Below are 57671 nucleotides of genomic sequence, written 5' to 3'. Positions count from 1 at the left end.
TGGAAGTGTAATTCTTCTTATGAAAATGTGGAGGATCGTAAAAAGAATCAAGAAGTAAAGAAACCACAGGTGGGATGGGCGAATATTTCCATTTAAGAATATTCTAAAATAAAAATCAACGTAAGAATGATTCTCTCCCGCTTGTAAAAGGGAGACGAAAGATTGCATCGGGGCAAAAAGCAGGATTCCGATCAGAGTCGGAATAAAAATCCGAAAGATCCTCATCTTTGAAAATTCTTTGAGAGTTTTGGATCGGAAGATGACCTCGGTAAAATATCCCGATAAAAAGAAAAACAAAGGCATTCTAAAAATGTGAACCCATTCTCCGAATACGTCGAAAATTTCGGATCGTTCTTCGTTTCGGAGCGGATATTTAATTTCGGCCGCGTAGACGATCGCTACATGAAACACAAGTCCGAGCAAAAGGGCAAAGGATCGAAGATTGTCTAAGTAAAAGAGTCGTTTTCTTTTGGTTTCTTTCACAACTGAGGATTGATTTCGGTTCAAGCATCCACCGTATATTTAAAAAGGGCTTCGCGGATAATCAAAGTAGAAGGATCTTCTTTTCGTTGTTCCACCATCTTGTCTTTTACCAATAGACTGATGGAATGTACCAAGTCTTGGTGCTCGAGGCCTACTCTTAATATAGCCCATTTCATAAAGTGATTGAGATGAATTCGATACGAAGCTCCGTCCTGTTCTCCGTGTGTCTGAGAAAAATTGATAAGCGCAGAGGTTACTAAATTCTTCTTATCGGCCTTTAATAAGGACGCTATGGTTTTGTTGGTTTCTCTCAATCGCGAAGAAAGAATTTTCACGATCTTCATGGAAAAACCTGGATTGGTTTGTATTAGATTAAAAAAGGCTCCTTCGTTGATCGCGATAAGAGAAACGTCAGTTCTTGCGACCGCTCTCGCGCTCCGAGGGGTTTTGTCGATCAGTGCCATTTCGCCGAACATATCCCCCTCTTTTAATTCTACGAGGAGTTTATAAGCTTCCTTTACTTTTTTGTGAATGCCTACTTTTCCTTTCACGATCAGATACATCACTTCCGCTTCCTGGTTCTCTTCGAAGATAATGTCGGATTCTTTGTATTCAACGCCCAGTTTATGGACCATCGATTCGGATATTTTCATAGTTCTTGGGTGACCTTATTTATAATTTAAGATAAATTCCAATCTGCGTACGATTTGAAATTTTTTCGAGAGGCCTACACCAGCTTCATCCGTGATTGAACCAGAATCAATCAAAATCTATGGCTATATTTGTACTTCGGAAACGTCGGGTTCTTATTTTTAATTCTCCAAAATTTTGAAGCAAATCATAAGATGAGATGAAAATTATAATAGTAGAAATTCATCTTGACCTTTCGTGGATCTCGATTATTTCTTTAGGGCTACCCACGGAGGAAGCATGAACCGGATTCGGATTCTCGCCTTTTTTTCAATTCTCATTTTGTTCGGAATCGGATTTTATACTCTCAAACCTTCTCCGATCGATCCGGTCTCCTACGTCCCACCTGCTCCTCCTGCGATGGAAGGTGTTTTTGCCCCCAATTCATTGTTAGCTGATTCCGAACTGATCGCCTCGGGAAAATTGCAAGGCCCTGAAGATATGGAAGTGGACGATCTAGGAAATGTTTACGCCTCTTGCGAATTCGGAAAGATCATACACATTTCTCCCGATGGGGTTGTGAAAGCACACGCGGCAACCGGTGGGCGACCCTTGGGTAGTAAACTCCTTTCGGACGGCCGTTTGATTGTTGCGGATGCAGACAAGGGTCTTTTGGAGATCGGAGTTAAGGGTGAAGTTCGAGTTCTCAGTACGGGAGCAGAAGGAATTCCGTTTCGGTTTACGGACGATCTCGACGTCGCTAAGGACGGAACCGTTTATTTTTCGGACGCTTCAGATAAATACGGAAGTCAGGAATATCTCTACGACTTGATGGAAGCCAGGCCGAACGGCAGACTTTTGAGATACGATCCAGTCACTGGGAAGACCGACGTTTTGTTAAAAGAATTATACTTTGCTAATGGGATTGCGCTCTCTCAAAACGAGGATTTTGTTTTGATCAATGAAACTTATCGTTATAGAATTTTGCGTTATTGGCTCAAGGGGCCCAAAGCGGGTAAGAGCGATATTTTTATCGAGAATCTCCCCGGATTTCCGGACAATATCTCCGCGGACGGAAATGGAACTTTCTATCTCGCACTCTTTACGGTTCGGAATTTTTTATTGGATTCGATTCTTCATCCGCGTCCCTGGCTCAAATCCTTTATAGCAAAACTTCCAAAGTTTCTCTGGCCTAAGGCGCAACCGTACGGATTCGTTCTTCTTTTGGATGAAAATGGAACTCCCCTGCGGAGTTTTCAGGAACCGTCCGGAAAACATCTAAAGGCGATTACTTCCGCAAAATATAAAAATGGTTTTCTCTATTTAGGCAGTCTTCATAATGATCGAATCGGAAAATACAAATTGAATCCGTAGTAGAACGCTATACGGAACAGATTTTTATTAAGAAGTGAGAATGAAGAAAAAAAAGAAATTTCCTTTTGAGACCGAGGCGACGTTGCAGTTAATGTCCGCGATATCGGATCCGGTAAAACTAAAGATCGCCAAAATTCTTTCTTGTCATAGGGAAGTGAAAGCAGGCGATATCGCGAAGGAATTCGATATTTCAAGAACCACGATTTCTCATCATCTGAACAAGATGAAACTTTTGAATCTTGTTTCCTCTAGAAAAGAAGGAAAGGAAATCTATTACTCTGTTGATAAAACCTTGATCGTAGACACTCTAAAAGAAGTTGTAAAATTTTTGGAATCCTAAAAGGATTGCGATATGTTGATGAGTGTGAACATATAAATATGTAGGTCGCCGATTTCTAAGGGAGGAAGAATGGATTTTACAATACCGACGGAAGTGGAAGAGGTCAAAAAGAGAATTCGCGATTTCGTAGAAAACTACGCGATTCCCGCAGAGGATCATTACGATTACGATCATGGAAGAATGCCCGAAAAAGTCACGGAAGAGTTGCGAAAAAAAGTAAAAGAACTCGGACTCTGGACCCCACACCTTCCTAAATCCGAAGGTGGTCTTGGTTTGGACATGGTGGGAACCGCTATCATATTCTCCGAACTTGGACGATCTCCGATCGCACCTTATCTTTGCAACTGCGACGCTCCCGACGAAGGGAACATGCATCTTCTGCATATAGCCGCCAATAAAGAACAAAAAGAAAAATACTATTATCCGTTAACACAAGGAAAGATTCGTTCCGCATTCGCGATGACCGAACCCCCTCCGGGCGCGGGAGCCGATCCTCAAACTCTTTTTACAAACGCGGTCAAAGACGGAAACGAATACGTCATCAACGGGCACAAGTGGTATTGCACGGGCGCGAACGGGGCCGCGTTCCTGATCGTGATGTCCAAGGTGGCGGATTCTTTTAGAAGGACCACAATGTTTCTCGTTCCGACGGATGCTCCCGGTTATACGATGGTAAGAGAAATCGGAGTGATGGGTTCTCACGGTCCGGGCGGTCACTGCGAATTAAAATTTGAAAACGTCCGAGTTCCCGAATCTTCAATTCTCGGAAGAGTGGGAGAAGGATTTAAATGGTCTCAAGAACGTCTGGGGCCCGCTCGTCTAACGCACTGTATGCGATGGATCGGGCTTGCAAGACGATCGATGGAGATCGCGAGAGAATACGCGCTCAAAAGACAGGTTTTCGGACAAAGAATCGCGGATCATCAGGGAATTCAATGGATGTTCGCGGAATCCGCGCTCGAAATAGAATCGGGATATATGCTCACTCTCAAGGCGGCTCATACTCTCCGAGCCGGAGAAGACGCGAGACAAATTATTTCTATGGCAAAGTGGAGTGTTTCCGAAACTCTCTGCAAGGTGATCGATCGTGCGATTCAAATCTGCGGATCCCACGGTTACGGAAGAGATATGAAATTGGAATTGTTTTACAGAGACGCAAGAGCGGCGAGGATCGCGGACGGACCGAGCGAGGTTCACAAGATGGTGATCGGAAGAAATTTGGTGAGCGGGAAACACGATTTTTAGAATATTAGAATCTACTAAACTATGAACGATACAGAATTAAAGAATGTTTTGGAAGGATATCTTTCCGGACGACTCAAGGGGAAAACGGAAATTCACGCGATGATTTCTCTGAGCGGAGGCGCCTGCCAGGAAAACTTTTTGGCGGAACTCAAGGTTTTGGACGGCCCGGAAAAGGGAGACTACGAAACCGTATTCAGGACCGACAAAGGCGCCGCCTTACTGGCTTCTTTGAGCCGAGAAGACGAATTCGGAGTCTGCGATCTCGCCTACAAGGCGGGAGTAAAAACTCCCCGTCCGTTCTGGTTAGAAACGGATCGTTCCGTTACAGGAAGCCCTTTTTATTTTATGCAAAAAATTTCCGGAAAAGCCACCGGAAGATATATCGTAAAAGACGCTTCGCTTAACAAAATTCGAAAACAACTCGCTGTCGATCTGGCCGAGAATCTAGCAAAAATTCATTCCATAAAACCTGAAAACTGCAAGGATGAGAATTTGAAAAAGACTCTTTGGATGGGACAGGATCCAAAGGATAAGGTCGTCGCGACCGGATCGATTCATTCTCTTCGATTGGAATTGGAGAGAATGAAGGAAAGTTATCCCGCGATGGAAATGATTCTCAACTGGTTGGAGAAAAAAGCAAAACCTTCGGACGACGTAGTTTTGATTCACGGAGATTTTAGAACCGGAAACTTTATGGTCACTCCGGAGGGACTGCAAGGAATCGTGGATTGGGAGTTCGCTCACTGGGGCGACCGTCACGAAGACCTGACTTGGCTTTGTATGAGAGATTGGAGATTCGGAAAGTTGAATCAGGAAGCCGGCGGATTTGCGGATCGTTCTTCGTTCTACGAAGCCTATGAGAAAGCCTCGGGTGTGACTTTGGATCCTGCGATGATTACCTATTGGGAAGTGATGGGAAATCTTCGTTGGGCGATCGGTTGTATCGGCCAAGCCGAAAGACATCTTTCCGGTAAGGACAAAGGGATAGAACTCGCGGCGATCGGAAGAAGAGCCTGCGAGATGGAATATGAAGCGATGAGGATCATAGAAAATGCAAGATAAACCAAGTTCAACGGATCTTTTGGAAGCAATTCAAGATTTTCTAATGAAGGAGGTTCTTCCTCAGTTCAAAGACAAGGATCTTTTATCGTATAAAACATTAGTAAGTTGGAATATGCTGGGAGTGATTTCCCGCGAGATCCGTTCCGGAGAAGAATTGCTCGACAAGGAGCTTGATAGACTTTCCAAACTTCTAAAACAGAACCCTTCAATCCCCAAAACTCTCGACGAAAAGAAAAATCTCGCAAACACCTGGAATTTGGAGCTTCGCGATAAAATCCGCAAGGAGAAATTATCCATTGAAAATGCGGAATATTGGAGTCACGTCAAGGAAACGGTGAGAGAAAAGGTGGAAGTCACCAATCCTAGATTTAATACGGAAAGTTGAGTAAGAATTCATGTCCGTCGTTTATCTAGTCCGCCACGGTCAGGCAAATTCCCAAGGATCGGATTACGATCTTCTCACTCCCCGCGGTAAAAAACAAGCCTTCGAACTCGGAAAATACATGGCGACTAACGGAGAAATTCCGGATCGGATCATAACCGGGACGATGCGTAGACATTTGGAAACGGGGGATTTTTTTTTAGAAGGTGTTCGGTCCGTAGTCGGAGAACAGAAAGAATTCTCAGTGGATTCCTTTATCCAAAGAGACGCGGGTTGGAACGAATTCGCCCCGGAACTCTGGGGTTCTTATTCTAAGTTGATCGCGTCGAAAAAACCTGAATTCGAAAAAACTCTCGTACAATTCGCCAAAGTCAGGCAGAAGGGCGGGATTCGATCCGCGGCTTTGTTTTTCAAATTAACTGAAGAAATTCTCAGAGTTTGGAGAGATGGAAAAGAAACTCCGGATGGAATCGAAACATATAAACGTTTTGAGGAAAGAGTATTCAAATCTTCTAATGTTTGGTTTTCTCCCTCAGATAAGGAAAGAAATTTCATTTTCACGTCGGGAACTCCTATTTCTTTAGTTTTAAATCGGCTTCTTCGTCAGGATGAGGATGGTTTTGCCTGGATGCCTTGGATCTGGAACACTTCAGTAAGCACATTCCGCTGGGTGAGAGGCAAATATCTGCCCGTTTCCGTAAACGGCGTCCCGCATCTGTTCGAAAAAAACAAACGAACTCTGTTTTAATCCAATTTTAGGAATTATTTTTTTAGAATTCGGTTTTGAGAGTCCTCTCTATGAGAAAAGGGATCGACGGAAAGAACGATTAACGTCTATAATGTTTGTCGTTTGTTTGTGAGCCATTGATGACAATTCAACAAAGTCATTCTCGACCCTCGATACCCAAGGCCGGAATTTGGATATTTTGGATCAGTAACATCTTGGTATTCGTTTCTTTTTTGGGAAACTATTACTACGAAGAGCGAAACACGGATAGGCTCATCGACAATGTTCATTGGACGATTTCTTATCTTTGTGCGGCGGCGCTTGCTTGGATCGGTTATCTCTCGGCAGAAGGCGGGATTCACCGTTTTCGGTTTTGGTTTGCACTCGGACTTACCGCAAACGCTCTCGGTCAACTTTCCTGGGCGATTCAAGTTTATTTGAATTACTATGTTACTCCTACTCCGAGCGATTATCTTTTTCCGTTGGTCGCTCCTTGTTTTGTAGCTGGTTACTATATTATAGTTATCGAATGTGATAAGAGGCGTGCCCGCGCGGTGATTCTTGACGCACTCGGTTTGACGACGGCGATTCTTACACTTTCGCTTGCTTTGTATCTTCCGCAGAGAGAAGGGGTCGGCGTTTCACAACTTCTTCCTCTAATCAATCATCCGGTTTCCTTTTTAACGGCGGCCGCGCTCGGGATTCTTTTGATTCCACTTCTTCGTCTTCAGCCGGATCGATACTGGTTTTTGTTTTTATTAGGGATGTGGGGAACCGGTTTTAGTTGGTTGGTTTGGAACGCGCTTTTTATATCCGATATTCCGCCGGATGGAACTTTGCTCAACGCCGGTTTTTCAGTTTCTGCTCTTGTAATGGGTTACGGTTCATTGACTTGGTTTCCCAGGTTCAATGAAAGTCCGGTTTGGGAAAGAAGATACGAAGCCGCTCTTCGTCTATTACCGTTGTTTGAAGTAGTTGCGAGTTCGATTACCATCGTGTTAGCGGGAACACTTCCCGGTCTTCCGGAAGGTGTGAGAATCGTGGCATGGACGGGGACTACGATCGTCGTCGTGATTGCGAGTGTTAGACAAAGTCTACTCGTGAGCGAGATGACGGAAACCGGTCAACGAATTCGTTCGATCAACGAAGACCTGGAACAAATCGTCGCAAAACGTACGGAAGAATTAAGAACCGTGAATCGGTACCTTACTTCGAAGAATGAACAAGTCGTCAATGCTATGGAAGAACTTAGGAACGCCCAAAAACAACTCATTCGTTCCGAAAAGATGGCGGTCCTCGGACAACTTGTCGCCGGGATTGCACACGAGTTGAACACTCCTCTCGGCGCGATAGTTTCCTCCAATGAAGGAATCCGCTCAGTGTTATACGATTCTTGGGAAGGTTTATTGAGGGACTATTCCGGTTTTACGGAATCTCAAAAATCGATCTGGGAAACGTTATTCGCCAAGGGGATTTCACCTAGAGAATTTTATGATACGAAAGAGGAGAGAAATAAAAGGAAAAAAATCTCCGTTTTGTTAAGCGAACAAGGATTTACGGAAGGAATGCGTATCGCGGATATTCTTACCGACTTGGGTCTTTCTCCAGAAGACGTCGTAAAAATTTCCGAAGGATTAAACAAGGTGGAGAATCTTCTTTTGATCGCGCAAAACGCACTTTCGCTTTCGAGTCTGGCAAGAGCGAGTTTTACGATCGAAAAGGCCGCCGAAAAAGCTTCTCTCGTGATTCAAGCGCTGAAAGAATACGCATACAGGGATCGTTCCGGAACCGCGATGAGTCCGGTGGACATTCGTAAACAACTAGAGACGGTTCTTACACTTTACTATTCCAAATATAAAACCGAAGTGGAAATCGTGCGAGACATGCCCGAAACTTCGATCGTGTGGGGAAATGCGGAGGCTCTTACTCAAGTATGGACGAACATCATCGGTAACGCGCTTTATGCGATGAATTATGCAGGAAGGATAAAAATTAGCTGCAAAGAAACGCCATCGAGCTGGATCGTATCGATCTCGGATAGCGGAGGTGGAATTGAAGATTCGATTCGTGATCGTATCTTCGAGCCCTTTTTCACGACAAAACCTTCCGGAGCCGGCACGGGACTGGGGCTTGATATTTGCAGGAGAATCATAGAAGATCATAACGGAAAGATCTCATTTGAAACTTCGGAGAACGGAACTACCTTTTTTGTCTCTTTGCCGATCGCGAATCGCGGTCCGGAAGAAAACTGAAATTTGTAACAATATTATAAAAATCTACTTTACTAATATAGATTGACCTTTCTTTTTGATTTTCTCTTCGTCCGTTTTATATTCTACTTTATTGGGAATATCCTTCCCTTTTATAAAAGCGGGTCGTTTCGCCAATTCTTCTTCCCAACGTTTTAGATTCGGAAATCCGTCTAAAGAGATTTCAACCCATTCGTGGACGTTGATCCAGGGCCAGGTCGCGATATCGGCGATGGAGAATCCGTTTCCGCCGATATACTTTGTTTCTCCCAGTCTGCGGTTTAGAACCGAATAGATACGTTTGGTTTCATTTTGATATCTGGAAATCGCGAAAGGGATTTTTTCGGGAGCGTATTTTAAAAAGACCCCCGCTTGACCTTGCATCGGGCCGAGTCCGCTCATCTGAAACATCAACCATTGTATGACGACACTTTTTTCTTTTAGATCCTTTGGTAAGAGTTTACCGGTTTTTTCGGCGAGATACAGAAGGATGGCACCGGATTCAAATACTGTGAAATCGCCGTTGTCCTTATCTATGATGGCCGGGATTCTTCCGTTCGGGTTGATTTTTAAATACCATTCTTCCTTTTGTTCCAGTTTTCCGAAATCGACGGGATAAACCGTATAAGGAATTCCTAATTCTTCTAATAGGATGGAAACCTTTCTTCCGTTTGGCGTCGAGGCCGTGAATAATTCTATCAATGACATTCTCCTTTGCTTTTTTATCCGAGTGTGATCGTATTAATTAGACATGTTTAAATTTAAATGTATCTAAAAATGTTACATATAAGAATTATTTCCATCGTCCGAATTCGTGCCTATTCGGACGTTGGCTTGTAATCCTTGTTTCCCTTTAAAAAGTGGAATTATGGCATGGATTTATCTGATCGTCGCTTCCGCGTTTGAAATCGGCTTTACTACTTGTTTGAAACTTTCCGAAAACTTTTCTAAACCTGTTTGGACTGTCGGTTTTGGGCTCTCCGCGATTTTGAGCTTGGTATTTTTAAATAAGTCGATTCAGACGATTCCTCTGGGAACGGGATACGCGGTTTGGACGGGTTTAGGCGCCGTGGGAACCGTCCTCGTCGGGATTTTTCTTCATGGAGAGCCGATCGATTTTTGGAGAGGATTTTTTCTTTCCACGTTGATTCTTTCCGTTCTGGGTTTGAAATTTCTCGTGGCCGATTGAATTCGAAATTCAGGATTAGTTTATAAAAATAGAATATTCTATAAGATGAATATCATTGTAAACGTTCGTTTTTTATTTGTGGGGATGGAGGGAGGATTGATCTTTAAATCCGTCCTATCCCCGGATTCCATTTCGGAATCGCCATGCCCTTCGAGACTTTGAATTTAATTCATTTTAGAGCAAAGTATGTAAAGAATAAGCCACATTGTGAAATTCTTTCCTAGATTCGAAGAGCGAATGGAAACTGAAACGTTTCTGAAAAACACCTCGGTCCATTCTCTCTAAACTCAATTCCCTTTATTTAGAATGAATCAGCGTTTCGATTCTGCTTCTTTCGTCTTATAGATTGACTCGTTTTGGTGGATCCTGGATTTTTCAATCGGGTGTAGGAGCTATGGTATAAGAATGTTGGAAAAAACTGCAATTTCATCCGAGGATACCGATCCATCTCAAAGAGAATATCTTTACAGACAAGTTGCAAAACAATTTCCGAACGGAGGAGTCGCCGTATTTGATCGAGACTTCCGCTTTATCATTTTTGAAGGAAGCGGAGTTTACGGAGTCAATCTCACACCTGAATTTGCGCAGGGCAAAACACTTCGGCAAATTTTTTCGAAAGAGATCGCCGATGTAAGCGAACCTCTTTACGCCGCAGCCTTGGAAGGCAGATCTACAACCGTTGAAATTCCTTATTTGGAAAGAATTTTTAGGATCGAACACGCGCCGATCGAAGACACCGACGGTAACATCGAATACGGGATGGTGATGGCTCAAGACATCACCGAACAAAAGACCGCCGAACAAGCGTTAAGAGACTCGGAGTTGGAACTTCGCGCTCTGTTTTCGGCGATGACCGATATCATTATGGTTCTGGATAAGGATGGACGTTATCTGAAAATCGCCCCTACAAAAGCGAAATTTATTACGGCTTCTCCTCAGGATTTAATCGGAAATCGGGTTCGAGATTTCTTTAACGCAGATAAGGCGGATCTTGCGGAGCTTACGATTCGCAGAACGCTTGAAACCGGCGAAACTCAAAAGATAGAATACGACATTCAGATCGAAGACGACTTGATTTGGTTCGAAGCAATGGTTTCACCACGCACCGAAAATTCCGTTTTTTGGGTGGCAAGAGATATCACCCAATTCAAACAAATCGAAAGCGCTCAAAAGAAAAGCCAGAAACATCTGCGGAATATCATCGACGGTCTGGTTCCGGATATGTTTATCGGATTGATCCAGCCTGACGGAATATTAATCGAAGTGAACAAAGCTCCGCTTTCCGTTGCGGGAATCAAATTCGAAGAGGTTTTAGGAAAACCTTTCGATCAGACTTACTGGTGGTCCTTCTCCGAGAACAGCCGTAAACAACTGAGAGATTCGATCGCTCGTGCGGCGTTAGGCGAGTCCCTTCGATACGACGTCGAAATTCGGGTGGGAGATGAAGAATTCATACAAATCGATTTTGTGATTCAACCCCTAAGAGACGAGTTCGGCAATATTCAATACTTAATCGCCTCCGGAACCGTGATTACTGAAAGGAAAAAAGCTGAAGAAGCGCTTCAAGAATCCCAGCAGAAATACAAAGAATTAGTAGAAAATATAAACGACGTAATCTTTTCAACGAACGTTTTATGTCAGGTCACTTATATCAGTCCGATCATACAATCTCTAACCGGATATTCTTCAGCAAGTATTCAAGGAGTTGTCCTTAAAGAAATGATCGTGGAGGAAGACCGGGAATATTTTAAGAAACTCATGGCTTCCGCATTGATCGGAAATAAGGACGTCTGTGAATGCAGGATGAAACTCAAAAAAGGGTCCTTCGTTTGGGTTCAGATTTCTACGAGACCAATATTAAGAGACGGTAATGTGGTTGGAACTGCGGGTGTGATAGCGGACATCACCAAAAGAAGACAGTTGGAACAGCAGCTTTTTCAAACCCAAAATCTCGAAAGTCTTGGAACCTTAGCCGGAGGAATTGCGCACGATTTCAACAATCTACTCGGAATCATGGCTTGTAATCTTTCCATTTTAGAAGATGATTTTGCGGATCCGAAAAAAAAGTTCAAAAGTGCGGACGCAATTTCGAAAACGATCCGAAGGGGCGCCAATCTTGTGGAACAGCTTTTGACGATCGCCCGCAAAGGTGATATGACTCTTAAATTGGTTCAGATGAACTCGATCGTTTACGAAATGGTCAATCTAATGGAGGAGACTTTTTCTAAATTGATTGAAATCGACTTGTCCGTAGGAAACGAACTCCCTTCGATTTTGGCGGATCAAAGTCAAATTCATCAAGTACTTCTGAATCTTTGTGTGAACGCGCGAGACGCGTTGGAGCCGAACGGAGGAAAGATCAGTTTGGGAACAAAGGCCGTTTTCGGAGAAGAGTTGAAAACCCGTTTTGAAAACGCGGAGGCCGAGGTTTATATCGAACTTACGGTTTCCGATACGGGAGCGGGAATGGATCCGCTTACGAAGTCCAGGATTTTTGAGCCGTTCTTTACTACAAAGGAACCAGGTAAAGGAACAGGACTCGGACTCGCTACCACTTACGGAATTTTAGAAAGACATCGCGGTTTTATAGAAGTTGAAAGCGCAATCGGAAGCGGAACCACCTTTCGAGTTTATCTTCCTGCGCAGTCTCAAGAAATAGAAAACGAGCTTCCGGAAAAGAAGATCGAAGAGATAGAAAAAAGAGCCAGCGGGACGATTTTTTTTGTAGAAGACGAAGAGATGTTGAAGGAAGTTTTTACTTGCATCTTAGAAAAGGAAGGATACAGGGTTTTGAACGCGGATAACGGATGGGAAGCTGTAAAGTTATATCGACAAAAGTTTCAAGAGATCGATCTTGTTCTTTCGGACGTGGGGCTTCCCGGCTTAGAGGGCGATCAAATGTTTTATGAAATGAAAAAGATCAACCCTTCGATCCGGGCGATTCTTTCGAGCGGATTTATAGAACCGAACAACAAAACCGCGCTTTTGAAGTCCGGCGTCATAGACGTATTGCAAAAACCTTATGTAACAACCGATATACTCAAGAGGATCAAAAACGCGATTCAATCCGAGAATTGAGAAGAATTCAAAAAACCGAAAAATCAATTTTTCTAGGATTGTTTTAGTTCCGCGCTTGCCTTCAGAAGTTTGAGACGTTTTCGGATTTCCTTTCCGCGTTTTTGGTTTACTTCCAAGACTTGAAGAAGGGTTTCGATCGGGAAGACGGTTCCTTGAAACATTCTTTTCATAGTCCTTTCGGACATGTCATACCAACGGGCTTTGGAGGAAACCAGGAGTTCCCCCGTTTTCGCGAGATGAATCGTCGCTTTTGTATAAAGCCTTCTTCTTCTCACCATAGTAACCCAACAACGTACTTCTACTTCTTCTTGAAGAGGAACCGCTTTGTGATAACGCATATACAATTGATCGGTCATAACGAAGTGGCCAAGATGAAAACAAAGAACTCCTTGCGCTTCGTCGAGAAGAGTCGCAAGAACTCCTCCGTGTGCGTAACCGGGAGCGCCTTCGAATGACTTTTCAATTTTGAAAGGAAAACGAACTTCGCCGCTTTCTTCGTGAAACGGGAAACTCGCGTGGATTCCTTTCGGGTTGTCGGGGCCGCAACCGAAACAGTTTTTATGATGCCAGTCTTGTCCGTTCTGACTCGCTCTGATCTCCCGGTAGATTGTCTCAGGTTCCATTATTTTCCTCCGGAAGGAATTTGGATTCTTATCCCGTGTCGCTTTAACAAAGGAAACGATTCTTCTTCCATGAAAAAATCGGAGGATATGGATTCAAGTGAGAAAAGGATGAAAATTTCTAAGAAGAGGGATTGTTTTTTCCTTCTATCGAAAGAAGTTCGTATCAGAATTCGGATTCTTTTTCAATTCACCTTGACTGTGAGCTTTAAGATCTTATTCTACGTTGCGTTTCATCAGAGGAGAATTTTATATGAAAGCCGCAATCTTAGAATCCGGAAAAAGAAGTTTAGAGATCCGAGACGTAGCCGTTCCAAACGTTGGTCCTGGTCAGGTAAAAATTAAAATCAAGGCTTGCGGAATCTGCGGATCGGACGTTCACCTTGTAGTTCATGGAACGCTCAAGTGTAAACACTTTCCGAGAGTGCCCGGTCACGAATCTTCGGGGGTGGTCGAAGATGTAGGTGAGAATGTAACTCGTTTTAAAAAAGGAGATCGTGTCGTGATCGCCGCCGGAACTTCCTGCGGAGTCTGTGCTTATTGTAAAGCGGGTCATGAGAATCTTTGTAAAGAATTGGGAGTTTTCGGATTTGATCGTGATGGGAGTTTCGCGGAATACAACGTTGTCGAAGAACGCTATCTCTATTCGTTGCCGGACGCGATTCCTTTCGATCAAGGTGCAATCCTTGCGGATGCGGTTTCCACTCCATATCACGCAATTCGATATCGAGGAAACATCGTGGATGGGGATACGGTCGCGATCTTCGGATGCGGCGGTTTGGGAATCCACGCGGTAGCAGTAGCGAGAGCGCTTACGAGCGGAAAAGTCATCGCCTTAGACGTTGATAACGGACCTCTCGAGAACGCGGTAAAATACGGAGCCGACGAAGTCATCAATCTAAAGCAAGTGAGAAATCCGGGAAAGGCTTTGAAAGAAGTGAGTAAAGGAGTGGATCTACTCGCGGACTTTTCGGGTTATATGTCCAATGTCGAAGAATCCTTGAGGGCGATGAATCCGGGAGGAAAGATCGTTCTTGTAGGAATCGGAAGACAGCCTTTGAAATTTCAGATTCCTTTTATACTCATCGAAAAGATGATTTCGGTTTCCGGATCTTACGGCTCCGACAGAAGAGCGATTCCTGAATTGATCGATCTTTATCTAAAGGGTAAAATCAATCTCACACATTCCATCACTTCCCATCATCCATTAGAAGAATTGAATGAATGTTTGGAAGCGTTGGACGAAAGAAAAGGAAACCCGATCCGATTTATCATTCAACCCGGTTGAAAAATTTGAATCAGGGTCTCGAATTCGTATTCTAATAAAAACGAAGAAAGCTCCGGTTCGACCCATTCTCGAAATGAAAGAAAAAAATTTCAAGAGCGGGTCGAATTTCGCATGAACCGTGTTATGCGGCCGCCTTTCCGATTTCGATCGCTTGCTGAACCGAATCAACTTACCGATTTTGACATCGTAAACATAACCGTAAATCGGTATATTCCGCGGGACCGAAAAGGATGATTGCGGATTCGTTTTACGTCGTCGATCACGCTTGAGAATTCATTCGGAAACGTAAGGGCAATCCACCATTCGGTCTCTTTGGAGGAGGCGCCTTTTTCAACTTCTTTCCAGCCTGCGTCTGTCAGTGAAGCCGTCTCCAGACTTTCGGAAAGAAGATTGCGAATGATCGCCTCAGTGAAAAGCGCCATTCCGCAGTTCGTATGATGGATCACGAACTATTCTTTAATTCCAAACTACTTGCAGGAAATCACAAGGGAACGGATTGCGTCGTCGGAAGCCCTTCCCCCGCGTTTCGAATTACGTGAGCATCTTCCTTACGAGAGGCCCGCATACTTGGCAGGAATCCAAACGGGCATCCAGACAAGTGAATATTGCCAACCTTTTCGCGGGTCATAACCTTACCCACAAGTTAAGAGTAGATACAACAAGAATCGTCCCGAGACAAGGGGTTTGCAGGAGTTCCTACATGAGAATTTTTTCTTGCGAAATTATGTTTTTGTGATACAGGAAAGTCCATCGGAGTTTTTCCCACCACCTCTCCCCACCACCCGAAATTTGGGCGGGGCACGCGAGTTTCACGGAAGAGTTGTCGTAGTTCCTACAAATTGTCTGAAGATCCAGACATGGGCTGTGTCCTTCAAATTTATGACTTCAGCATAGCAGATAATAAATATAGTATAACAAATAGTAGTCCATAAAAAAGGAGGATAAGGACGGCTTCGTTGATTTCTGTTTCGGAAAAAGAACTGGGGATTTTTCTGAACTCGCTGTTTTTTTAAGAAAGTAGGAACTCCCCCTTTTTCTATTTCGAGAGCCAGGCTTTGATTGTAGCGACCGCTATAAAACTCTTGCATTTTAAAAATCAGGATCTACTTTTGGAGGAATTCTTCCGCAATATATATCGTTTGTTATTTAAAGGTGACACTGTGAAAATCCAGATTCGAAAACTCATTCTTTCCGGTTTTGCATTTTTTTCAATTCTTCTCGTATTGCCCGTTTTAGGAGCTTTTTCGTTGAAGGACATTCCCCGTTCGATCGGACCCGACGGAAGGGAACTTTCCAAACAGTTTCTCGAGTTTTTGCGAGGGGTTGCAAAAAAGGTTCAATACGACGAAAGAGCATTAGAATTTCATAATTATATAGAAGCTTCCCTGGAAAAATTCGAATTGAAGAAACTCTACAACTCCGAGTTTCTTCGGAAGGAAGAGGATGGAACTCATTGGGTGAGTTATAAGGGAAAGTTTTCACCGGAAGGTTATAAGATCAATCTCGAAGACAAAAGGATAAAAGCGATTCCGGTTTCTTCTTTTGGGGACTTTCGCGCCGAATTCGATCTGAGACACAATCCGAAACCGCTCTACAGAGGAACCTCTTATTCCGGAAATTTGGATATTTTGACTCATCTTGGACCTTTTACCCACAGACACGGCTTGACGGCGATGGAATCTTCTCTCAAATTTTTGGATCCCCGGAACTTAAAACAGATCGAAGCTCCCACGACTTTTATATTCAAAAAAGTGAATGATCCTGATGCTCGAAAGGTGTTAAACGATCTTTCAAAGTCTTTTCCGGATCTCGGTAAATTTCTAAACTTCTATTTTGGTCTGGAATCTCTTTTGGTTTTGAACGAGGCGGGTTCCTCCGATTCGGACGGCTCGATTACGAAGTTTAACTTCAAAGGTTCTATCTCGAGAAACCTCTCGGACGACTATGAAGAGTTAGGCGATTATTTGGATTCCATTCGATATCTCGGATGGATCAACATTAAGTTGGAGAATTCGAAAGGGAAAACCCTCGCCGAAATCCGCCTCAATTCAAAAACGCCGGATATCTCAGTAAGGTTTATTACAAAACACGGAAAAATTCTTCCTTACGATTCCAAAGGAAATCAATTTCCCGAGGATTCCTTTTCTTTCGTTTCCCTCAGCAATTTCCCCTTTCAGGTTCGGGTTTCTCTAGAAGCCAATCTCTACGGTCTTTTGCTGGAGAATCCGGAAATTCTTCTTTCTGGTCTTTTTCTAAATCATCCGGAAAACGCCTCCCTTTCGTTTAAGATTACAAAAATCGAAAAGTTCGAAGTTTCCGGAGGTTTTTCCTACGTGATTCCTGCTTGGGCGATCGACTTGGTCATTCCCGGGAATTTGGAATCGATCATTCACGAATTTACGGAAACCCTCGTCCATGCAAACGGAGAAAAGGGAACCAAGGTCGCTCTTTCTTGGAATCGAGAATCCGGGAAAACGATGATGAAAACCCACGTAGAATCAGAGTTCCTGGATAATTTTTTCATCCGTTTTGGACTCAAAATCTGGAATCACAAGGTTCTTCCTTCCGAAGAAGCCCGCGACGACATCCGTAAGGTTTTTATTCGCATCCTGGATTTAATCATAAAAGATATCTGATGTTTTCGTAAACGATCGATCGTTTACGACGCGGCAGGGATCGATGCGTAGTCAAGTTATTGGAAGTCTTTGAATCGCGTCGTACTTTAGGAATACCCAATAACTTGACTCGAGCGGAGAGCCCGTCCGCCGCCCAAAAGTGTATTCGAAATATTTAAAGTCGCATTAAAATTATTTTTTTAAAATTCCTATTTTTTTTTCAAAGTTTTGTCCGTTTCGCAAGGGACGAGGGCTATCATCGTTAACAACCTTTTGAGGAACAATAGAATGAAGGAATTAAATAAAGTATCACGCTCAAATTCATCCGGTGAAAAGTCCTTTTCCCCGTTTGGAATTCTAAAATATTCGAAAACTATAATGTTGAGTCTTTTGATTTTGGCGATCGCGGTTTCTTGTAAACCGAAACAGACCGAAGAGGAAAAATCCGACGAACTTTTTTTGAACTTAATTATGGCGAGCGTTCTTCTGAATCCTTGTAATAGCGGCGTTCGTTTTAGCTCTAACTCGACCGCGATAACCGTTCCCGCCGGTCAGAGTCTTACGATTTGCGGAGATCAAAACGCTACCCCCACTCTCACTTTTACACAGGCCGGTTCTTACAAACTGACTGCGACCAGCGGAACTCAGACTCATAGTTCGAGCAAGTGTAACTCGATCTATTCCGATTTCGAAATTACTGTAAAGGATCCTTCCAATACTTTGATTTTGACGAGCGCTAAGACGGCGGCTACTTTGGATATCACTGCGGCAGCTAACAGCGTTTATACGCTCACGGTAAACGGAGTTTCCAGTTCTTCTCCTTATACTTGTCAAGGTTTGAGAGCTTCCGTTTCCACCAGCCCGGCTCTTCTGACGATCACACGTCTTTGATTTTTTGAATTTTAAGTCGAAATCGATTTGAGAAATCCGCGCTTTTCTTTATTTGAATCGCGCGGATTTTTTATTTTAGAGTCCCGTGATGGTCCCGCAAGTTGTGAGAAGATCTCTCGCGTTCCCAAAGGACTGATCTGAAGTGGCGACTCCAAGAGTCACATTGATCTTGTTCTTGGTTAGATTTGAATTCACACAATTCCCTCCGTTACCGGAACATTTTGTATTTCCCGGCTTGGTACCGGAAGCGAGGGTCGTAAGCCAGGTCACAAAATTCGTTCCACCCGCATTTACTCCGTACATATCTTCCGAAGTAGTGATCGTATGAACGTCGCCCGGCGCGATGTAATAGGAATAGTTGGCGGCTCCTCCTGAAATTCCGTTCATCGATGTGACCATTTGTTGCGCCCATCCGCAAGACGCTCCGTCCGTTGAAGCTGGAGTTCCGTCCGGCACGGTACTTCCGTCGCTATCTCCGAATAACGCGGAATAACTTCTGGAAGAATCATTCGGGTCCGTCGTTTTCGAATCCGAATAGGTCGGGGCCGCGTTGATGATGTTCATTACCTTGTAGAAGAACCTTTGATTTCCATCGAAAAGTGCCGTATATTGTCCCGTCATATCAGCCGGATAGAACGTGGATACCTTTGTGAAAAAATCCTGAATAGAAGGAGCTCCTACGGTTAAGTAATTGGCTGCGATTCCAGTTACCCAGGTTGGAAGATTGGCGTCCGCTCCCCACTGAGTGCTTAGATTTGCAAAGAATCCTGCGGGAACGATTCCATTGGAGGCGTCGGAAAGCATATTCACTTTTACGGATGTATTCAGTCCTCGAACCGTTTCTCTCACGATCGGATAGTTCAAAAGGGCTCCATATCCGCCGGCGCTCTGACCGGTTACGAATACGTTTTCTACACCCGGATATTCGGTCTGAATGTATTTTAGAGTCGCTAATACGTTATCGTATCCTCTATGTTTGATGACGCTTGCGGCGCCCGTATTCGGATTTGTATATGTCATATCCTTGGAACCGATATGCAAATCTCCCGTACAATAAGGAATGAAGATCACGTCGTAGTCTTTGAAGGGATTGGATGGATTTCCTGCGTTCATCACTCCTTGAAACGCGATCTTCACAAATTGATCTGGCACCACGTTCAGGGCGTTAAAATACGTCGTTGTGTTGTTTCCGAAACAATTGTATCCGCTCCAGCAGGCGCCTCCTCCCATAAAGTTGATCAGAAGTTTTTTATTAGAAGTTGCGACTTTCTTTCTATATAAGGAGAACGTTGTGTTTCCTTCGATTCCCGTGCAAGAAGGACTGAAGGCACGATTGGTATATGCGGCGCCGGCAACCGTGATCGTTCCTGCAACCGGGGTGATCTTCTCGTAAGGTGTGTATAAAAAATTCGCAATGACAAGCCCTAATATTTTTATATCCTCATCGTCATCGCTTTTCTTGCAGGCACTGGATGCAAAAACAAGACAAAATGCCATAACCCATAGAATCTTTCTATTCATCTCTTAAACTCCTCATCTTTCATTCGGGATTGTCTTTTTTGAACTCGCCAATTATAAAGTGAGGTGGAATGAAAGTCAACCGATACCGCAAGATCCAAGGGAAAGAAAACCGACGTTCCAAGATTTCTTTTTTTGAGGAAAAGGTTCTATTTTGAATTCAAAATCTTTCAGGAGAATCTCTTTCGATTTTAGAATCTGGTGTGAGAGTTCCCACTTTTGTTTGAATCGAAAATCTTTCCGAAGGATCGTGAAATTTGCAACCGGATTCTATCCTTTCGGTTTTTTCGTAGCCGTGTTCCTCAAGAAAATCCGAATGTATCTTTTTTGGATTTTAATTTTTTGTTTTTCTTGAAGGCCGCTTTTGTGCGAGATTCTTTTTGGTCGGAACTCCAGCTCACAACAGATTGAAAGTCTGAGATCTGACCTCCGGAAGAATTGAGGACTTCGAGTTTTGATTTTACCGTGGAACAAAAGTAGGAACTCCCAAAAATTCAGATTCTCCTTCTCAAAATAAGAAGGAATCTTTACCCACAAGTATTTGGAATCTCAAGAGGAACCCTGTCGGAACTCCGACGCCCTCCGTGAAAGCGGCGCGCCCCGCCCAAATTTTGGGTGGAGGGGTGGGGGGCGGAAAAAACTGAGGACTTTTCTATATCACAGAATTCTAATTTTGCAAGAAAAAACTTGCATGTAGGAACTCCAAAAAACTCCTCTTTTTGGAGTCCGGATTCTTATCACATTTTCTATCCACTTTTGGGCGCGGTTCTGCAAAAAAGAGACGGCCAGTCTCTTCTTTTCGAGTCGATTTTAGAAGGAAAATGAATCGGATTTTATTTGAGAATCCTTTCCTCTGTAGGAACCTGGACAAATCCGGCCCTTGTCGGAACTTTTTAGGGAATAGGAGACATTTTGGAACCATTAGAGGATTTATCTGGAATCGATGAGAACCTGATCGTCCCGTTGGATTCGATCTTACCGCCGGAACTGTTTTTAATTCCCATCAAGTCGCGCCCGGTCTTTCCCGGAATCATCACACCTCTGATCGTTCCCAGCGGAAAATTTGCAAAGGCGGTGGAAGAATCTCTCAAAGGCAATTCTTTCCTCGGACTCGTTCTTCTCAAAGACGAAGAAAACGAAAAAGAAACTTCCGAAAATATCTATCAGTTCGGAGTTGTCGCAAAGATATTAAAAAAAGTGCATCTTCCCGACGGCGCGGTAAACATTCTTATCAACACCGTACGTCGTTTTAAAATCAATTCTTATACGAGCAACGAACCGCTCCTCGCCAAAGTGACGTATCCCGAAGAGGAACCGGGCGCCCCGAAAAACACGATCAAGGCTATGATGAGAACCTTGCTCGTTATGACCCGGGAGCTCGCGCAGAACAATCCTCTTTTTACGGAAGAGATGAAACTTACGATGCTCAACGTAAACGAGCCGGGGAAGATGGCTGATTTCGTCTGCTCCATTCTCAATCTCGAAAAAGAGGAGTATCAATCCGTAATCGAATCCAACGTCCTCAAGGAAAGAATCGAAAAGGTTCTTCTTTTTTTAAAAAAAGAAATTGAACTCGTTTCGATTCAAAGAGAGATCTCGGATCAGATCCAGGATAAGATCGATAAACAACAGAGACAGTTTTTCTTAAGAGAACAACTCAAGGCGATACAGAACGAACTCGGAATCAAAGACGATAAGTTCGAAAAAAAATACGAAAAATTCTTAGAACGTCTTAAGTCGATCCACGCGGAACCGGAGGTCATCGAAGAGGTCACGAGAGAACTCGATAAATTCTCATACGCAGATCCGAACACCGGCGATTACAACGTTATCCGAAATTACTTGGACATCTTAGAATCCCTTCCTTGGGAATCTGCTCCTTCCCGAGAGATCGATCTCGACAAGGCCAAACGCACGCTGGACCGAGATCACTACAAACTCGAAGACGTAAAAGATAGAATTTTAGAATTCCTTGCGGTCAAAAAATTAAAGGCCGACGAAAAAGGCACAATTCTTCTTCTCGTGGGTCCGCCCGGCGTCGGAAAAACTTCCATCGCTAAATCGATCGCCGAAGCGATGGGAAGAAAGTTTTTCCGTTTTTCCGTGGGCGGTATGAGAGACGAAGCCGAGATCAAAGGTCACAGAAGAACATATATCGGCTCCATGCCCGGCAAGATCATTTCTGCGCTTCGCATCACAAAAGAAAAAGACTGTGTGATCCTTCTGGACGAGATCGATAAACTCGCGATCGGGATCCAAGGAGATCCGGCTTCGGCCCTCTTGGAAGTTTTGGATCCGGAACAGAATAAGAATTTCAGAGATCATTATCTCGATCTTCCATTCGATATTTCGAATGTTTTTTTTATCGCGACCGCAAACACGTTAGATTCCATTTCCAGAATTCTTTTGGATAGAATGGAGATCATCAATCTTTCCGGATATATCACGGATGAAAAGGTGCAGATTTTCCAGAAATACCTCTGGAAAAAAGTCTTAACCAAAAACGGAGTGGCGCCCTACGGAATCGATTTTGAAAAAAAGGCGATCATAGCTTTGATCGATTCTTATTCCAGGGAATCCGGAGTCCGCGGTCTTGAAAAAGTGACCGACAAACTAGTTCGGAAGATCGCGATGAGAATCGTAAAAAAAGAACCTTTTCCAAAAGTCATTCACGAAAAAGATCTCGAAACATTTTTGGGAGTTCCGAAGTTTACGGACGAAAGAATGGTGAAGGCCCTCGTTCCCGGGACCGCACTCGGACTTGCCTGGACTTCGGTTGGCGGAGCCACACTTTTGATCGAAGCGCTTTTTGTAAAAGGTAAGGGCGGAATTCTTCTAACAGGAATGATCGGAAAGACGATGGAAGAGTCTTCGAGCATCGCCTTGAGCTATATTAAGAATTTCTTAAGTAGGGACGACCTTTTTGCTGAAAAGATGGTCCATTTGCACGTCCCCGACGGAGCTACTCCGAAGGATGGGCCTTCTGCGGGGATCACGATGGCGACAGCCATTCTTTCCCTTGCTTTGGGAGTTCGCGTTAAACCGGGCTTCGGTATGACGGGGGAAATCACTCTGACAGGGGAAGTTCTCGCAATCGGCGGGCTTCGAGAAAAAATCGTCGCCGCAAAACGGGTCGGGGTTCACAAGATCATCTATCCAAAGGACAATCTCCAACATCTGGAGGAAATTCCAGATTACGTAAAGAAAGGAATGTCTTTTTTTCCGGTAAGTCGTTTCGAAGAAGTAGCGACCTTGATGTTCGAAGAGAAGGTTCTTTTGAAAGCGAACCCATTGCTCGAAAACGCTCTCAAAACGAAACAACCGCCGACTCAAAAAACTGTGAAGAAAAAAAAATCCGCCGTTAAAAAATCTTCTCCCTCCAAAAAGAAGACAGGCGTTCCGAAGAAGAAGTAGCATTTTAGAATATTCTTAACTATAAATTTAAAAAAAGCAGGGGGCCTAATGGGCGTTCCATTTATCGACATCAAAAGGTTTGAGCCGGGACTATTGGAAGAATGGGAAGAGAAGGTAAAAGTTCTCAGTAAAAATGCGAGTTTTATCGGAGGAGAGGAAATTTCACTTCTGGAAAAAAATCTTGCTTCTTACGCTCAGACAAAATATTCAATAGCCTGCGCGAACGGGACGGATGCGCTTCAGTTGGCTTTGAGGGCTTTAGGAGTTGGAAAGGGCGACGCGGTTTTGCTTCCCGATTCCACGTTCTGGGCAACCTTCGAGGCGGTCGTAAACGTAGGGGCCGAACCTTATACCGTGGATACAAATCCTGACGATCTTCAGATGGACTTTGCTGAATTCGAAAAGGCGGTCGAAAAAGTAAAACCTAAGGCCGCGATGATCGTTCATCTCTACGGTTGGGGTTCTTCTAAAATCGAAGACTTCCGTAAACTTTGCAAATCGAAAGGGATTCCGCTTTTGGAGGACGGAGCTCAGTGTTTCGGAGTGAAATACAAGGGCGATTCCATCTATAAGGACGCCGTGATCAGCACGACTTCCTTTTATCCGGCGAAGGTGTTAGGCGGAGCGGGAGACGGCGGCGCCGTGTTTACAAACGATGAAGAACTTTCCAATAGAGTAAGAATGCTCGCCAATCACGGAAGAATCTCCCATTACGCGTACGGCGACGTGGGTTGGAATTCCAGATTGGATACTCTACAAGCCGGATTCTTGAACATCAGTCTAAAGTATTTAGACGCGAGAATCAAATCTCGTAGAATTGCTGCACAAAAATATTATGAAATACTCCCAAACCTCGGGATTCAAGTGGTTCATCCCCCGAAGGACTATGAAGAAAACGGTTATTGTAACGTGACTCTTTCCACTCCGGAAGAAAGAGGGAATATTCAGGAAGTCCTCAAAGAAAAGGGAATCGGTTTCGCTAATATTTATCCGGGAGCCATGAGCGATCAACCGGGAGCTAAACCTTATCTCAAGGCAAAGTTCGGGGAAAAACATACAACCGGAAGAATTTGTGCGTCCGTGCTCAACTATCCGCTCTTTCCTTATATGAAAGACGAAGAGTTGGAAGAAGTTTTCGCAGCGATTCGAGAATACAATTCTCGGAAAAAGTAAATCCTCAACACTTAAGGGGCGGTTTAAGTCCGCTCCTTAAAGTCTTTCTAAAAAACACTTGTCTTCAAAACACGCTCTCTTACAATCCTTGCATCCTAAAAAGTAAGACTGGGAATCCGCCGAAATGTAAGGCGTTTCTATTTCTTTCTTGTATAAGGTCTGAATGAAAATAGGGGGCTGATAATGAATATAGATATAGGAATTTCCGAAAAAAACCGAAATACGATCAACACAGGATTGCAAAAACTTTTAGCAGATACTTACGTTCTTTATTTTAAAACGCATAGTTATCACTGGAACGTAACCGGGCCGCAATTCAATACGCTTCATCTCATGTTTCAAACCCAATACAACGAGCTTTGGCTTTCGATCGATCTGATCGCGGAGAGAATTCGTTCTTTGGGATTTTTTGCTCCGAGTTCATCTCATCAGCTTGGAACTCTGACTTCGATATCCGAAGAAAGCGGGGTTCCAAACGCCGACGATATGATTCGCCATCTCGTTTCCGGACACGAAACCGTAATTCGAACCGCTCGTGCGCTTTTACCTTCTGCGGACGAAGGCGGGGACGAGGTAACTTTGGATCTTCTAACACAAAGGTTGGAAGTGCACGAAAAAACCGCATGGATGTTAAGGAGTATGCTCGAAGTCAGCAAACCTTGATTTCAATTTAAAGCGACATCGTCGATCGGGCTCGATTCTGAAACGGACAAGCCCGATGAACGCTGGATCCGATTCTTCCCTTTTTTAAAATATTCTAAACTAACAATTCCGAAGCGGAGTAATAATTCCTTCTTTAGCAAAGTCTTATCCTTTTTAGAAGAGTGAGACGGACTTATTAAACGAAATTCTTCGTTTTAATTTAGCATTATTCAGGTAATAATTTCTTGAAAAGAAATAAAACCCGGTTCTACTCTTCTCCTCCGAGGAATAGAAACCGTGATAAAAAAAATCTACAATCTTTCCCTTCTAAAAAAACTCACATTGGTAATTCTTCCCACTCTCATTCCGCTTCTTCTATCCAGTTTTTTCTTTTTAAAGGAGTTCTCGGATAAGAGCGAGTTTACAAAGAGGGAAGTCGGCGGAATCGATTTTTTCTTCGGAGCGATAGAACTCTATTCCAAACTCGTGGATCGCAGAAAGGATTTCTTTTATTCGATGAAGGGGAAGACTTCGATCGAAGTATTGAAAAAAAGCAACCAAGCGATGGAAGATCAACTGGTCAAATTGGAGAATTTGGAAAAAGAGATCGGTTTTATGGAACGTTCCCCTCGATATCTCGCATCGATGAGAGAAGAATGGAAAATCATTCCTAAAATTCCTGAGACAAATCTTGATATCGACGTTATACTCAAATCCCACGAACCTCTTTTTAAATTATTGACGGAGTATCAAGAATACGTTGCACAGGAATCAAATTTGATTTTGGATTCTCATCCCGAAACATTTTATGTTCTTTCGGTTAACATTTTGTATATTCCGAACATCATCAGCGATCTCGCGATCATTCGAGGTACGGGGTATCAACTTTTGGAACAGAAAAAGCCGGACTTACATTCCAAGGAGGCGATTCAGATTCTAAACAAAATCCATCATATCGAAAGCAATCAAAAGGAAGTCACGGCTCTTCTCAAAAGATCCTTGGATCAAAACGGAATCATCAAGAGTAAATTTGAGGAAAGAATTCTTAACTTAGATAAGAACGTAAAACTGAACTTGGATCTTTGTAAAAAAACCTTCACGGGAGAATCCAATGAAACTCCTGACATATTTTTGAAAAGGATGCTCGCTTTCGTCGATGAATACAAGTTTCTGGAAAGAGATCTTCTCCTTACGACGCAGGAACTTCTGAAAGAAAGATTAAAAGCGGATCGGCTCAGAATTGTTTTCGCTCTTTCCGGTTTGTTTGTTTTAATTTTGGTGACGACCGTGTTCTGTTATATCTTGATTCGATCCATCATCGATCCGGTTCATAAAATCACACGCGGATTAAAACAAGCGATGGGAGAAAGGGATTTAACCATTCAGATCGACGCGGTTTATCAAAATGAAATCGGCGAAATCACGGATTCAATCAATGAATTCCTAAACTACCTCGCGTCGCTTTTCCAAAATCTTTCTCGAATGGCGCATAACTCGAATCTGATCGTGAGTCAATTGACGGACTCGATTCAAAGTCTCAATCAATCCGCGCAATCGCAGGCGGCGGGTACGGAAGAATCCTCGGCCGCGCTCGAGGAGATTGCCGCTTCCTTACAAAACGTTTTGCATTCCGTGGAAGGAGAAGCAAGAGACGCACAAGATCTAAGCATAAGATCGGGACAACTAAAAACATCAATGGGTCTTGCCGGTGAAAGATTGATCGGCCTTAGCGATTCCGTAAAAAGGACCGCGAACGCCGCCGTGGAAGGAAAGGAAACGATTCTTCAGGCGACTAAGGCAATCGATGAAATTCGGGAAATGGCGAAAGAGATCAATTCGATCACGGTTTTGATCACCGAAATTTCGGATCAAACGAATTTGCTGTCTTTAAATGCGGCTATCGAAGCGGCAAGAGCGGGCGAGGCCGGAAAAGGATTTGCAGTGGTCGCGGAAGAAATTTCTAAACTGGCCGATCGATCCGTTGCAAGCGTTCGTGATATCGAAAGACTTGTTTCGAATACTCATGAGGCCGTCGATAAAGGTTCTAACAACGTGAATACGGTCGTCACCTTCCTTTTGGAATTGATCGAAAATACCAATCGATACCAGCAGGAAGTTGTGGATCTCGTAAACAATGTAAAAGAAAATACGATTCGAATCGATCAAATCACGGAAACCATCGTAAAGGTTTCTTCCGAATCGTTACAGATCGAGACAGCGACTAAAGAACAAAAATTATCGACGGATCAGATCGCGGAGACGATTCAATTGATCACGACCGAATCACAAACGATCGCAATCAATTCGGACGAGGTTTCTAGAGTCGCGGAAAAAATCAAGCGTCAAGCAAATGAACTGAACGTGATACTTTCTCAGTTCAAGTTTTCTTAGGATTTTTATTTACAAAATGTCCCAGGCTTCCAGTATGAAACGTGTCTTACGCGGAAGAATTTGCAAAAAACGGCTATTATCTTTTTAGGAATTTTTTTTCAAAAAGCGAGCTTTCAGCCGTTTCCAATATTGTGCTGGACGCCGACCGTAGATGGAAAGTCGATTTAGACTTCTCTGAAAACGTAAACAGCGCATATCTTACGAGCAAAAAGTTTTCACCCGTTTTTCAGGATCGAGAACGATTGTTTGGATTGATAGCGAAATCCGAGCTGGTTGCGATCGCAGAGAGATTAGCAAATTCTAAAGTATACTTTTTGAATACTCAGCTTTTTTTTAATCCAAAATCAGATTCTAAAAAACCGTATTGGCATCGAGACGTTCAATATTTGGGTGTTGAGGAAGAAAAACAAAAAGAGATCATTCAGAAGGATCTCGTATTCCATTTTCGAATTCCGTTTCAGCCCGATCCGGGAATGGATTTCATTCCGGGTTCTCATCTTCGATGGGATAACGAGTTGGAAAAAAATACGAGATTGGGCTTGAGCGGGCGAAAAAATTCCGATGAACTTCCCGGTTCGGTAAGAATTCCACATCAGCCCGGCGACTTACTTGTTTTTTCCGCACATTTGATTCACAGAGGAGTTTACGGACTGAATCGAACTACATTTGATATTCTTTATACGTCTTTTCCGCGTTCGAGTATGGAAGCGCAACAGGACGGACACTTTCCGGATTCGGATTCCGCGTTTTTTGAGAATCCGATTTTTGAGAAGATCGGTTCTTGCATCGCTATCGAACCGACTTCGTCTGAGTAAAAAGAAAGGTTTGAGAAAAATTATTTTCGATTCGTCAAACGGTTTTCAAAAAGTTTACGATCAATGCCGGTCTTGCCGATTCCGGGTAAATTCGTCGAGCCCGACCGTATCATCTGGATCGGAAAAAAGGGTTCCGAATCGGCGTTTATCGCTTTATCAAATTGTAATACATTTGAAATTTCCAAAACGAAACTTTCGATATGGCTCAGGTATTTCACTTTTTCGTTTTATTTAACGCCGCCGTATTTTTGTGCGTCATGGAAGCGATAAGCCAGGTCCCAGGCTTCTTGAACACGAATAGCCACTGTTGAATCTTGATCGAATGACAAGTTCGATTCAAAAATTTGAACGAACGTTTGAAACGAAATCAAAGCGGACTCTTACAGATAGCTGCGTTATAAGGATTTGAAATTTTTCAACGGTGAAAAATATCAACCGGTTATGAGTTCCGGAACCACTTCTTTTTCTACCCTGAAATTTCTAACTAAAGAATTCAGAATTGCCGAAAGTTGTTTTAGAAAATCTCCGGTTGCAGTCAATTCTTCGGACTGGGCCGAAATTTCGTGGAAAGCGGCGCTGACAAACTCGATGGATTCGTAAAGACCTTTGATTTCGGTCGAACGATCCACGATATTGCTCATGATAATTTCACTCTGATCCGTGACTGACGTGTTGAGACGGTTTAGACTTTCGATAAGATTGGAATAGTGTGCGCTGTTTTCACGGATCGAAATTTGTGTTTCGGCGAGGGTTCTAAATTCTTCAGTTAAATTCTTAAAAAAGTCAACAGTAGTCGAAACCGTGGATTTCCCGCGATGAACTGCGGACTGAATCTCGCCCAAAATTTCGGAGGCCTTTTTTGTGCTTTCTTGAGTACTCGAAGCGAGTTTATTGATTTCTTCCGCGACCACTCCGAAACCCTTTCCGGAGCTACCCGAACGCGCGGCTTCGATGGAAGCGTTGATGGAAAGCATTCCTAACTTCGCCGAGATGTCGTTTAACAATTTCACCAAACTTTCCACTTTTTTTGCGGAAGCTCCTATGTCGTTTATATCCGATTCGAGATGATTTAATTCCTTTGTGCTAAGATTTATGTTTTCCACTGATCGTCCCGACTTTTCGGAACTTTCTTTTAGATCGAGATCGAATTTTTGGAAACCGAATACCAATTCGTTTAACATTTTTTTTGCTTTTGCTTCGATTGCCTTTTGTTCCGAGGCGGAATTGGAGATTTTCTGGAACGAATCGCGAAACGAATCGAAAATGGCGGTTACTTCCTCCAAACTCGCAGCTTGTTCTTGGATGTTCTGGCTCATATTTCCCCAAGCTGAAGAGATTTCCGAAGCCGAATTTTCAAGTTCTCCCGATTTCTCCTTAATCGTAAAAATCATCTCTCCAAGATTGGAAAGATACCGGTTCATTAAGAATGCAATCGCCCCTGCTTCGGTTCCGGTATCAACGTGAATTTTGCGAGTTAGATCTCCGCCGCCTTTCGAAAGATCTTTTAGAGAATGGATCAAGTCGATCCAGCTCGAGCCCGCACCGTGTTCCGTAATGTTCAGACCTTTTTCTTCGAACTCCTCGTTGACTCGGATTCCGATCGAAATTTTTAAAACCCAAAAAAGAATTAAACCAAGTCCGAAAGCCCAAACCGCACAAATGGCAACGCCGATGAGTTGAGGAAGTATTCGAATATCTTGATTTTCTGATAGAATAGGAAGAAATAAAGTGCCAATGATTCCGCAAACACCGTGAACGGGAAACGCGCCTACTACGTCGTCGAGTTTTAACACATTCTCCAAAACCCAAGCCGTTACGACGACGGAAATTCCTGCGACTGCACCCAAAAGAAGAGATGCGGAAGGCGCGAGCGCGTGACAACCCGCAGTAATTGCGACAAGTCCCCCGAGAACGCCGTTCATACAATCCTCTACGGAAGCAACTTTGTATAAGATCCAGGAGACTGAGATCGCAAGAATCCCACCGGCGCTTGCGGCGAGACTTGTGTTGAGGATTATCAGAGGAACGTCTTCCGAAAAAGAAAGAGTGCTTCCTCCGTTAAAGCCGAACCATCCGAACCAAAGAATAAAAACGCCCAGAACGGAAAATGTAAGATTGTGTCCGTGGATTTTTCGGGCGGAGCCGTCCTCTCTAAATTTATCCTTTCTCGCACCAAGTACGATTATACCCGCAAGAGAAATCCAACCGCCTAACGAATGTACAACGGTAGAGCCCGCAAAGTCGACGAATCCGAGTCTGGCGATCCATCCTCCTCCCCAGGTCCAATGACCGAAAGTGGGATAGATGAATAGGGAAACTATGATCGAAACTATCAAATATGCAGAAAATTTAATGCGCTCTGCGACGGCGCCCGAAACGATCGTGGCCGCGGTTCCCATAAACGCGACTTGAAAAAGAAAAAAGGCAAATTCCTTACCGGATTTTAGTCCTTCTAAAAAGAAATGATTGGTTCCGATCCAGCCGTCGCTGGAGTAGCCGAACATAAGGCCGAAACCGATACAAAAAAAGGCCACGGTGCCTACGATATAATCCATTAGATTCTTAACGGCGACGTTTATCGTGTTTTTAAGTCTAGAAAGTCCGGTTTCCAACATCAAAAAACCGGCCTGCATAAAAAAGACTAAGGCGGCGCAGATGATCAACCAGATCGGATCCGCACCTTTCGAGAGTTCTTGCGCCGGAGAATCTGCATAGAGCGGGAACTGAATCCCGAACAAAAAGATGAGGATGAGAGAATTTTTTTTCAAATGATTCTTAACGTGTTTCATATATTCTAACTCATTTACCTTTCGACCACAATCGAAAACCGCGTTGAATGGGAACGGATTCGAAATTTCGAAATAGAAAAGGGCACCTCTCCATTATTTTAAAATCGCTCTTATCGTTTCGTCTCGAAGTTTCTGGAATCACATTCGATTCATCGATGGAGTGGGTGGAAACAGAAGTTCCGATCCGTTAGCCGTCCGTATCTCGAAGAGATTCCTCATTCGAACGTCGGGTATAGGATTTTATTTTTAAGAGAATCGCGAAGAGTTTTCGCTCTTAATAAGGAAAGAATTCGGCGACGATGTTAGGATCAATGATTTAATAGAACGAGCAAAAATTTTTGTTAGGTGATGTCCAATTGGAGGGTGTTTTTGCAATCGAAGCTGTATAACGTCCGTAATTCTTAATATGGAACCGACTTCGAATTATAAGCTGGGAGTGAAATCGAATGCGGATTTGCGACGAAAGGGAAATCGGGATCAACGATGACTTTATGATGGCAAAAAGTCTTAGGGTTGAAAGGCGCTCAGGAGTAGAATCCAATCATCGTTCGTTCTTTCGTACCAGCTTTCTTCCGAAAAAAAAGTTCCGCCGGTGAGCTCTAAAACGAATTTCATATAAGGTTCGCCCGGATCAAAGTCCTTTCCGTCCAGATGAATCGAGCCACCCCATTTCTTTTTCGCTTGAGTATGGGAATAAACACCCTTTAAGGATTCCACTCTTTCGTTGTTCAGGGGAATCTTATATTTCTCCGAGAGTTCTTTTACGAGCCGTGAGACCGCTTCCGTTTGTATCTTATTGGCAAGGAGCATCTCGGTGTCCTTTCCAACGATTTCAACTTGGAAACAATTTGCATTGGTCCCTGTCGCTGCTGCTGCCACGTCCAGGATCGAATCCAGAAGTTGATAGATCTTGCCGTCTTTGTCGGCGAGGAATGTCGCTGATAAATTCCGTTTTTCTAATACTTCTAAAGTTTTTTGATAATCCGGAATTGCAGTATAGTGTAAAACGATACAATCGGGTCGAATGGTTCCTCGATGATTGTAACGAAGCCTTTTTTCTTCGGGAGTTTTTCCTTCCGAGTTTTTTTCGATCGAACTCAATTCGACCGAAGGATGGGGAGTGATTCCCCGTCCGTGAGAATAGGTTGGAACGATCTTCTTGCCGGTTGCGTCTACGAATTTTTCCTTCCGAATCACCCAGCCTGGAGCAAATCGATCCTTCCATTCCGTTTCCTCATAAAATTTTCCTTGAATCCTGGAAAAGACCGTCGACAGAATTTTTTCACCGCCGCAGTCGCTTGTATCTATAAATCTTCCGAACTTTTTTTTGCTCTGAGAATGGGTGAAAACGCCTTTTTTGGATGCGATGTCAAAGTTATTTAGAGGAATTGAATATTCTTTGGAAAGGTTTTGAATCAGATCGCTGAGAGCTTTGAGTTGACTTTCATTTTTAAGAATGGATTCTCCGGAACCTTCCCAAGAAACATGAATCGTAAAGTCGTCCATACCCGGCGCCGCTCGATACAGAATTTTAGCCGGATCTTCCACGCCGTAGACGGCTCCGTTCTCCAGAACTAAAAAGTGGACCATCCAACCAGAGGTTCTGCTTTTTTCTAAATATTCTTCCGCCTTGAGGGCGTTTGTATGGTGAAGAAGGATTGATTTGATCCGAAACGACCAACGTTTTTTGCCGATCGAGTTTAAGGATTCTTGATCAAAACCCAAGGTTAAGAATGGAAGAATCGGATTCTTCCATTGAGACGGCGTTGTCTTGTTGATCGACGCACAACCGAGGTAGGCCAAAAAAAGAAAAAAGAACAATGATCTGAAATTCATGCCTCGGAAACCTTTTTCCTCAGACGAGTGAGATCCTCTCTCAATTTTTCCAAAGATCTGGAAAGTTTTCTGTGACGATTGATTAAATCAGAATATTCTGAAATCCTAAAGTTATTCCCATTCTTTTTGTTTTCGGTATCTTCCGGAGCTAAAGGAATCGCCTCGAAAATTTCGGAAGAAGAAGAGAATTCCATCGAGAGTTTCAGATATTCCGCGGAGCAGGAGGAAAAAAATTCGGGAGAAAATTTCGATTTGGAGGATTCCAGTTGTTTTTCGAGTCCGTCTTTTGCTGTTTTTAAAAAGGAAAAAAGAGATTGGTTGTCTTGGATGACTTCGTTTAACGATTCCTGAAGATGGGAGACGGTTATGGTTTTAGAATGGAGAATTCCCTTCTTCGCTTTAAAATAAATCCAAAAGATGAGTATTGCCGAAACGATAAAAATGAGGGAAAAAAGAAAGAATGTCCGTTTTTCGTAGATCCATTCGAGGGTCTCCCATTGGAGAAGATCCGGATCGTAGGCGGCGATTGCCAATCCGGAAAGAAAAACGAGAAGAATCGAAAAAAAGACCGTGCGGAATGCCATTCGGATTCATGACAGATTTTTTGCCTGCCTTTGTCAAGGAACCTTCTGAACGGAAGAAAACCGTTACAAAGGTTTAAGATCAACTCCCGTCCCATCCGATATTAGTAGAGATGGAAGGACCTACTCCAAAAACCGTTTCTCAGCCCAAAGTCGTGAACTTTGGACTTTATAAGATTAAAAAAACTCTCCGAGAAGAGGGGTTCGAAGTAGTCGAAAAACCGGATGGAAAGATCACACTTGTAATCCGAGTCGGAAAAGAAAAACAAAGTTAGACAAACTTTGCCAAGCTGAGTAAGAAACTTCCCACTCCTAACATTCCCACCAAAATCCAGCGAGTCTGAGTCGAGATCGTTTTGTGAATTTCAGTAATTTCCGATTTCATTTCCAACCGAAGTCCATTAAAATCGGATCGAAGTTCGTTCTGATTGTTTAACGTTTCTTCTCGAAATTTGTTCTGAAAATCCTGAATCGAAGAACGAAACAAATAGAATTCTCGGTTCGCATCCAGTTTAAACTGACTCATTTCATCCCGAAGAAGATGAATTTCTTCTTTGGTTTGAACTCGCATGCCACGAACGTCTTCTCGAAGTTCCTTGATCTCTTCCTTAAAAAAATAAGTTTCCTTCTGAAGCCTTCTTTCAAAACGGTTGGAAGAAAAACCAAGGACTTCGTTTCGAAACTCGTTGAGAGTCGAATTTAGAAATTTACGGAACTGTGAGATCCATCCAGGCCGAGAATTTCTTCCAATTTGTTCGGAATTTTATGTACCCAAATCATAGGATTAGATTGCTCTTTGATCGAAGTCTGCTCAAGCATAATTTTTTACCTCTTAACCGGAACGGTTCTCGGGTGGCGCCGAAAGAAGACGGATTTCGAGATCATTTTGAATTTTTTTTAGAAAATGAAAAAAATGTTATATTGTTAATTTATAAAAGAAACTAAATCTTTCCAGGAAGGAAAAGAATTCGTAAGTAAAAAAGGAAATGAAACAGTTTAAATAGGGGAATTTACCGCTCGGTCAGATCTTCGTTTTATGACCGTGCTAAGTTTTTAGTTTAATAATTGCTCGCAAGCAATCCGCGGTCGAAATTTGTAAATTCATGTATTCAGTATATTCTATAAATAGAATATACTGAATATCGAATAAGGTTAGAAAGAATCCGGATCCGTTTCGGGAAGTTCAACTTCTTCTTTTTTCGGCTCCGGCTTTAGAAAGTCGGGGCATTTTTCTTGGAGGCGTTCGTGGACTTTCCACTTGTCGCCGGCAAGAGGCATAACGCGTAAGTAGATTCTATAATTTCGAACAGAACCTTTGCAATAGCCGCCTTTGAGATAGAGATTGCCTAGAAGTTTCCTCGCACCAGGATGAGCGGGTTCTAATTCTATGACTTGATTGGCAAGACGCACCGCTTTGTCCGGATTGTTGGCCGCGAGTTTTCTGGCTTCTTCCCAAGCGGGAACGGTTTCTTTTTCATACCTTCTATAAAGATCCACGTTTCCCATCTGGAACAATCGGAAGATGATCGCATCTTCCTTTCCGTTTTGGCAGATTCCGTACCAGACGTCTTCTTCTCTTTCCGTGATTCGGTTGGCGCGGATTCCTGCGAGTTTCGAGCCGTCGACACAACCCGTAGCTTCAAAAAGATCTTTCATCGCTTGGGGGGAAGTTGCGAGAATTCTTCTGGCTCCGTTTTCGAACGTCGCGATCTCATCTTCCGGAAGTGAATCTTCCGGATTAGGGACGTCCAAAAGGCCGGACAAAACTCTCAGTTTGATCGAAGATTCTAAAACCCATTCCGGAAGATTTAAGGATTTTAAAAAGACGTCTTCCTTTTGAAAAATTCTTCGATAGACGGAACAATCGGTCAACGTTAGAATCAGGGAAGAAAATAAGAGGAAACGTATGGAAAGGGAGAAAAACGATCTTGAGAGGACTTTTTGATTTGCCACAATAGGTAACATGTGATTTCTCAACAATAGAATCAATCAGGAATCTATGATCCAAGAACTGAAAGCAGATCTAAACGGCAAGGGACAAAAACACTGCGTGATTGTTTCCCGCTTTAATGAATTCATCACCGAAAGCCTTTTGAAAGGCGCTCTTGAATCCTTCCGGATGCATGGAGTCAAAGAAGAAGATATCACCGTGGTACGAGTTCCGGGAGCCTATGAAATGCCCGTGGTTGTCGCGAAGGCGGCCGCTTCTAAAAAATTCAACTCGATCATCTGTTTGGGCGCAGTGATCCGAGGTGCGACCGCTCACTTTGATTTTGTTGCGGGAGAATCCGCAAAGATCGGTTCGATCGGAGTTCAGTATTCCATCCCGGTTGTGTTCGGAGTTTTGACAACGGACACGATTGAACAGGCGATCGAAAGGGCAGGGACCAAAGCCGGAAATAAGGGCGCGGAATCCGCTGCCACGGCGATTGAAATGGTCAACTTGCTTTCCCTTCTTTAAATGTCAGCCAGACGTACTTCCCGCGAAATCGCCGTAATGGCACTTTACCAATTGGAACTTACAAAACCTCCTCTCAAGGACGTTTTGAAGTTCAAGTGGTATGATAAAAAAACAGAACAAGAAGAAAGGGATTTCGCCATTTCCATCGTAAATGGGGTTGTGAAAAATCAGGAACAGATCGATACTCTGATAAAGAAGTATTCCAAGAACTGGGACTTTTCCAGGATCAGCGTCGTGAATAAAGCGATTCTTCGTTTGTCCGTGTATGCATTGTTGTACACTTGGGAAGTTCCGAAGAACGTTACGATCGACGAAGCGGTGGAGCTTACGAAAGAATTCGAAAGTGAAGAATCCGCCCGGTTTGTAAATGGAATCTTAGACGCAATTCTCAAAAACGAAATCAAATCCGATGGATGAAAAAGAAATCCGAAAAAACAGGCTGTTCTTAGAGGGAATCGAGGAAAAAGAACTCTATTTCCCCGAAGAAAGGGAGCCCGTTCGGATTCGCAGATCATACAATAAACTTCTAATATTCTGGATTCTTCTCGGAGCCGTCGTCTTCGGCGGACTCGGGTTCGCGGTTTACTACCAATTCTTCCGTTCTCCTTCTCCCGGTTCCGAATTCGCCGGCGGATTTAACAAAGATCTCGTACAAAATAAATCCGATATCAATCGTCTTTTGGAAAGACCGTATCTTCCGGACGGAAACGCGAATCCACAACTCACAAAGTGTATCAACCTTTATAAAGAAAGATTCACAAGACAAGCATTCGATTATTGTAATGAATTCTTAGATTCTACCGGAACTCAGGAAGAAAAGTCGATCGCACTCACCGTGTTAGGCGTGATTCACGACGAGAGCGGACGTTATCCGCAAGCGATCGAACGTCTTCAAAAAGCGGTTCAATTTGATCCGAAGAATTTTTACGCTTACTATAATCTCACTCTCGCTTACAAACACGCCGGAAGATTTGCGGACGCGAGAATGGCGGCTCTCAAAGCAAAAGAGATCGCTCCGAACGACCCGAGAATTTCCTTACTCGCCGGAAACCTTTTTAACGAATTAAACGATCCCGACGCGGCGATCGACGCCTATAAAGAGGGGCTTTCGCAATCTCCCGATGATATGTATCTCACTTACAATCTGGCGGTGAGTTATTTTAAAAAAGGCGAGATTCCCCAAGCCGAAGAAGAATTTAAGAAAGTCGTAATGAAGTCTCCTTCGGGAAGATTGGCTGCTCTCTCTCATTCTTATCTTGGGAATATCGCCTACAACAAACAGGATTATCCGAGCGCGGAATATCATTTCCGTCAGGCGAGCGCGCTTTCTCCGAATGAAGCCAAATATCTCTACAACCTCGCGGTCGTTCTTCAGAAGAACGGAAAAAAAGAAGAAGCGCTGAAATATCTGGAACTCGCGAGAGACGCGGGAGCGAACGATCCTGAAATCTATCGTCTGATCGCCGAAGGATTCTCGAATTTGAATCAAGGGGAGATGTCGATCTCCGCTCTTCAGAAAAGTTTGAAATACAATCCGACCGATTTGGATTCTCTCTTTCAACTCGCGGAGGCTTACTATAACAAAGGGGATCTTCTTTCGGCGGAAGAAACATACAGAAGAATCGTGTCTTCCACTCCGGGTGATAGTTTTACGGAAACGGCGTTGATCAACTTAGGCGTGGTTCTGGATCAGATGGAACGTTATGGAGAAGCGATCACGGCTCTGAATCGAGTGCTTGAACTCAATCCGAAAAATGCAAAGGCGTATCATACTCTCGGGCTCGTTTACAAACATTCCGGAAACGGAACTCTTGCGATCGAAAATTGGAGAAGGTCCACGGCGCTTGAACCGGAGAACGTACAAAGCAGGGAAGCACTGGGGGATTATCTTCTGGAGAATAAATTCTTCCGAGAAGCCGTGGAAGAATACAATGGCGTGGTAAAGCACAAAGACGACGCGTATAAAGTCTATCTCAAAATGGCGGAAGCCTATATGGGAATGCAGGACGATTCCAACGCCGAAAAAATCCTATTAAAAGTTTTGAATACTTCCAGGGATGGAGGCGATCTGAAAAACGCCCATAAAAAACTCGCTCTTCTTTATAATAAATCCAAGGATCCGGATCTCAAAAATCGAGCGAAGGATGAAGCGTTTCGTTCCGCTCACATGGATCCGGAGGACATGGAAGGTCGTCTCGTACTTGCAAAAATTCTAATAGACTCAAATTCGATTTTAGATCGTGAAAAGGCCATCGACGAGTTGACCGCGATCGTTCGTTCGGACGTAAGACCGAAGACCGCCGCGACCGCCTATAACTATCTCGGAATCTGTTATTATAAAAACGGGGAATACAAAAGGGCTGTGCGTTCGTTTCAGAGTTCGATCGACTTGGATCCTTCTCTTTCCGAAGCGTATGAAAACAAACGCGCGGCGTCCGCGGCGTTGGAAGAATCCACTCGAAGGGAGGGATTTTTCTGAGGTTTTTTTTCACAAACGTATTCCTTTTGATTCTACTCACCCTTCCGATCGCAGCGGCAGAAACTCCCAAAGACGAATTTAAAGAAAAGGTATTGAGTCCGGGGAAGACACAAGCGACGGCGATTTCGGAAATTCGATCTCGAGGTCGATTGGATCTCATAAAAGAATTACTTCCGATCTTCCAGAACGATTCCACGGACGAAAAAGTTCAACTCGCGATATTGAAGTTATTCGGGGAACTGGATGATCTGGACGGCCTTGCTCAAAATTGGGTGAGCGTCTTGGATTCTATTTTTCAAAAGACGACTAACGTGATTCTTAAAAAGGAAATTCTTCTTTTGGCTGAGAAGAAGAAGGAAAAACGGCTGATCTATTCCGTGATCACAGCCTTTACCGATCCGGAAGCAGAAGTTAGACTTTTGAGTTACAAACTCATGCAACTTTTGAAAGACGATCGCGCTTTGCCGATTCTTCTAGACATGTCTCTTTCCAAGGATCCGGTTCAGAGGTCGTATTTTTTGGAATCCTCTTTGATCATAAAGGATGAGAGAATTCAGAATCAGATTCATAAACTATCAAACGACGAAAGTTCCGGAGTGAGAAAAAAATATCTCATCGCGATCAACCGTTTAGGAATGACGGAAAAATTTTCTCAGTTTCAAAAGTCGGCGATCGGGGATCCCGACGACGACGTTCGTCTCGTGGCGCTCGAAATTCTTAAAAACAAAAAAAACCGCCAGAACATTTCTCTTTTTTACAAGGGTTTAAGCGATAGCAATCCGGATATTCGAAGAGTTTCTTTGGAGGCGCTTCTCATCTTTCAAGACAAACAAGGGGCAAAGGCGATCTCCGAGCAATTGACAAAAGAAGATACTCTCTTTCTCAAAGCGCGGATGATCGATCTGTTGCTGGAACTTGGAAACAACGGAGGAGGTCAGGGAATTCTCGCCGTCTTAACAAACGGAGAGGAAACCGAGCTCCGGACGAAGGCCGCTTACGCAGTGGGAAAGTTAGGCGCGAATACGAGCGCGATCGAACTTACCAAAATTCTTTCGGAAGAAAAAGAGAATATGGTCAAGTGGCAATTGATTCATTCCTTGGGGGAACTCAAAGAAAAGAATGCGGTGCCTGCGTTACTCGTCCTTGCGAGAAATCCGAGAGAAAAGTTGAATCTAAGACTCGAAGCCGTTGCGACCATAAGGACGATCAACGATCCGGAAAGTCTTCCTTCCTTGTTTGAGGCGTATGTCTCGGAAAACGAAAAGTCCCTTCGTTTGGAATTGGAAAACGCGATGCGTGAAATTTTGAATCTGAAGTTCCCTCCTAGAATGCCTTAAGATTTAAATGATTCTTAGAAAAAAAATCGGACGGAAGAAGCTCTTTTGTTCGTTCTTATAACCAGAAGAAAGCTGACTCAATTTCCATAAAATCCGTCATTTTGAAACCGTTAAACGTCATTGACAGAAAATTATCTTTCTTAGAAATAGAGGAAACCTTTAATACGGATCTTCTATGAAAAAAATTATTCTGGCGCTTACAACTGCCGCGATCGTACATTGTTCGCCTTCTACAATGGTAAAGATCAATACCGAACCGTCCGGCCTTGACGTCTACTATCAAGGAATGAAAGTCGGAAAATCACCTGTGGATGTAGAAATGTCGAATCTCGTATTCGAAAGACACGTCGTTGAATTTCGAAAAGATAAAAAAGTGTTAAGAACTTTACCTGTTATAACTGAGATCAAAGCAATCAACTTGATCGGAGGAATTTGTCTTTGGGTTCCTTTTATTTGGATCGCAGGACCGAAGTCGTATCAGAACTTTACGATCGATGAGGCTCTTTCCGGTTTTTCCACAAAAAGCGATTCCGCGTTGGTCGTTTCGCATCTTCCTCAAGGTATAACGATGATCGTGGGTGCTCAAGTTTTAAAGAGCGAGGATTATGCATATTTAGACGGAAAGGAACAAGAAATCAAATTATGCGACTCGGAATCGTGTAAGAGTATGGGATCTCACCGCTTCGAGAATGAAAAAAGTTATTTCTATCAACTGAACGCTAATCAGCTTTGAATTCCCGTTTGAAAGAGAAATATTCTCTTGGAAACTGGTCGACGGTTTTATCCTCGATCAGTTTCCCTCTGCGTTTGACATAGATCGTTCGATGGAATTTATCATTCTGCATCAAACGATTTTCAATCCATAGTAGGCGATTTAGGGAAAGTAAGGTGGCAAGGATAAAATTTTCATTTTCAAATTCTTCCTTAACGAAGCTGGAACAAGAAGGTTCCATTGGGCAGGCCACATTCTGAAACTTACGATCCCGAGTTTGGTGTTCTTCTATTTTAGAAAGAACGAAAGTAGTTAAAAAGAATTCGTCTTCCTTCTTCTCTGATTTAGAAACCGTGCCGCAGAAAAGAAACAATGAAACGATTATATACGCTGTCGCTTTTTTTATTAGTGTCATTTTCCGTATTCCCGTATAGTTCGGATGAAATTTGCAATTCTTTAGAAACCAAACACAGTACTTTTCGAAATGCCATTCAATATTACAAGTCCGAAAAATATTTAGAATCTGAAATTGAGTTAAGTCGTCTTTTATTGGAAGTGGACTGCGATTCGGTTCGAATTTTAAAAATTTTTGCATTGTTAAGACAAGAAAAAGAATTGGGCGGTATTTTTAGAGAATCGGATTTTAAAGATATTCGATTTCGAATTCTGTACGAATTTTCCAATTTGATGCAAAATAGAAACGACCAGGTTCCGGTAGAACAAAGTTCTTCCTGTTTTTTTCCGGACTGTAGATTGGAAAAATTAGAGCGATCGATTCTCTTTTTGAGCTCGGTTCAGGCTTTTGATGAACTTCTTCCTTCGAAGAGCGATGAAAATGAAGAAATAGAAGCAAGTCGTTTTCGAAAACTTTTGAAAGAAGAGAGCGTTCAAATCCGAGAAAGGAATAAGAATCCCTACCTCTCGGCGTCGTTGTCCAGTATCCTACCCGGGAGCGGACAGATATACAGCAATCAATTCGCAGAGGGAGTCACCGCCGGTTTTGTAAACTTCGTTATGATATCGGCCTCTTACGCTGTGTTCATTATCAACCCGATGAGCTTAGTGTTTTACATTCTTACTGGATCGACACTGATGATCTATTCTTCAAATGTTGTAGGCGCCTATGCGGCCGCAAACCGGAATAATAACTATTGGAAATACCTGGCCATCGACAAAATTAAGAAAGAAATCGTTAGTTTAAAAATATTGGAAGAAACGATTCTATTCCGGATGATTTCCGATTGAAAATTTTGTTCTTTGGAAGATTTAAAGTCAAGTCCATCCTTCGATTTCAGTTGGAATCGAGTCTTTCCGGTTTTTTACACTTGAAAAAAACGATCCTACTAAAATGCTACGGCCTACATCAATTCGGATTTTCCGTTGCCATACTCGAATATTCCTTTGAAATTCCAGTTTTCGTTTGTGGACGTCATGCTATTCGATTTTAGAAATAAAATCAAATAATTAGAATATTCTTAATTATTAAATTACTTCAAAAGTCTATATCCGAATGAGACTTTTATGAAAAGTCCTTGATCGTGAACTTCGTGAAAAATTCAAAGTCCGTACCAATTTTCAAAAGAGTTTTCCGGACTCTGCAGTGAATATAAAATCCGAAAGGCGAAAAAAATCCTCAATAAGAAAGATCATCCTATTTTGAGGGTCGATCCGGAGGGGCGGGTTTAAATTTGAAGACGAGTTTTTTGAGAGCTTTCGAAGAAGAAAAAGGAATAACCCCGAGTGAGTTTCGAGAAAAATTTCGATGATTTGTTTTCGTCCTTATTTCTAAGGAGAGTCTCATAAAAGCCGCTGTAGGCTCGTTTCCAAGTAGAATCCAGTAGAACATTTTTTCCCAAAAGCGGAAAGAAAATTTGTAATAGTTTACACAAGAGTCTTGCATTCTACTATCTTTAGTTTTTCGAAAGATTCTTTCTCCCATTAAAAACCATATTCTTACCCACAAGTATTTTGCATCTCAAGAAGAATCTGTTGGAACTCCGACGCTTCTTCCGTGAAGCGGCGCGCCCCGCCCAAATTTCGGGTGGTGGGGAGCGGTGGCGGGAAAAAACCTCGGGAACTTTCCTTTATCACAAAATTCTAATTTTGCAAGCACAAATCCCCGTGTAGGAACTCCTAAAAACCCTTTCTTGTAGGACGATTCCCTTTACAATTCTCTCATCGTGCGGGCAAGGTTCTGATTGAAAACGGAGGAGTTCCCACAATCTCCGATTTTGGAAAAGTTCAAAGCAATCTCATTCGAATTTTCTATTGATTCTGTATTCAAACTATAAGAAGAAAAGACTTACTTCGGAACTTCAGAAGTTTTGAAGTAAGTCCTGAATTTGATTCCGCATTCTATCGTTTAAAAAAAAAGAATTTTCTTCTCAGAGGAGATTGATTTTATCTGAAGTCTATGTCAGAAATCACAAATCAAACCTCAACGGAACACTACCGAAAATTGGAAAACATGTATCACGGCGCTCCGGTGAACCTGTATTTTAAACCTTTGCTTACGATCGGAAAGGGAACGGCGGAACTGAAGATCGAAATTCGAAATGATTTTTTTCACGCCGCAGGTTCGACACATGGAGTTGTCTATTTCAAAGCGGCGGACGACGCCGCCTTTTTTGCGGCCAATTCTCTCGTAAAAGGAAATTTTGTTCTCACTTCCACGTTTCACCTAACTCTGCTTAGGCCGATTCAGTCCGGGATTTTGACAGCTAAAGGATCTGTGGTTCAGAATGCTACACATCAGATCATCGCCGAATCGATTCTTGTGGATGAAAAGGGAAGAGAAATCGGCAGGGGAATCGGGAACTTCGCAAAGAGTTCGATCGCCTTGACTCCGGAGATCGGCTACAAACTCTAAAAAGGATTTTGTATTTTTTTTTTAGAGTTTCTTCTTAGTTCGCGACACAACGACTTCGAATCAAACTTGCTTTATCATTAATACCTAAAGCTCCGTTTAAGAAAGATATAATGATTCCTCGGCTTGTCATGTTTGAATACGTCGTTGAAGTCCAATAGTCGGCCTGCGATGTGTTTGGATAGAATCCAGAAATGCTCGGATTGAGCGTTGAATAATCGACTATGCTTAACAGTTCGTTTGTGTTGGGCAATCTCCAGTCGTTTCTTCCCCCAAAGTTCGCGACGTTGAGTGCGTTACAAGATGCGAGGGCTGCGTTCAGATCATTGTCCACCGGTATTCCGGCACAGGTAATCGCGGCTTGGCCGTCCGTACATTTTTGCCAGATGAGTCCCGTGTTCAGATCGGAGATGGTTCCGTCCCCGTTGTCCAAAAACGCTTGTGCGGGAATTGGATTTCCGGAAACACAGCGGATATTGATAGGAGTCGCCTTTGTAACGATATCTATCTTACTTGCTATGACGTTGTTAAAGCTGACGGCCCAAATATTGGCGGCGTTTCCGGATTCAGGAGAATTTGTCATATAATTGAATCCCGTGAACGTATTCGGAAACGAAGTTAGGTCGATTTGAGGAGCATTGGAATAATGAAGGAGAGACGCCAGTTCTTTCAACGTGGGCAATCTCCAGTCGGTTCTCCCGGCGTAGCCGTTTCCGCCGTTCTGCGTATTCAAAGCCCCGCAACTTCCCATCGGTGCAGGAATGGTAGTCGCCGCGTTCCAGGTAAGTTGGGTAGGTCCGCCGATTCCGCAGGTTGGTCCCGATTGGCCCTCTGCACAACTTTTCCAAGTCAGTCCGTGAAATGAATCCAAGGTTGTATAATCGTTTGGATAGACGCAGTGTTGGGTCGGGCCCACAAAGGATCTAGCATTGGGAACATTGGCAAAGGCTCCGTCCAGTCCGGTCCCTAAACAAGCTATTGGCACTCCGAGAGTATTCCAGCAAGTTGTTTGTCCCGTGTCGACAATACCTCCCGGATTGAATACGAAAGCCAGCGCGGGGCAAAGGATGGGACTGGAAGAAGAAGGATTGAGATTTTCCTCTTCGTTAGCCGTATTCGAAGAGTTTAATTTTGTTAAATACTGGAGGATTGCGAACGGAGGATCCGGTTTTTCCGGGGGCCGAACGCAGGCAAACAAAACGATCGTAAAGATTGTGGAAAGTAAGAATTTGTACATAAATGCTCTCTCTTGTGTTAAATAACCAAAACGACTCTTCCAAAAGTTTTCATTTTGTCTTTTGGTAAGAATTTGTTTTAAAAAAAATCATAAGAATAAAGATCTCTTGGATCTTTATGGAATCGCTTATAGTATATTCAATATTTGTGAAGTACTATTTGAGTTTAAAAGTGTTCAGTTTATATCTCGGGATCTTGGTTTTCGGTAGAGGGAAACTCCAATTCTCGTTTGATTTTTTTTCGAGTTAAGAATTTAGGGCGCGTCCGTTACACATCGTGTGAAGGGGAGTGCGAGGGCTTTGTTCGTAGCATAGGCGCGAGCATTTGTAAAATCGATCGCAAAAGCGAAACTCGGAATTGTTTGATAGGTCGTCGAAGTCCAATACAATTGGGCAATGGGAGTATTGGGAAAAAAAACCGGAACGATTGCAGGTGGAATTGCTACGGTAAAATCTGCGATGCTCAAGAGTTCGTTTGTATTGGGCAATCTCCAGTCGGTACGTCCCGCGAAATTCAATCCATTGCAATAAGCCAAAGAGTTTGCCCAATCGAAATTGATGGGAGGATTCACTGTGCACAGGGCGCCGGAAATGCCTCCCACACATTTTTGCCAGAGGAGTCTCGAATTTTGATCCGTGATCGTTTCGTCCCCGTTGTCCACGAAGGAGAACGCCGGGATTTGGTTTCCGGAAACACAACGTAAAAATTGGTTTGTATTTTTGGGAAGAAGTGTTGTCGGAATTGCCGTGTTATTAAAAAGAGAAACAAAGTTTAAGGTCGGAACTGGCACATAGCTCGAATCGGAAAGATAGGAAGATGCGAAATTGGTATTTGGAAACGAAACTGTATTGATTTTGGGAATATTGGAAACGTGGATCAAAGAGAAAAGTTCTCGGATGGTAGGAACTCTCCAATTTGTTTTTCCAGCGTAACCGTTTCCTCCATGCAACGTGTTGAGTTCGGAACAACTACCCGGTAGTCCGGCATTTGCGTCGTCCCAAGAAATGAGTGTATTGGTCCCACCGGAACAATCGGCGTTCGCCCGCCCCTGAGCGCAGGTTCTCCAAGTTAAACCGTGAATCTGATCCAAGGTAGTATAATCGTTCGTGTAACGGCAATGTTGTGTGGGAGAACCGAAAGAACGGGGACGAGGTGTGTTTGTAAATTCCCCATCCTGTCCGGTTCCCAGACAGGCGGTGATCACACCACCCGGAGTCCAACACTGGTTTTGTCCTGTGTCCATCACGAAGCCCGGATTGAAAGGAAAGAGGGGTTCAGGGCAAGAATTTATGGATTCGGAATTCTCTTGAGTTTGGTCGACCCGTATCACGGACAAGAGGTGCAAGATTGCAAATGGAGGCTCTGGTTTCTCCGGACGTTTTACGCAGGCCCCAAGAAATAAAAAGAATATCACTGAAACAATTCCTAAGCGCATTGTTTTTCCTTGAAGTAGCTTTAAGAGCCGAAATTGATGAAGCTGTTTCCATATTGGCATCAGAAGTTTCTATTCAACGAACATCCTTAGGAAGGCAAGAAGGGTCGGGAAAGAAGAATTTAGAATTTAAAGATGTCAGGTTATATTATGAAATTCTGATATTCTGGGGGAATGATTTTATGAACCAATTTACGAATCCCACTTGCGTTTTTGTTTTTGAACTGGCCCGCAGTCTTGAGACGATTGGAACTTTGAGCTTTACCGAAAAACCCTGAATGTGGGAACTCCAAAAAGAATAGAAGAATCATTGTTCTCTTATAAAGTTTAAAACCTGCTTTGAGGGCGTAATTGTGGGAACTCCAGCGTATTTAGAACGAGTTTACTGAGTGTTTGAGAGGGCTTCTTTTTGGGTCTTGTTCGAAAACGCTTTTTTGGGTAAAGATTTCCTCGGCATTGCGCCGAGGATTTGAGAACGGTTTTCGGTCTAAGAAATCTGAGCTTGCAATTCCAGATGTGGAATCGGTCTTTCCTCTCGGATCAATTGATTGCGAAGTTCTTTGGGAGACTTCTCCTCAAATTTAAGACAAGCTCTTCGAAAAGAAGACGGGGAATTGAAACCGCAGGCGAGGGCGATTTCCAAAAGATTCATTTCTTGATTCATCAAGATCATTTCTTTTGCAGTCTGCAATCGATGATAATTCAGAAAGTCGGAAAAGCTCAGTTTTTTATAATTGTTTAAATAATAGGAAGCTTGATGAACCGATAATCCGATATAAGCGGAAAAATCCGGCAGTCGAATTTCTTCGTCTAAGAATTCTCGATTCAAAACAAATCGTTCCACATTCTCATCGATCTTGGTAATATTCACTCCTTCCAATAGATTACGAGGGATATATTGATTGAGAATCTGAACTTCCTCTTGGACGAACGCCGCTTCTAGTTCTGTTTCGAGTTCCGAATTCTCGGATCTAAAAATACTCTTTCTCAAAATCTCAGGAAAATTGTATTCGAGAATGAAAAAATAAATCACGAAAAGCGCCGGTGTCGCTAGTGCAAAAAGGACCAGAGTCAGGGAACCGATCCATAGTCCCATGGTGTGGCCGGCTATTGAAAAACAGAGAGCAAAATTTTGCAGAGGATAGTTGTAGTAGATTCGCTTTAATTTCTGTTTCTTAATGTAGGATAGGGACCAAATTCCACCGACCATTTGGAGCAAGAAAACCAAAGTCTTGCCGAAGTACGTAATCGAATGCAAATTTTCCAAAAATAGAGAAATGATAAAGATTACCGGAAAACCGATAAAAGCCCATAGACTCGGTTTTAAAGGGTCTTTTAAATAACCGATTACATGAAGCGTGTGGAAAGTAGTGGAAAAACTTGCACATATTGCGAATCCAAAAAAATACGAAAAGAAGATTCGATGTTCGTTCATCAGTAGGGTGCCAGTAGGCTGAATCACATAAGAAAAAGCCCTTCCTTGGCCGATGATGCAGAAAAAAACGCTCAACAAAAAAATTCCGCGAACGAAGTTGAGGCGATCCGATTTTCCTTTATACAAACCGGAAATTCCGGTCAAAAGACTGATTGCGATACTCACCGAATAAATATATTCTAAATATCGATTGAATCCCTCCGCAAAAAAGTTAAGATAATTCAATAGATTTAAATCTGGAAAAAAGCCCATCCATTCCACTCCTGTATTTTAACTTCCTCTTTCTTTCACGCATGAATCTTCGGACGTAAAGAAAGAAGCGTCTTGTTCATCGCTTTTTAAAAAAGAGTAATTTTCTTTTTAAAAAGCAAAACCTGCATTCTATCCAATTCATTCCGATTTATCTTTGTTTCGAAAGGAAAAGAAAGAGTTTTGATTTCTATCATAAGATTACAATTTTCGAAGTTATAAATCCTTTCAGGATATAAATTGAAAGAGGAATGCAAGTTGTGAAATCATGGTCTCTTTATAAATACTTTCAATGTTTGGTATTTTAAAGTCATAAAATTGTTAAGCGAAGAGAAGCCTTTGCAAAGAGGTCCAAAAAAGGATTTCTATGTGTCAAAGGTCTGAACGTGTCGGAATTCGCCTGGAAAGGGTTTCTCCCAAAAGAATGAGTTCCTACTTTAACGATTCTCGCTGATTCTCCGCCGATCTCTCTTTTTATAAGTCTTTTTTTGGGGCTTTCCGGTAAAATATTTTTTTCCTTTTTAGGTCATGTCTTCTTTTAAATTCGGAAAAGAATCGAACTCAAATGCCTGTCCGAATGGCATATTTTGTCGCTTAACAATCATCAAAGAGGATTCTTTCTTTTCGATTTATTTCTATAACTTGTTCTATAATTTTTTTTAATCGCCGGGAATTCTTTGTGCAAAGATAATATAAAGAATCTATAATATGCCTTCTGGGTTTAATCCCGTAAAAGAAATCAAGCTCAACTTTCTTGGAGCGGATAGAATATGAGGAAGCTCATCGATATATCCTTTCGGTAATGTATGATTCTACCCTTTTACCAAAACGGTCGTTATACAACAAAGGTTCCCGCTTTTGGAAAAACAAAAAGAGATTGCGCTTTCTTCTGAATTCGTATAGAACAAATTCACTTTTGTATGACTCACGGTTTAGATCCGATTGGTCCCATGTTTGCTCGTTTGGATTCATCCGTTTGGAACTTTCTCTTGTAAGGGCTTTATTTTTTTGGAAATGATTTTCGGGTGATTTGAGGTAGTTTTTTTTGAGATAGGTTTTGCGGTAAACGAGGTTTGTTGTCGCTCTTCTTTGCTTCGCAAAGAGCCAACGCCTTGCTTCACGGCTTTTGGCTATCTCGCTCCCTATGGGTCGCTCGATAGGAGTGTCTATGAAAAACAAATGGGTTGTGGTCGCCAATCGATCCGAAGCGAAAATTTATGAGTACAAAGGTTCGAAAAACGGTCTTCAACTTTTGGAAAGTATTGAAAATCCGAAAGGCAGAATGAAAAATCGGGAGCTTATCCTCCAGTCATCCGGTCCCGGTAAAAGTGCGAAGGCGCAGAGGGTTGCCTTTGATACCGAATCCGTTCAAGAACCGAAACGTAGAGTCGCCGAAACGTTTGCGAGTCAGATTTCCGATCGAATCTCGCAAGGAAGAAAGTCCAACCGTTTTCTCAGTCTTGTCCTTGTTTCCGAACCTCGTTTTCTCGGGATGCTCATGGATAAATTGGATCGCCAATCCCAATCCATGATCTTTCACAAGATGGCGAAGGACATTCCGACTTCCGATAATCGGGGAATTCTTTCTCATCTCAGAGGAATCTTAGTTTAGAAAGTTTCTATTTCCTTTTTTTGAAATCCGATTTCGATCTTAAGAGCGGCGGACCTGATTCTTAAGATCGATCTGAATTCTTCTGGAGCGTGCTTTCAAACCGGCTTTCAACTTCCTTCTTGGAAGCGTCCCGAGAACCCTTTTTTTGAGAATGAAATCCTTCTTCTTTGTCCTTTCCTTTTCGCAAAAAACATAGACAGAATCGTCTGCTTTCGATTATCTATTTTTTTGATTTCGTTTTTATCTCCTTTGAATGCTTCTTTTGCGAGATGATGCGGATTCTTCTTTTTTACCCAGCAAGAATATTTCGGAGAATCGAATGACCAATCCAAAAGGAAAATATGTCCTTTCCATCGATAGCGGTGGAAGCGGGATTCGAGCGTTTTTACTTGATCGCAAAGGAAAAATCGTCGAAAGACAATATGAAAAAACTCCTCCGAACATTCCGGCTCCGGGCGCTCTGGAACACGATCCGGAAGTTCTCTGGAAAGCCCTTCTTTCCCTCCTGAAAAAAATCCAAAAGAAAAAGGCCCTTGCAAAGGAAATCGCTGTATTAGGAATTTGTAATCAACGCGGTTCTTTTCTTCTTTGGGAAAAATCTTCGGGAAAACCCCTGACTCCTCTGATTAGTTGGGCGGATGTTCGTTCTTATAAAACCGCCGATGCGATGAATCAGAATTTTGTCTGGCGTCTGATTCGTGTCGTCTCCACCGTAATCGGAAATCTTACGAATCATCCGATGATGATCGCAACCTCCATGCTCAAGTTCACGACCGATCACGCGACCTGCCGCCTGAAATGGGTTTTGGATGAGAACCCGGAACTCAAAAACCGCTGTAAAAAAGGAGAAGTCCTCTTCGGAACCTTGGACACTTGGTTTATCTACAAACTCACCGGCGGTAAAAATCATCTCACGGATTCGTCTAACGCGGTCGCTACCGGAATGTTTAATCCTTTTCAATTGATCTGGAACAAACCGATCTTTTCGATTTTCGGAATTCCCGCGAATCTTTTCCCTGAAGTAAAAGACAGCAACGGAGATTTCGGTCATAGCCTTCCTGAGTTTCTCGGCGGGAATTCGGTTCCGATTCGAGCTTCGATCGGGGATCAGATGGCAGCTCTTTTTGGTCAGTGTTGTTTCGAACCGGGAGAAGTAAAAATTTCCCAAGGTTCGGGAGCTTTTGTCGATATCAACATCGGACCCAAGGCGAAACTTTCCAAAAGAGGGCTCTTTCCGATGATCGCTTGGAGACTCAACGGGCAAACCACTTATATGCTGGAAGGTTTTGTCGCAACCGCGGGAACTCTCATCGATTGGTTGGGGAAGGGGATCGGGCTTTCCGATACGCCCAAGGTTTTGAACGAACTTGCGGCTCAAGCGGACGACACGGAGGGTGTTGTTTTTATTCCGTATCCAACTGGCGCTCGTTTTCCGTATTTCAATCCGAGAGCAAAGGCCTCGATCAGCGGTCTTTCTCTTGCGACTCATAGAAGACATATTGCAAGAGCCGTCCTGGAAGGAATCGCTCTGAGTCTCTTCGAGGTTTTGGAAGGAATCCAAAAAGATACCAAAGTAAAGATCAAAGAGATCAAAGTCGACGGGGGAGTTTCGCAGTCCGATATTCTTCTTCAATGTCTTGCGGACTTTTCTAATATGAGAGTCAATCGTGCCCCAGAACCGGATATGACCGCGACGGGCGCGGCTTATCTTGCGGGACTTGCGATCGGATTTTGGAAAGACACGGAAGAACTCAAATCCCTTCAAAAAGGATATAAGACCTTTGAGCCGAAGATGGATTCGGAGAAACGAACTCAAAAATTAAAACGTTGGAAGAGGGCAGTCGCGGCTACGCTTGCGATCGAGTGACTTTTCGATTCGAATGTTTTGAGTAAGGCGGATCGTTTATCCAAAGGCAGATTACTCGGAGCCAGTTCGATTTGGAAGGTCCGGTATTCGACATAAGGTTTTCAAACTTTCGAAATAGAATGAAGAATTTTGTCTTCCTTGAGAACGGTGGGGTCATTTTCCTCCTCAGGAAGACTTTCTTCTCTTCGATCGGATTTTCGTGCTTTTTTCCACCGTTATATCAAGGCTTTATCTACGAAGTTTCTTCCCAGGAGAATGAAGAAAAAAGCTTCGCTCTTTGCGAGCCTATAACCTTACATGCGAATTGTGAAAAACTGCGATGAGAATCATAGTGAAGAAAGGATTTTTTAGGAGTTCCTACACGGGAATTATTTCTTGCAAAATTAGAATTCTGTGATAGAGGAAAGTCACCCGTTTTTCCCGCCACCTCACCCCACCACCCGAAATCCGGGTGGGGCGCGCGACTTTTACGGAAGGGCGTCGGAGTTCCGACAGTTTTTCGTCCGATTCGGACCACTTGTGAGTAAGGTTATGCTTTTGCAAGGACTCGACTTCCATCCCTTGGTTACGCAAATCCCCGAATTGCGAAATGCGTGTCACAAATCCTCGCGACCAAAGGTCATCCTACGAGTGAGGACTTGGATACAAATATATTCTTAGATGCAGACTTATCGATTCTTGGAGAAGAATGGGATTTGTATTCTGGCTATTGTAAGAATATTAGAAAAGAATATTCCATTTACTCCGATTCCGATTACAAAATCGGTCGTGAAGAATGTTTTGAGATACTTCATAGAGATGGATCGGATCTATAAAACTGATTATTTTTTCGAAAGATAAGAAAAGCGGAAAAAAGAAAATCTGACAAAGGAACGGAAGAATCACTGAAATGAGCATTTTCGATTTTATATTCAAAAAATTGAATCCATCTAGAAATCCTGAAGACGAATTTATCGTCACACTCAATGAAGAATCCGTAAGAGTGGAACATCCGAGAAGAAAAATGGAACAGATCGCTTGGAAAGAGATCGAAGAGATCCGGTTGATCAATACGGATGCAGGGCCGTTTGCACCGGATATTTGGCTGGCTTTGATCGGTAAGAATAGCGGGTGTTTGATTCCGAGCGGCTGTGAAGGTTATGATCGAGTCTATGAAATCGTTTCAAAATACGAAGGCTTTCATTTTGAGAACGTCATTCAATCGATGAGCACGACCGAAAATGCGGAATTTCTTCTCTGGAAAAAGTGATATTTATTGTGAGAAACGAATCGAACTGATAACGGTAGTGAGTTCTTTTACGAGGTATTCCGCCGGCACCTCATCGCTGTTATACGTGAGTAGAATCATTCTTTTTTTATTGGCGATCATATAGACCATCCAGAATCTGTCCTCCTTTACGAACTCGCAAGCCATGATTTTGCTTCCTTCTTCGTTCTCAAAGTCGGCCACCTTGTCTTCCTCGAAGTCGATTTCGTGAGTTTTGAGATATCGTTCCAATTCTTCCTTGAGAATATAACTTCCGACTTTGTTTTCAAATGCGTAGACTTGGAGGGCGCCGCTTCCGTTTTCTTCGAAAAACGCAGGAATTCCTTCGATGACCATCTGAACCCAGTGTGCGGGAACCACCATGGAATACCATCCGTTCGGCGATTTGTAGATTTTGTATTCGGGTATTTGAGACATGAAGAACTCGGATGGATTCTACCAGGATCTTTTCTTGGAATTTTCGGGCAAGCGTCTTCTAATTCTTGACAATTCGGAATTTCGATTATTTTTAACCTGTGCTCGCGATCTTAAAGAATCGTAGAAGTCCTTTCTACTTAGCCACCACTTTTCTCATCTTGTTATTATTCGCACTTCTTGCTTCCACGCTCGCTTTTATCTTTACCGGAATTTTGATCTTAATTCTTCTCATTCATCCTCTGCTTTTGAATTGGATCGGTAAGTTGTACGGACAAGAAGATATCGCCGACGAAGTTCATTTTGCAAAGACGAAAGACGGTTGGAATTTGGCGCTTCACAGACATATTCCTCCACAACCGAATCGTCAGCTTGCGCCGGTTCTTGTAGTTCACGGAATTGCGACGAATAAGTATGTTGTCGATCTGGACAGAAGACATTCTCTTCCTTATTATCTAAAGCTCAGAGGTTACGAAGTATTCGCGGTTTCTCTTCGAGGTTGTGGAAGATCGTATCACGAAAGTCCGACTCGATACGAGGACTTCACCTTCGACGATATCGTCAAATATGATGTTCCCGCGATGATCGATAAGGTGAAGAAGATCACGGGAGCGGAACGTATTTCCTACGTGGGTCATTCCATGGGAGCGATGATTCTTTATTCTCATTTTTGTATCTCTGATCCTAAGGACACAAAAGATATAGGAGCCTTTGTTTCTTTGGGAGGACCCGGAAATCTGAATCATATCGGAATCACCTTACTCGGCCTTCTTTCCCGATTTCCTCGAGCGAGGAAAATGTTGGATCTGAAATTCGGAGCTTCGATCCTCGCTCCCTTAGCCGGAGAACTTTATACTCCGATCGATGAAATTCTTTATAACCCGAAGGTGACTTCTTCACGAACGGTAAAGAAGATCATGAAGAATGCGATTGAAAACATAAGCGACGGCGTGACCGAACAGTTTATGCGTTGGATCGAAACCAAAGAGATGCATTCTCTCAACGGTTTTTACGATTATGTTCGTCTGCAAAAAAAGATCAACGTTCCTTCTCTCTTTATCGCCGGTGAAAAGGACGTGATCGCGACCCCCGACTCGGTTCGTTCCGTCTTTGAAAACGCAGGTTCCAAAAAGAAAGAATTTAGAGTGATCTCTAAGGCAAACGGTTCTTCGGACGACTACGGACACGCTTGTCTTGTTATGGGGGATCGGGCCGACGACGACGTCTTTCAATACGTGGAATCTTTTCTCCACAAATACGGAACCAGAGGGAAGCCCGGTTTTGCAAACAAGATCAAAGAAGGCTTCCTTTCCGTCTTTTCCAAATTCCGCAAATCCGCTCCTTGATTTTGCTGTACTTTTACGTGATCTGAATTATGTCATGCCTATTTAATGGGCATAATTTCAAGTCGAGCCTTTTTAGTATTCGTTATTTATAAAAAGAAGGCAGAATTTCCCCACTTTTGCCCTGGTACGTTTCTTGCAAAAGAAAGGCAAAGAGAAGCGAATTCAAGGAGTGAATCCTTTCCTTGGAGTGCGGGATATGATAGATCTAAAATTTGGTCAGCGTAAAGTAGTTAGTTTTCGAGGGAACCACAAGGTCGTCGGTGGTTTGACCGAAAAGAATAAAATCGATATTCTCCTTTATATCAGTAAGGAGTTTGCTTCGGTTGATAAACACGACGAACTCTACAATTCGGTAACGAACATTTGTAAGGACATCTTCGAATGTGATAACACCACTTTAAGAATTTGGAAAGACGGACTTTTGGTTCCGGTACGTTATCTTCGCGAAACAACACCTCCGCGAAGAAGTGTGACCGTGAACGAAGGTTATTCCGGTCACACGTTTAAGACGAAAACGTCACTTCTCGTTCAAAATCTTGCGTATCATCCGGAGTATATCGACGAAGGAGAATCCACTCTTTCCGTTATGTGCGTTCCCATTCTTTATAAGGACGAGGTTTTAGGAACGATCGCCGTCGAATCGGAACACAGCTTTTTTTACATCGAAGACGATATCGAAATCTTGGAAGCGTTGGCTTCTCAGTTGGCGCTCGCTCTTACGTCGGTTCGTTTGATCGAAGGTCTTATCGAGGCCAATCAGAGAGAAGCGGGAATTCTCAAACAACTCGAGTTTGATATGAAGATGGGGCGTAACGTTCAGAGTCAGATCATCAATACGAACATCGCTCCTTGGAACGGAATTCATTTCGGGACGTATTACGAACCGATGACCGAAGTTTCAGGAGATTACTTCGACGTTGTGCGACACGGGAATGCTGTAACGGTGATCATCGCGGACGTTTCCGGTCACGGGATTCCCGCGGCGCTCGTAACGATGTCGATTCACTATCAATTTAGAAGATGTACGTCTCTCGGTCTCGGACTTACTGAAATTCTTACGGAATTGGGAGAATCGATTCGTCCTCAACTTCCGGAGGGAACTTATTTCACTGCGTTTATTTTAAGAATCTACGGTGACTATTCTTATTCTTATGTGAACGGAGCTCATCAAAAGCTGATTCATTTTAGAAACGATACGGGTGTGATCGACGAACTCGACTCGAACGGAGTTCCGATGGGAATTTTCGAAGTGAATCGGAACAACTTCGAAGAAAAACAGGGCCGTATCAACCCGGGTGATATTCTCATTCTTACTTCCGATGGAATCGTAGAACAAAAAAATCCGGAACGTCAAGAGCTCGGGAACGCAAGATTTTTGGATTGGGTGAGACAGGAAAAACAAACTCTCGAAGAACAAAGGGATCGTATCTATGTGGGCGATTTGGTCGATTCTTTGATTTCCAGATTCAAAAGATACAAAGGAGAAGCGAGAAACGGAGACGATATTTCCATCATGGCTCTTCAGTGTAATCCGCTTCTCAACAAGGCAAAGTCCATGATGAACGTCGCAAAAACCGCAGCTCGCGAGAAAAACGATTCTCTCGCTTACGATAAGGCTTTGGACGTTTATTCTTTGGACGATTCGATCAAGGATAGTCTTCTTCTTCTCGGAAGAATGTATTACAGAGACCGCAATTTTCCTAAGTCGATTCAGTTCTTGGACAAGTTCGTAAAAACCTCGGGTGAAGATTCAGCTTACATTCATTATCTGATTGGAAGAGCCTATTACGAAACCGAGAACATACACGAAGCAAAACGTTCTCTCAAACGTTCGCTTGCGATCGATCACACATATTCGAAAGCGAGTCTTCGTTTGGCGAGATGTTATCTGAAGGACAATCAAAGCCCAAAGGCAATCAAGGTTCTTCAACAAGGAATCAAAAGCGCTCCGACGAACGAATATCTTAAGATTTCTCTCAAGAAGCTGGAAGACCTGATGCGGAAAAAAGAAGAACCTTCTCTTCCCGGTGAAGACGAAGATACGAAACTTGCTGTTTGATCGGAATGATTTAAATAAAAAAAGGAGATAAGTTATCCTATGCGTTGGTATTTTGTTTTAATCCTCGCTCTGTTGTCTACAGGAGTTTTTGCCCAAGACGCTCCTATAGCGGAAGCCGCGGCTGCCGTCCCTGATCCTGCGATCAAAGCAGTGAGTGACGAGTTGGCCAATTTGAGGTCCGAGACCAATTGGCTCTGGACTTGTATCGCCGCGTTTTTAGTTTTTTTCATGCAAGCAGGTTTTGCTTACGTGGAAGCGGGGTTTACTCGCGCTAAGAACGTAGTGAACATTTTGATGAAGAACTTCATCGATTTCTGTTTCGGTTCGATCTTTTTCTGGCTGATCGGATTCTCCATTATGTTCGGTCCTCAGATCTTCCCCGGTTTTGGAATCGGAATTCCCGGCCTTGCGGATTCTCTGATCGTAAAAGAAGGAAGTCCTGACAAATGGGGATTCGCATTCTTAATCTTCCAGATGGTTTTTGCCGCGACCGCTGCGACGATCGTATCCGGTGCGATGGCGGAAAGAACGAAATTCGTTTCGTATATTATCTTTTCTGCATTGATTACAGCGTTTATCTATCCTATGTTCGGAAGTCTTGCTTGGGCCGGTCTTTGGGGACTCGGGAAGGGATATTTAGAACAAATGGGTTTTATCGATTTTGCCGGTTCTACCGTGGTTCACTCGGTCGGAGGTTGGGCAGGTCTTGCGGGAGCTCTGATCCTCGGACCTCGAATCGGTAAGTATCAGGACGGAAAATTATTCCCGATCTTAGGACACAACATGTCTATGGCGGCCTTGGGAGTTTTTATTCTCTGGTTTGGTTGGTTCGGATTTAATCCCGGTTCTACGACTTCCGTAAGCGGCGGAAACTTCGCTGTAATTGCGGTTACGACGAATATGTCGGCTGCGGCGGGAGCCTTGTCCGCGATGATCGTGACTTGGATTATGTTTAAGAAGCCGGACATCGGTCTATCGCTGAATGGAGCGCTCGCTGGTCTTGTGGCGATTACTTCTCCTTGTGCGAATGTGAGCATTTCTTCCGCCGTGATCATCGGTCTTGTTGCGGGAATTCTTGTGGTTCTGAGCGTTCTTTTCTTTGATAGAATCCATATCGACGATCCTGTGGGAGCCGTTTCGGTTCACGGTGTTTGTGGAGCTTGGGGAACCTTGGCTGCGGGACTTTTTGCTCAAGAAGCGTATGGCGGTGTCAATGGTCTTTTCTTCGGCGGGGAATTGTCGGTGGTTTTGGTTCAGCTTACCGGAATTGGGATCGCGTTCGTTTGGTCTTTTGGAGCGAGTTCGATCATTTTTCTCGCGTTGAAATATACGGTCGGATTGCGTGTTTCCGAAGACGAAGAGATCACCGGTTTGGACATCCTGGAACACGGGAACGAGGCTTATCCGATTTCTAAATAAGAACGGAAGAGGGCTTCCCCGTATAAAATCGGGGAGGCCCTTATTCACAAATGCCTTGAATCTCAAGAGGAAATTGTCGGAACTACGACAATTCTTCCGTAAAAGTCGCGCGCCCCACCCGGATTTCGGGTGGTGGGGTGAGGTGGCG

The 57671-nt window shown here is 43.2% G+C and carries 48 protein-coding genes and 2 pseudogenes (1 of these 50 running past the window's edge); 33 read left to right on the top strand and 17 right to left on the bottom strand.

Going from position 1 to position 57671, the window contains the following annotated elements:
• Positions 1 to 483, bottom strand: partial view of an acyltransferase family protein gene (locus JWG45_RS01595; RefSeq protein ID WP_408611585.1) — the 5' end (the start) only. The gene continues 705 nt to the left of window position 1, outside the view; 483 of the gene's 1188 nt are visible here — the first part of the coding sequence; the start codon lies at positions 481 to 483; its stop codon lies off the left edge, out of view.
• Between the two features lie 20 nt (positions 484 to 503).
• The gene (locus JWG45_RS01590) at positions 504 to 1118 is read right to left on the bottom strand and encodes a Crp/Fnr family transcriptional regulator (RefSeq protein WP_205278099.1); all 615 of its coding nucleotides are present in this window, start codon (positions 1116 to 1118) and stop codon (positions 504 to 506) included.
• A gap of 295 nt (positions 1119 to 1413) precedes the next feature.
• Between JWG45_RS01590 and JWG45_RS01585 the strand changes: the two genes are divergently transcribed.
• From JWG45_RS01585 to JWG45_RS01555, 7 genes are all read left to right on the top strand, one after another.
• Positions 1414 to 2487: an SMP-30/gluconolactonase/LRE family protein gene (locus JWG45_RS01585; protein WP_205278035.1), complete on the top strand. Its 1074-nt coding sequence runs from the start codon at positions 1414 to 1416 to the stop codon at positions 2485 to 2487.
• A 40-nt stretch (positions 2488 to 2527) separates the two neighbouring features.
• Complete coding sequence (locus JWG45_RS01580; RefSeq protein WP_205278034.1) at positions 2528 to 2827, top strand: ArsR/SmtB family transcription factor; 300 nt, start codon at positions 2528 to 2530, stop codon at positions 2825 to 2827.
• Positions 2828 to 2896: 69 nt separating this feature from the next.
• Positions 2897 to 4072, top strand: a complete 1176-nt coding sequence (locus JWG45_RS01575; RefSeq protein ID WP_205278033.1) for an acyl-CoA dehydrogenase family protein — start codon at positions 2897 to 2899, stop codon at positions 4070 to 4072.
• Positions 4073 to 4093: 21 nt separating this feature from the next.
• A complete protein-coding gene (locus JWG45_RS01570; protein WP_205278032.1) occupies positions 4094 to 5134 on the top strand; it encodes a phosphotransferase family protein in 1041 nt (346 codons plus the stop codon).
• Entirely contained in the window at positions 5124 to 5519 is a 396-nt protein-coding gene (locus JWG45_RS01565; protein ID WP_205278031.1) for a DUF6285 domain-containing protein, read from the top strand. The genes JWG45_RS01570 and JWG45_RS01565 overlap by 11 nt, the downstream gene beginning before the upstream one ends.
• Before the next feature lie 10 nt (positions 5520 to 5529).
• On the top strand, positions 5530 to 6264 hold the full coding sequence (locus JWG45_RS01560; RefSeq protein WP_205278030.1) for a histidine phosphatase family protein: 735 nt from the start codon (positions 5530 to 5532) through the stop codon (positions 6262 to 6264).
• A 119-nt stretch (positions 6265 to 6383) separates the two neighbouring features.
• A complete protein-coding gene (locus JWG45_RS01555) occupies positions 6384 to 8495 on the top strand; it encodes an ATP-binding protein (RefSeq protein ID WP_205278029.1) in 2112 nt (703 codons plus the stop codon).
• A gap of 24 nt (positions 8496 to 8519) precedes the next feature.
• Here the strand turns inward: JWG45_RS01555 and JWG45_RS01550 are convergent, their stop codons facing one another.
• Positions 8520 to 9194 carry a glutathione S-transferase family protein gene (locus JWG45_RS01550; protein WP_205278098.1) on the bottom strand — a complete coding sequence of 225 codons (675 nt, stop codon included), beginning with the start codon at positions 9192 to 9194 and terminating at the stop codon, positions 8520 to 8522.
• Between the two features lie 166 nt (positions 9195 to 9360).
• On the opposite strand from JWG45_RS01550, the gene JWG45_RS01545 reads away from it, so the two are divergent.
• Together JWG45_RS01545 and JWG45_RS01540 are read left to right on the top strand one after the other, a co-directional pair.
• Positions 9361 to 9681, top strand: coding sequence for a DMT family transporter (locus JWG45_RS01545; protein WP_205278028.1), 321 nt, complete (start codon positions 9361 to 9363; stop codon positions 9679 to 9681).
• Positions 9682 to 10086: 405 nt separating this feature from the next.
• Positions 10087 to 12759: a hybrid sensor histidine kinase/response regulator gene (locus JWG45_RS01540; protein WP_205278027.1), complete on the top strand. Its 2673-nt coding sequence runs from the start codon at positions 10087 to 10089 to the stop codon at positions 12757 to 12759.
• Between the two features lie 32 nt (positions 12760 to 12791).
• Here JWG45_RS01540 and JWG45_RS01535 read toward each other — a convergent pair whose 3' ends face one another.
• Positions 12792 to 13382, bottom strand: coding sequence for a PaaI family thioesterase (locus tag JWG45_RS01535; protein ID WP_205278026.1), 591 nt, complete (start codon positions 13380 to 13382; stop codon positions 12792 to 12794).
• A gap of 250 nt (positions 13383 to 13632) precedes the next feature.
• Here JWG45_RS01535 and JWG45_RS01530 point away from each other — a divergent pair, with 250 nt between their 5' ends.
• The gene (locus JWG45_RS01530) at positions 13633 to 14667 is read left to right on the top strand and encodes a zinc-binding dehydrogenase (protein WP_205278025.1); all 1035 of its coding nucleotides are present in this window, start codon (positions 13633 to 13635) and stop codon (positions 14665 to 14667) included.
• 164 nt (positions 14668 to 14831) lie between these two features.
• On the opposite strand, the gene JWG45_RS01525 is transcribed toward JWG45_RS01530, so the two are convergent.
• Positions 14832 to 15113 (bottom strand): carbonic anhydrase, encoded by a 282-nt coding sequence (locus JWG45_RS01525; protein WP_205278024.1) that lies wholly within the window; start codon positions 15111 to 15113, stop codon positions 14832 to 14834.
• A 714-nt stretch (positions 15114 to 15827) separates the two neighbouring features.
• Between JWG45_RS01525 and JWG45_RS01520 the strand changes: the two genes are divergently transcribed.
• Both JWG45_RS01520 and JWG45_RS01515 read left to right on the top strand, forming a co-directional pair.
• Positions 15828 to 17303, top strand: a complete 1476-nt coding sequence (locus tag JWG45_RS01520) for a hypothetical protein (RefSeq protein ID WP_332476221.1) — start codon at positions 15828 to 15830, stop codon at positions 17301 to 17303.
• Between the two features lie 267 nt (positions 17304 to 17570).
• The gene (locus tag JWG45_RS01515) at positions 17571 to 18173 is read left to right on the top strand and encodes a hypothetical protein (RefSeq protein ID WP_205278023.1); all 603 of its coding nucleotides are present in this window, start codon (positions 17571 to 17573) and stop codon (positions 18171 to 18173) included.
• 75 nt (positions 18174 to 18248) lie between these two features.
• Here the strand turns inward: JWG45_RS01515 and JWG45_RS01510 are convergent, their stop codons facing one another.
• Entirely contained in the window at positions 18249 to 19694 is a 1446-nt protein-coding gene (locus JWG45_RS01510; protein WP_205278022.1) for a pectin acetylesterase-family hydrolase, read from the bottom strand.
• A 909-nt stretch (positions 19695 to 20603) separates the two neighbouring features.
• On the opposite strand from JWG45_RS01510, the gene lon reads away from it, so the two are divergent.
• The 5 genes from lon (at position 20604) to JWG45_RS01485 (ending at position 28126) form a co-directional block, all read left to right on the top strand.
• Positions 20604 to 23105, top strand: a complete 2502-nt coding sequence (gene lon, locus JWG45_RS01505; RefSeq protein WP_205278021.1) for an endopeptidase La — start codon at positions 20604 to 20606, stop codon at positions 23103 to 23105.
• Positions 23106 to 23153: 48 nt separating this feature from the next.
• The gene (locus tag JWG45_RS01500; protein WP_205278020.1) at positions 23154 to 24278 is read left to right on the top strand and encodes a DegT/DnrJ/EryC1/StrS aminotransferase family protein; all 1125 of its coding nucleotides are present in this window, start codon (positions 23154 to 23156) and stop codon (positions 24276 to 24278) included.
• 180 nt (positions 24279 to 24458) lie between these two features.
• Positions 24459 to 24941 (top strand): Dps family protein, encoded by a 483-nt coding sequence (locus JWG45_RS01495; RefSeq protein WP_205278096.1) that lies wholly within the window; start codon positions 24459 to 24461, stop codon positions 24939 to 24941.
• Between the two features lie 276 nt (positions 24942 to 25217).
• Positions 25218 to 27311 (top strand): methyl-accepting chemotaxis protein, encoded by a 2094-nt coding sequence (locus JWG45_RS22460; RefSeq protein ID WP_205278019.1) that lies wholly within the window; start codon positions 25218 to 25220, stop codon positions 27309 to 27311.
• A 41-nt stretch (positions 27312 to 27352) separates the two neighbouring features.
• Entirely contained in the window at positions 27353 to 28126 is a 774-nt protein-coding gene (locus tag JWG45_RS01485) for a phytanoyl-CoA dioxygenase family protein (RefSeq protein ID WP_205278018.1), read from the top strand.
• 431 nt (positions 28127 to 28557) lie between these two features.
• On the opposite strand, the gene amt is transcribed toward JWG45_RS01485, so the two are convergent.
• The 3 genes from amt to JWG45_RS01470 all read right to left on the bottom strand — a co-directional run bounded on the left by amt (position 28558) and on the right by JWG45_RS01470 (position 33335).
• Positions 28558 to 30915 (bottom strand): ammonium transporter, encoded by a 2358-nt coding sequence (gene amt, locus JWG45_RS01480; RefSeq protein WP_205278017.1) that lies wholly within the window; start codon positions 30913 to 30915, stop codon positions 28558 to 28560.
• Positions 30916 to 31422: 507 nt separating this feature from the next.
• The gene (locus JWG45_RS01475; RefSeq protein WP_205278016.1) at positions 31423 to 32751 is read right to left on the bottom strand and encodes a peptidoglycan recognition protein family protein; all 1329 of its coding nucleotides are present in this window, start codon (positions 32749 to 32751) and stop codon (positions 31423 to 31425) included.
• Entirely contained in the window at positions 32748 to 33335 is a 588-nt protein-coding gene (locus tag JWG45_RS01470) for a hypothetical protein (RefSeq protein ID WP_205278015.1), read from the bottom strand. The genes JWG45_RS01475 and JWG45_RS01470 overlap by 4 nt, the downstream gene beginning before the upstream one ends.
• Before the next feature lie 110 nt (positions 33336 to 33445).
• On the opposite strand from JWG45_RS01470, the gene JWG45_RS01465 reads away from it, so the two are divergent.
• Entirely contained in the window at positions 33446 to 33607 is a 162-nt protein-coding gene (locus JWG45_RS01465) for a hypothetical protein (protein ID WP_205278014.1), read from the top strand.
• On the opposite strand, the gene JWG45_RS01460 is transcribed toward JWG45_RS01465, so the two are convergent.
• The 3 genes and pseudogenes from JWG45_RS01460 to JWG45_RS01455 all read right to left on the bottom strand — a co-directional run bounded on the left by JWG45_RS01460 (position 33604) and on the right by JWG45_RS01455 (position 35297).
• Complete coding sequence (locus JWG45_RS01460) at positions 33604 to 33903, bottom strand: hypothetical protein (RefSeq protein ID WP_205278013.1); 300 nt, start codon at positions 33901 to 33903, stop codon at positions 33604 to 33606. The two genes, JWG45_RS01465 and JWG45_RS01460, sit on opposite strands and share 4 nt — an antisense overlap.
• Before the next feature lie 63 nt (positions 33904 to 33966).
• Positions 33967 to 34056: pseudogene (locus JWG45_RS22575) on the bottom strand (hypothetical protein); the annotation flags it as partial.
• A gap of 428 nt (positions 34057 to 34484) precedes the next feature.
• Entirely contained in the window at positions 34485 to 35297 is an 813-nt protein-coding gene (locus tag JWG45_RS01455; protein ID WP_118970050.1) for a tetratricopeptide repeat protein, read from the bottom strand.
• Between the two features lie 34 nt (positions 35298 to 35331).
• Between JWG45_RS01455 and ribH the strand changes: the two genes are divergently transcribed.
• The 5 genes from ribH to JWG45_RS01430 all read left to right on the top strand — a co-directional run bounded on the left by ribH (position 35332) and on the right by JWG45_RS01430 (position 40342).
• Positions 35332 to 35793: a 6,7-dimethyl-8-ribityllumazine synthase gene (ribH, locus tag JWG45_RS01450; RefSeq protein WP_205278012.1), complete on the top strand. Its 462-nt coding sequence runs from the start codon at positions 35332 to 35334 to the stop codon at positions 35791 to 35793.
• Complete coding sequence (nusB, locus tag JWG45_RS01445; protein ID WP_118983560.1) at positions 35794 to 36210, top strand: transcription antitermination factor NusB; 417 nt, start codon at positions 35794 to 35796, stop codon at positions 36208 to 36210. It abuts the gene before it with no gap.
• Positions 36203 to 38272, top strand: coding sequence for a tetratricopeptide repeat protein (locus tag JWG45_RS01440; RefSeq protein WP_205278011.1), 2070 nt, complete (start codon positions 36203 to 36205; stop codon positions 38270 to 38272). The genes nusB and JWG45_RS01440 overlap by 8 nt, the downstream gene beginning before the upstream one ends.
• Positions 38273 to 38319: 47 nt before the next feature.
• Positions 38320 to 39609, top strand: coding sequence for a HEAT repeat domain-containing protein (locus JWG45_RS01435; RefSeq protein ID WP_332476222.1), 1290 nt, complete (start codon positions 38320 to 38322; stop codon positions 39607 to 39609).
• Positions 39610 to 39784: 175 nt separating this feature from the next.
• The gene (locus tag JWG45_RS01430) at positions 39785 to 40342 is read left to right on the top strand and encodes a hypothetical protein (RefSeq protein ID WP_205278010.1); all 558 of its coding nucleotides are present in this window, start codon (positions 39785 to 39787) and stop codon (positions 40340 to 40342) included.
• Here JWG45_RS01430 and JWG45_RS01425 read toward each other — a convergent pair.
• Positions 40329 to 40736: a hypothetical protein gene (locus JWG45_RS01425; RefSeq protein ID WP_205278009.1), complete on the bottom strand. Its 408-nt coding sequence runs from the start codon at positions 40734 to 40736 to the stop codon at positions 40329 to 40331. The two genes, JWG45_RS01430 and JWG45_RS01425, sit on opposite strands and share 14 nt — an antisense overlap.
• Between JWG45_RS01425 and JWG45_RS01420 the strand changes: the two genes are divergently transcribed.
• Together JWG45_RS01420 and JWG45_RS01415 are read left to right on the top strand one after the other, a co-directional pair.
• Positions 40694 to 41566, top strand: coding sequence for a hypothetical protein (locus JWG45_RS01420; protein WP_205278008.1), 873 nt, complete (start codon positions 40694 to 40696; stop codon positions 41564 to 41566). The genes JWG45_RS01425 and JWG45_RS01420 overlap by 43 nt on opposite strands.
• 1168 nt (positions 41567 to 42734) lie before the next feature.
• The gene (locus JWG45_RS01415) at positions 42735 to 43190 is read left to right on the top strand and encodes a PaaI family thioesterase (RefSeq protein ID WP_232380459.1); all 456 of its coding nucleotides are present in this window, start codon (positions 42735 to 42737) and stop codon (positions 43188 to 43190) included.
• A 34-nt stretch (positions 43191 to 43224) separates the two neighbouring features.
• Here the strand turns inward: JWG45_RS01415 and JWG45_RS01410 are convergent, their stop codons facing one another.
• Positions 43225 to 44424, bottom strand: a complete 1200-nt coding sequence (locus JWG45_RS01410; RefSeq protein WP_205278007.1) for an Lcl C-terminal domain-containing protein — start codon at positions 44422 to 44424, stop codon at positions 43225 to 43227.
• 252 nt (positions 44425 to 44676) lie between these two features.
• Positions 44677 to 45666 carry an Lcl C-terminal domain-containing protein gene (locus JWG45_RS01405; RefSeq protein ID WP_205278006.1) on the bottom strand — a complete coding sequence of 330 codons (990 nt, stop codon included), beginning with the start codon at positions 45664 to 45666 and terminating at the stop codon, positions 44677 to 44679.
• 110 nt (positions 45667 to 45776) lie between these two features.
• On the opposite strand from JWG45_RS01405, the gene JWG45_RS01400 reads away from it, so the two are divergent.
• On the top strand, positions 45777 to 46133 hold the full coding sequence (locus tag JWG45_RS01400) for a hypothetical protein (RefSeq protein WP_205278005.1): 357 nt from the start codon (positions 45777 to 45779) through the stop codon (positions 46131 to 46133).
• A 209-nt stretch (positions 46134 to 46342) separates the two neighbouring features.
• Here JWG45_RS01400 and JWG45_RS01395 read toward each other — a convergent pair whose 3' ends face one another.
• Positions 46343 to 47542, bottom strand: a complete 1200-nt coding sequence (locus tag JWG45_RS01395) for an AraC family transcriptional regulator (RefSeq protein ID WP_205278004.1) — start codon at positions 47540 to 47542, stop codon at positions 46343 to 46345.
• A gap of 1165 nt (positions 47543 to 48707) precedes the next feature.
• Between JWG45_RS01395 and JWG45_RS01390 the strand changes: the two genes are divergently transcribed.
• From JWG45_RS01390 to JWG45_RS01375, 4 genes are all read left to right on the top strand, one after another.
• Positions 48708 to 49151 (top strand): host attachment protein, encoded by a 444-nt coding sequence (locus tag JWG45_RS01390; protein WP_205278003.1) that lies wholly within the window; start codon positions 48708 to 48710, stop codon positions 49149 to 49151.
• 319 nt (positions 49152 to 49470) lie between these two features.
• Positions 49471 to 51018, top strand: a complete 1548-nt coding sequence (locus JWG45_RS01385; RefSeq protein ID WP_205278002.1) for a glycerol kinase 5 — start codon at positions 49471 to 49473, stop codon at positions 51016 to 51018.
• A gap of 593 nt (positions 51019 to 51611) precedes the next feature.
• Positions 51612 to 51833 carry a hypothetical protein gene (locus JWG45_RS01380; protein WP_205278001.1) on the top strand — a complete coding sequence of 74 codons (222 nt, stop codon included), beginning with the start codon at positions 51612 to 51614 and terminating at the stop codon, positions 51831 to 51833.
• Positions 51834 to 51907: 74 nt separating this feature from the next.
• Complete coding sequence (locus tag JWG45_RS01375; RefSeq protein WP_205278000.1) at positions 51908 to 52267, top strand: hypothetical protein; 360 nt, start codon at positions 51908 to 51910, stop codon at positions 52265 to 52267.
• A 3-nt stretch (positions 52268 to 52270) separates the two neighbouring features.
• Here the strand turns inward: JWG45_RS01375 and JWG45_RS01370 are convergent.
• Positions 52271 to 52788: pseudogene (locus tag JWG45_RS01370) on the bottom strand (hypothetical protein).
• 12 nt (positions 52789 to 52800) lie between these two features.
• On the opposite strand from JWG45_RS01370, the gene JWG45_RS01365 reads away from it, so the two are divergent.
• From JWG45_RS01365 to JWG45_RS01355, 3 genes are all read left to right on the top strand, one after another.
• Positions 52801 to 54045 carry an alpha/beta hydrolase gene (locus JWG45_RS01365; RefSeq protein ID WP_205277998.1) on the top strand — a complete coding sequence of 415 codons (1245 nt, stop codon included), beginning with the start codon at positions 52801 to 52803 and terminating at the stop codon, positions 54043 to 54045.
• Between the two features lie 196 nt (positions 54046 to 54241).
• Positions 54242 to 56104: a GAF domain-containing SpoIIE family protein phosphatase gene (locus JWG45_RS01360; RefSeq protein ID WP_205277997.1), complete on the top strand. Its 1863-nt coding sequence runs from the start codon at positions 54242 to 54244 to the stop codon at positions 56102 to 56104.
• Positions 56105 to 56143: 39 nt separating this feature from the next.
• Entirely contained in the window at positions 56144 to 57523 is a 1380-nt protein-coding gene (locus JWG45_RS01355) for an ammonium transporter (RefSeq protein WP_205277996.1), read from the top strand.
• The last annotated feature ends 148 nt before the right edge of the window (positions 57524 to 57671 follow it).

Origin of the sequence: Leptospira ainlahdjerensis (assembly GCF_016919175.1) — a bacterium.
GTDB classification, from domain to species: domain Bacteria; phylum Spirochaetota; class Leptospiria; order Leptospirales; family Leptospiraceae; genus Leptospira; species Leptospira ainlahdjerensis.
The sequence above is the reverse complement of the archived record's forward strand: the minus strand, read 5'-3'. Positions and strand labels throughout refer to the sequence as shown.

What these genes read in the sequence shown, in the direction of transcription:
- JWG45_RS01590 (WP_205278099.1), bottom strand. Translation starts at nt 1,118, where the DNA reads ATGGTCCATAAACTGGGCGTTGAATACAAAGAATCCGACATTATCTTC.
- JWG45_RS01585 (WP_205278035.1), top strand. Translation starts at nt 1,414, where the DNA reads ATGAACCGGATTCGGATTCTCGCCTTTTTTTCAATTCTCATTTTGTTC.
- JWG45_RS01580 (WP_205278034.1), top strand. Translation starts at nt 2,528, where the DNA reads ATGAAGAAAAAAAAGAAATTTCCTTTTGAGACCGAGGCGACGTTGCAG.
- JWG45_RS01575 (WP_205278033.1), top strand. Translation starts at nt 2,897, where the DNA reads ATGGATTTTACAATACCGACGGAAGTGGAAGAGGTCAAAAAGAGAATT.
- JWG45_RS01570 (WP_205278032.1), top strand. Translation starts at nt 4,094, where the DNA reads ATGAACGATACAGAATTAAAGAATGTTTTGGAAGGATATCTTTCCGGA.
- JWG45_RS01565 (WP_205278031.1), top strand. Translation starts at nt 5,124, where the DNA reads ATGCAAGATAAACCAAGTTCAACGGATCTTTTGGAAGCAATTCAAGAT.
- JWG45_RS01560 (WP_205278030.1), top strand. Translation starts at nt 5,530, where the DNA reads ATGTCCGTCGTTTATCTAGTCCGCCACGGTCAGGCAAATTCCCAAGGA.
- JWG45_RS01555 (WP_205278029.1), top strand. Translation starts at nt 6,384, where the DNA reads ATGACAATTCAACAAAGTCATTCTCGACCCTCGATACCCAAGGCCGGA.
- JWG45_RS01545 (WP_205278028.1), top strand. Translation starts at nt 9,361, where the DNA reads ATGGCATGGATTTATCTGATCGTCGCTTCCGCGTTTGAAATCGGCTTT.
- JWG45_RS01540 (WP_205278027.1), top strand. Translation starts at nt 10,087, where the DNA reads ATGTTGGAAAAAACTGCAATTTCATCCGAGGATACCGATCCATCTCAA.
- JWG45_RS01535 (WP_205278026.1), bottom strand. Translation starts at nt 13,382, where the DNA reads ATGGAACCTGAGACAATCTACCGGGAGATCAGAGCGAGTCAGAACGGA.
- JWG45_RS01530 (WP_205278025.1), top strand. Translation starts at nt 13,633, where the DNA reads ATGAAAGCCGCAATCTTAGAATCCGGAAAAAGAAGTTTAGAGATCCGA.
- JWG45_RS01515 (WP_205278023.1), top strand. Translation starts at nt 17,571, where the DNA reads ATGAAGGAATTAAATAAAGTATCACGCTCAAATTCATCCGGTGAAAAG.
- JWG45_RS01510 (WP_205278022.1), bottom strand. Translation starts at nt 19,694, where the DNA reads ATGAATAGAAAGATTCTATGGGTTATGGCATTTTGTCTTGTTTTTGCA.
- JWG45_RS01500 (WP_205278020.1), top strand. Translation starts at nt 23,154, where the DNA reads ATGGGCGTTCCATTTATCGACATCAAAAGGTTTGAGCCGGGACTATTG.
- amt (WP_205278017.1), bottom strand. Translation starts at nt 30,915, where the DNA reads ATGAAACACGTTAAGAATCATTTGAAAAAAAATTCTCTCATCCTCATC.
- JWG45_RS01475 (WP_205278016.1), bottom strand. Translation starts at nt 32,751, where the DNA reads ATGAATTTCAGATCATTGTTCTTTTTTCTTTTTTTGGCCTACCTCGGT.
- JWG45_RS01470 (WP_205278015.1), bottom strand. Translation starts at nt 33,335, where the DNA reads ATGGCATTCCGCACGGTCTTTTTTTCGATTCTTCTCGTTTTTCTTTCC.
- JWG45_RS01465 (WP_205278014.1), top strand. Translation starts at nt 33,446, where the DNA reads ATGGAAGGACCTACTCCAAAAACCGTTTCTCAGCCCAAAGTCGTGAAC.
- JWG45_RS01460 (WP_205278013.1), bottom strand. Translation starts at nt 33,903, where the DNA reads ATGCGAGTTCAAACCAAAGAAGAAATTCATCTTCTTCGGGATGAAATG.
- JWG45_RS01455 (WP_118970050.1), bottom strand. Translation starts at nt 35,297, where the DNA reads ATGTTACCTATTGTGGCAAATCAAAAAGTCCTCTCAAGATCGTTTTTC.
- ribH (WP_205278012.1), top strand. Translation starts at nt 35,332, where the DNA reads ATGATCCAAGAACTGAAAGCAGATCTAAACGGCAAGGGACAAAAACAC.
- nusB (WP_118983560.1), top strand. Translation starts at nt 35,794, where the DNA reads ATGTCAGCCAGACGTACTTCCCGCGAAATCGCCGTAATGGCACTTTAC.
- JWG45_RS01440 (WP_205278011.1), top strand. Translation starts at nt 36,203, where the DNA reads ATGGATGAAAAAGAAATCCGAAAAAACAGGCTGTTCTTAGAGGGAATC.
- JWG45_RS01430 (WP_205278010.1), top strand. Translation starts at nt 39,785, where the DNA reads ATGAAAAAAATTATTCTGGCGCTTACAACTGCCGCGATCGTACATTGT.
- JWG45_RS01420 (WP_205278008.1), top strand. Translation starts at nt 40,694, where the DNA reads ATGAAACGATTATATACGCTGTCGCTTTTTTTATTAGTGTCATTTTCC.
- JWG45_RS01425 (WP_205278009.1), bottom strand. Translation starts at nt 40,736, where the DNA reads ATGACACTAATAAAAAAAGCGACAGCGTATATAATCGTTTCATTGTTT.
- JWG45_RS01415 (WP_232380459.1), top strand. Translation starts at nt 42,735, where the DNA reads ATGTCAGAAATCACAAATCAAACCTCAACGGAACACTACCGAAAATTG.
- JWG45_RS01410 (WP_205278007.1), bottom strand. Translation starts at nt 44,424, where the DNA reads ATGTACAAATTCTTACTTTCCACAATCTTTACGATCGTTTTGTTTGCC.
- JWG45_RS01405 (WP_205278006.1), bottom strand. Translation starts at nt 45,666, where the DNA reads ATGGACACAGGACAAAACCAGTGTTGGACTCCGGGTGGTGTGATCACC.
- JWG45_RS01400 (WP_205278005.1), top strand. Translation starts at nt 45,777, where the DNA reads ATGGAGGCTCTGGTTTCTCCGGACGTTTTACGCAGGCCCCAAGAAATA.
- JWG45_RS01395 (WP_205278004.1), bottom strand. Translation starts at nt 47,542, where the DNA reads ATGGGCTTTTTTCCAGATTTAAATCTATTGAATTATCTTAACTTTTTT.
- JWG45_RS01390 (WP_205278003.1), top strand. Translation starts at nt 48,708, where the DNA reads ATGAAAAACAAATGGGTTGTGGTCGCCAATCGATCCGAAGCGAAAATT.
- JWG45_RS01385 (WP_205278002.1), top strand. Translation starts at nt 49,471, where the DNA reads ATGACCAATCCAAAAGGAAAATATGTCCTTTCCATCGATAGCGGTGGA.
- JWG45_RS01375 (WP_205278000.1), top strand. Translation starts at nt 51,908, where the DNA reads ATGAGCATTTTCGATTTTATATTCAAAAAATTGAATCCATCTAGAAAT.
- JWG45_RS01360 (WP_205277997.1), top strand. Translation starts at nt 54,242, where the DNA reads ATGATAGATCTAAAATTTGGTCAGCGTAAAGTAGTTAGTTTTCGAGGG.
- JWG45_RS01355 (WP_205277996.1), top strand. Translation starts at nt 56,144, where the DNA reads ATGCGTTGGTATTTTGTTTTAATCCTCGCTCTGTTGTCTACAGGAGTT.